This is a genomic window from Halosegnis rubeus, from assembly GCF_009184545.1.
Classification (GTDB): Archaea; Halobacteriota; Halobacteria; order Halobacteriales; family Haloarculaceae; genus Halosegnis; species Halosegnis rubeus.
Genome location: NZ_QJOW01000003.1, coordinates 242,574 through 296,108, shown reverse-complemented (window position 1 = coordinate 296,108; position 53,535 = coordinate 242,574). Strand labels below are relative to the sequence as shown.

At 65.1% G+C, this 53,535-nt stretch carries 64 protein-coding genes, 5 tRNA genes and 1 pseudogene (1 of these 70 cut by a window edge); 33 read left to right on the top strand and 37 right to left on the bottom strand.

From position 1 onward, the window contains the following. From pfdA to DMP03_RS09130, 8 genes are all read right to left on the bottom strand, one after another. On the bottom strand, nt 1-202 hold the start of the coding sequence (pfdA, locus tag DMP03_RS09165) for a prefoldin subunit alpha (protein ID WP_152120376.1). The gene continues 278 nt to the left of window position 1, outside the view; the window shows 202 of its 480 coding nt (coding positions 1-202); the start codon lies at nt 200-202; the stop codon falls past the left edge of the window. Then, a complete protein-coding gene (gene rpl18a, locus DMP03_RS09160; RefSeq protein WP_075937416.1) occupies nt 199-372 on the bottom strand; it encodes a 50S ribosomal protein L18Ae in 174 nt (57 codons plus the stop codon). Before rpl18a ends, pfdA begins: the two co-directional genes overlap by 4 nt. A gap of 48 nt (nt 373-420) precedes the next feature. Next, a complete protein-coding gene (locus tag DMP03_RS09155; protein ID WP_152120375.1) occupies nt 421-1,083 on the bottom strand; it encodes a translation initiation factor IF-6 in 663 nt (220 codons plus the stop codon). Between the two features lies 1 nt (nt 1,084). After that, a complete protein-coding gene (locus DMP03_RS09150) occupies nt 1,085-1,360 on the bottom strand; it encodes a 50S ribosomal protein L31e (protein ID WP_152120374.1) in 276 nt (91 codons plus the stop codon). Beyond that, nucleotides 1,357-1,509: a 50S ribosomal protein L39e gene (locus tag DMP03_RS09145; protein ID WP_075937419.1), complete on the bottom strand. Its 153-nt coding sequence runs from the start codon at nt 1,507-1,509 to the stop codon at nt 1,357-1,359. Before DMP03_RS09145 ends, DMP03_RS09150 begins: the two co-directional genes overlap by 4 nt. Before the next feature lie 53 nt (nt 1,510-1,562). Beyond that, complete coding sequence (locus DMP03_RS09140) at nt 1,563-2,345, bottom strand: ZIP family metal transporter (protein WP_152120373.1); 783 nt, start codon at nt 2,343-2,345, stop codon at nt 1,563-1,565. Between the two features lie 64 nt (nt 2,346-2,409). Beyond that, the gene (gene thpR, locus DMP03_RS09135) at nt 2,410-2,952 is read right to left on the bottom strand and encodes an RNA 2',3'-cyclic phosphodiesterase (protein ID WP_152120372.1); all 543 of its coding nucleotides are present in this window, start codon (nt 2,950-2,952) and stop codon (nt 2,410-2,412) included. Between the two features lie 613 nt (nt 2,953-3,565). Beyond that, nucleotides 3,566-4,099 carry a 50S ribosomal protein L16 gene (locus DMP03_RS09130; protein ID WP_075937422.1) on the bottom strand — a complete coding sequence of 178 codons (534 nt, stop codon included), beginning with the start codon at nt 4,097-4,099 and terminating at the stop codon, nt 3,566-3,568. Between the two features lie 127 nt (nt 4,100-4,226). Here DMP03_RS09130 and DMP03_RS09125 point away from each other — a divergent pair, with 127 nt between their 5' ends. The 9 genes from DMP03_RS09125 to DMP03_RS09090 all read left to right on the top strand — a co-directional run bounded on the left by DMP03_RS09125 (nt 4,227) and on the right by DMP03_RS09090 (nt 11,498). Next, nucleotides 4,227-5,183: a glutathione S-transferase family protein gene (locus tag DMP03_RS09125; protein WP_152120371.1), complete on the top strand. Its 957-nt coding sequence runs from the start codon at nt 4,227-4,229 to the stop codon at nt 5,181-5,183. A gap of 87 nt (nt 5,184-5,270) precedes the next feature. Continuing rightward, entirely contained in the window at nt 5,271-5,414 is a 144-nt protein-coding gene (locus DMP03_RS14320; protein WP_172967101.1) for a hypothetical protein, read from the top strand. A gap of 55 nt (nt 5,415-5,469) precedes the next feature. Further along, nucleotides 5,470-6,528 carry a DUF7350 domain-containing protein gene (locus DMP03_RS09120; RefSeq protein ID WP_152120370.1) on the top strand — a complete coding sequence of 353 codons (1,059 nt, stop codon included), beginning with the start codon at nt 5,470-5,472 and terminating at the stop codon, nt 6,526-6,528. Then, on the top strand, nt 6,529-7,437 hold the full coding sequence (locus DMP03_RS09115) for a DUF7282 domain-containing protein (RefSeq protein ID WP_152120369.1): 909 nt from the start codon (nt 6,529-6,531) through the stop codon (nt 7,435-7,437). Beyond that, nucleotides 7,434-8,321, top strand: coding sequence for a DUF7282 domain-containing protein (locus tag DMP03_RS09110; RefSeq protein WP_152120368.1), 888 nt, complete (start codon nt 7,434-7,436; stop codon nt 8,319-8,321). Before DMP03_RS09115 ends, DMP03_RS09110 begins: the two co-directional genes overlap by 4 nt. Nucleotides 8,322-8,363: 42 nt before the next feature. Continuing rightward, complete coding sequence (locus tag DMP03_RS09105) at nt 8,364-8,651, top strand: DUF7471 family protein (protein WP_152120367.1); 288 nt, start codon at nt 8,364-8,366, stop codon at nt 8,649-8,651. Further along, nucleotides 8,648-9,130, top strand: coding sequence for a winged helix-turn-helix transcriptional regulator (locus tag DMP03_RS09100; RefSeq protein WP_152120366.1), 483 nt, complete (start codon nt 8,648-8,650; stop codon nt 9,128-9,130). Before DMP03_RS09105 ends, DMP03_RS09100 begins: the two co-directional genes overlap by 4 nt. Nucleotides 9,131-9,177: 47 nt before the next feature. Next, complete coding sequence (locus tag DMP03_RS09095; protein ID WP_152120365.1) at nt 9,178-10,212, top strand: twin-arginine translocation signal domain-containing protein; 1,035 nt, start codon at nt 9,178-9,180, stop codon at nt 10,210-10,212. Next, nucleotides 10,209-11,498 (top strand): DUF7405 family protein, encoded by a 1,290-nt coding sequence (locus tag DMP03_RS09090; protein WP_152120364.1) that lies wholly within the window; start codon nt 10,209-10,211, stop codon nt 11,496-11,498. The genes DMP03_RS09095 and DMP03_RS09090 overlap by 4 nt, the downstream gene beginning before the upstream one ends. Here the strand turns inward: DMP03_RS09090 and DMP03_RS09085 are convergent. Further along, nucleotides 11,495-12,115, bottom strand: coding sequence for a protein-L-isoaspartate(D-aspartate) O-methyltransferase (locus DMP03_RS09085; protein ID WP_152120363.1), 621 nt, complete (start codon nt 12,113-12,115; stop codon nt 11,495-11,497). The genes DMP03_RS09090 and DMP03_RS09085 overlap by 4 nt on opposite strands. Before the next feature lie 7 nt (nt 12,116-12,122). Then, the gene (locus DMP03_RS09080) at nt 12,123-12,764 is read right to left on the bottom strand and encodes an HVO_0476 family zinc finger protein (RefSeq protein WP_152120362.1); all 642 of its coding nucleotides are present in this window, start codon (nt 12,762-12,764) and stop codon (nt 12,123-12,125) included. Between the two features lie 128 nt (nt 12,765-12,892). Between DMP03_RS09080 and DMP03_RS09075 the strand changes: the two genes are divergently transcribed. Both DMP03_RS09075 and DMP03_RS09070 read left to right on the top strand, forming a co-directional pair. Next, nucleotides 12,893-13,174, top strand: coding sequence for a DUF433 domain-containing protein (locus DMP03_RS09075; protein WP_152120361.1), 282 nt, complete (start codon nt 12,893-12,895; stop codon nt 13,172-13,174). Beyond that, a complete protein-coding gene (locus DMP03_RS09070; protein ID WP_152120360.1) occupies nt 13,171-13,518 on the top strand; it encodes a DUF5615 family PIN-like protein in 348 nt (115 codons plus the stop codon). Before DMP03_RS09075 ends, DMP03_RS09070 begins: the two co-directional genes overlap by 4 nt. Nucleotide 13,519: 1 nt before the next feature. Here DMP03_RS09070 and DMP03_RS09065 read toward each other — a convergent pair whose 3' ends face one another. Then, nucleotides 13,520-14,470 (bottom strand): aminopeptidase, encoded by a 951-nt coding sequence (locus tag DMP03_RS09065; RefSeq protein WP_152120359.1) that lies wholly within the window; start codon nt 14,468-14,470, stop codon nt 13,520-13,522. Nucleotides 14,471-14,551: 81 nt separating this feature from the next. On the opposite strand from DMP03_RS09065, the gene DMP03_RS09060 reads away from it, so the two are divergent. Together DMP03_RS09060 and DMP03_RS09055 are read left to right on the top strand one after the other, a co-directional pair. Next, nucleotides 14,552-15,565: a type II glyceraldehyde-3-phosphate dehydrogenase gene (locus tag DMP03_RS09060; protein ID WP_152120358.1), complete on the top strand. Its 1,014-nt coding sequence runs from the start codon at nt 14,552-14,554 to the stop codon at nt 15,563-15,565. Between the two features lie 57 nt (nt 15,566-15,622). Beyond that, a complete protein-coding gene (locus DMP03_RS09055; protein ID WP_152120357.1) occupies nt 15,623-16,012 on the top strand; it encodes an Hsp20/alpha crystallin family protein in 390 nt (129 codons plus the stop codon). Here DMP03_RS09055 and DMP03_RS09050 read toward each other — a convergent pair. Continuing rightward, nucleotides 15,971-16,867, bottom strand: a complete 897-nt coding sequence (locus DMP03_RS09050; RefSeq protein WP_225870794.1) for an ATP-grasp domain-containing protein — start codon at nt 16,865-16,867, stop codon at nt 15,971-15,973. The genes DMP03_RS09055 and DMP03_RS09050 overlap by 42 nt on opposite strands. Nucleotides 16,868-17,071: 204 nt before the next feature. Beyond that, nucleotides 17,072-19,126, bottom strand: coding sequence for an excinuclease ABC subunit UvrB (uvrB, locus tag DMP03_RS09045; protein ID WP_152120356.1), 2,055 nt, complete (start codon nt 19,124-19,126; stop codon nt 17,072-17,074). Between the two features lie 160 nt (nt 19,127-19,286). Between uvrB and DMP03_RS14500 the strand changes: the two genes are divergently transcribed. Genes DMP03_RS14500 through DMP03_RS09025 form a run of 5 tightly spaced genes read left to right on the top strand, consistent with a single transcriptional unit; the run spans nt 19,287 to nt 21,840 of the window. Next, on the top strand, nt 19,287-19,781 hold the full coding sequence (locus tag DMP03_RS14500; RefSeq protein WP_197739313.1) for an FAS1-like dehydratase domain-containing protein: 495 nt from the start codon (nt 19,287-19,289) through the stop codon (nt 19,779-19,781). Then, nucleotides 19,778-20,179, top strand: coding sequence for a MaoC family dehydratase (locus DMP03_RS14495; RefSeq protein WP_197739312.1), 402 nt, complete (start codon nt 19,778-19,780; stop codon nt 20,177-20,179). Before DMP03_RS14500 ends, DMP03_RS14495 begins: the two co-directional genes overlap by 4 nt. Before the next feature lie 37 nt (nt 20,180-20,216). Further along, nucleotides 20,217-21,125: an ABC transporter substrate-binding protein gene (locus tag DMP03_RS09035; protein WP_152120355.1), complete on the top strand. Its 909-nt coding sequence runs from the start codon at nt 20,217-20,219 to the stop codon at nt 21,123-21,125. Between the two features lie 7 nt (nt 21,126-21,132). Continuing rightward, nucleotides 21,133-21,519: a desampylase gene (locus tag DMP03_RS09030; protein WP_152120354.1), complete on the top strand. Its 387-nt coding sequence runs from the start codon at nt 21,133-21,135 to the stop codon at nt 21,517-21,519. Between the two features lie 24 nt (nt 21,520-21,543). Then, the gene (locus tag DMP03_RS09025) at nt 21,544-21,840 is read left to right on the top strand and encodes a DUF7526 family protein (protein WP_235908623.1); all 297 of its coding nucleotides are present in this window, start codon (nt 21,544-21,546) and stop codon (nt 21,838-21,840) included. On the opposite strand, the gene ubaA is transcribed toward DMP03_RS09025, so the two are convergent. Further along, nucleotides 21,816-22,640: an SAMP-activating enzyme E1 gene (ubaA, locus tag DMP03_RS09020; RefSeq protein ID WP_152120353.1), complete on the bottom strand. Its 825-nt coding sequence runs from the start codon at nt 22,638-22,640 to the stop codon at nt 21,816-21,818. The two genes, DMP03_RS09025 and ubaA, sit on opposite strands and share 25 nt — an antisense overlap. Nucleotides 22,641-22,797: 157 nt before the next feature. Between ubaA and DMP03_RS09015 the strand changes: the two genes are divergently transcribed. Genes DMP03_RS09015 through DMP03_RS09000 form a run of 4 tightly spaced genes read left to right on the top strand, consistent with a single transcriptional unit; the run spans nt 22,798 to nt 26,694 of the window. Next, complete coding sequence (locus DMP03_RS09015) at nt 22,798-23,526, top strand: bacteriorhodopsin (RefSeq protein WP_152120352.1); 729 nt, start codon at nt 22,798-22,800, stop codon at nt 23,524-23,526. A gap of 51 nt (nt 23,527-23,577) precedes the next feature. Next, nucleotides 23,578-24,321, top strand: coding sequence for a lycopene cyclase domain-containing protein (locus DMP03_RS09010; RefSeq protein WP_152120351.1), 744 nt, complete (start codon nt 23,578-23,580; stop codon nt 24,319-24,321). After that, nucleotides 24,318-25,358, top strand: coding sequence for a Brp/Blh family beta-carotene 15,15'-dioxygenase (locus DMP03_RS09005; RefSeq protein WP_152120350.1), 1,041 nt, complete (start codon nt 24,318-24,320; stop codon nt 25,356-25,358). The genes DMP03_RS09010 and DMP03_RS09005 overlap by 4 nt, the downstream gene beginning before the upstream one ends. A 22-nt stretch (nt 25,359-25,380) precedes the next feature. Continuing rightward, the gene (locus DMP03_RS09000) at nt 25,381-26,694 is read left to right on the top strand and encodes an MFS transporter (protein WP_152120349.1); all 1,314 of its coding nucleotides are present in this window, start codon (nt 25,381-25,383) and stop codon (nt 26,692-26,694) included. A 1-nt stretch (nt 26,695) separates the two neighbouring features. On the opposite strand, the gene msrB is transcribed toward DMP03_RS09000, so the two are convergent. Further along, on the bottom strand, nt 26,696-27,088 hold the full coding sequence (gene msrB, locus DMP03_RS08995) for a peptide-methionine (R)-S-oxide reductase MsrB (RefSeq protein ID WP_152120348.1): 393 nt from the start codon (nt 27,086-27,088) through the stop codon (nt 26,696-26,698). 91 nt (nt 27,089-27,179) lie between these two features. Here msrB and DMP03_RS14315 point away from each other — a divergent pair, with 91 nt between their 5' ends. Then, a complete protein-coding gene (locus DMP03_RS14315; protein ID WP_172967115.1) occupies nt 27,180-27,353 on the top strand; it encodes a hypothetical protein in 174 nt (57 codons plus the stop codon). Here DMP03_RS14315 and eif1A read toward each other — a convergent pair whose 3' ends face one another. The 3 genes from eif1A to DMP03_RS08980 form a co-directional block, all read right to left on the bottom strand. Then, a complete protein-coding gene (eif1A, locus tag DMP03_RS08990) occupies nt 27,354-27,641 on the bottom strand; it encodes a translation initiation factor eIF-1A (RefSeq protein ID WP_075937446.1) in 288 nt (95 codons plus the stop codon). A 657-nt stretch (nt 27,642-28,298) separates the two neighbouring features. After that, a tRNA-Ile gene (locus DMP03_RS08985) sits at nt 28,299-28,372 on the bottom strand. 54 nt (nt 28,373-28,426) lie between these two features. Beyond that, nucleotides 28,427-28,499 (bottom strand) — tRNA-Asn (locus DMP03_RS08980). 90 nt (nt 28,500-28,589) lie between these two features. Here DMP03_RS08980 and cca point away from each other — a divergent pair. Continuing rightward, nucleotides 28,590-29,942 (top strand): CCA tRNA nucleotidyltransferase, encoded by a 1,353-nt coding sequence (gene cca / locus DMP03_RS08975; RefSeq protein ID WP_152120347.1) that lies wholly within the window; start codon nt 28,590-28,592, stop codon nt 29,940-29,942. Between the two features lie 39 nt (nt 29,943-29,981). Further along, nucleotides 29,982-30,221 (top strand): hypothetical protein, encoded by a 240-nt coding sequence (locus DMP03_RS08970; protein WP_152120346.1) that lies wholly within the window; start codon nt 29,982-29,984, stop codon nt 30,219-30,221. On the opposite strand, the gene DMP03_RS08965 is transcribed toward DMP03_RS08970, so the two are convergent. The 4 genes from DMP03_RS08965 to DMP03_RS08950 form a co-directional block, all read right to left on the bottom strand. Further along, the gene (locus DMP03_RS08965) at nt 30,218-31,222 is read right to left on the bottom strand and encodes a histone deacetylase family protein (RefSeq protein ID WP_152120345.1); all 1,005 of its coding nucleotides are present in this window, start codon (nt 31,220-31,222) and stop codon (nt 30,218-30,220) included. The genes DMP03_RS08970 and DMP03_RS08965 overlap by 4 nt on opposite strands. After that, nucleotides 31,219-31,656, bottom strand: a complete 438-nt coding sequence (locus DMP03_RS08960; protein WP_152120344.1) for a histone family protein — start codon at nt 31,654-31,656, stop codon at nt 31,219-31,221. The genes DMP03_RS08965 and DMP03_RS08960 overlap by 4 nt, the downstream gene beginning before the upstream one ends. 47 nt (nt 31,657-31,703) lie before the next feature. After that, a complete protein-coding gene (locus DMP03_RS08955; protein WP_152120343.1) occupies nt 31,704-33,641 on the bottom strand; it encodes an ABC transporter ATP-binding protein in 1,938 nt (645 codons plus the stop codon). 74 nt (nt 33,642-33,715) lie between these two features. After that, complete coding sequence (locus DMP03_RS08950; protein WP_152120342.1) at nt 33,716-34,285, bottom strand: DUF192 domain-containing protein; 570 nt, start codon at nt 34,283-34,285, stop codon at nt 33,716-33,718. Between the two features lie 87 nt (nt 34,286-34,372). On the opposite strand from DMP03_RS08950, the gene DMP03_RS08945 reads away from it, so the two are divergent. Continuing rightward, nucleotides 34,373-34,444, top strand: a tRNA-Val gene (locus DMP03_RS08945). Between the two features lie 468 nt (nt 34,445-34,912). Next, nucleotides 34,913-34,986 (top strand) — tRNA-Phe (locus tag DMP03_RS08940). A 590-nt stretch (nt 34,987-35,576) separates the two neighbouring features. Here DMP03_RS08940 and DMP03_RS08935 read toward each other — a convergent pair. Further along, a complete protein-coding gene (locus tag DMP03_RS08935) occupies nt 35,577-36,872 on the bottom strand; it encodes an HNH endonuclease (protein ID WP_152120341.1) in 1,296 nt (431 codons plus the stop codon). Between the two features lie 63 nt (nt 36,873-36,935). Here DMP03_RS08935 and DMP03_RS08930 point away from each other — a divergent pair. Together DMP03_RS08930 and DMP03_RS08925 are read left to right on the top strand one after the other, a co-directional pair. Further along, a pseudogene (locus DMP03_RS08930) lies at nt 36,936-37,226 on the top strand (tyrosine-type recombinase/integrase); the annotation flags it as partial. Continuing rightward, a complete protein-coding gene (locus DMP03_RS08925) occupies nt 37,223-37,588 on the top strand; it encodes a hypothetical protein (RefSeq protein WP_225870796.1) in 366 nt (121 codons plus the stop codon). The pseudogene DMP03_RS08930 and the gene DMP03_RS08925, both read left to right, overlap by 4 nt. Nucleotides 37,589-37,615: 27 nt before the next feature. On the opposite strand, the gene DMP03_RS08920 is transcribed toward DMP03_RS08925, so the two are convergent. Beyond that, nucleotides 37,616-38,143: a hypothetical protein gene (locus DMP03_RS08920; protein ID WP_152120340.1), complete on the bottom strand. Its 528-nt coding sequence runs from the start codon at nt 38,141-38,143 to the stop codon at nt 37,616-37,618. Nucleotides 38,144-38,237: 94 nt separating this feature from the next. Between DMP03_RS08920 and DMP03_RS08915 the strand changes: the two genes are divergently transcribed. After that, complete coding sequence (locus DMP03_RS08915; RefSeq protein WP_075937457.1) at nt 38,238-38,432, top strand: cold-shock protein; 195 nt, start codon at nt 38,238-38,240, stop codon at nt 38,430-38,432. A 42-nt stretch (nt 38,433-38,474) separates the two neighbouring features. Here the strand turns inward: DMP03_RS08915 and DMP03_RS08910 are convergent, their stop codons facing one another. The 7 genes from DMP03_RS08910 to DMP03_RS08880 form a co-directional block, all read right to left on the bottom strand. After that, nucleotides 38,475-39,203 (bottom strand): DUF429 domain-containing protein, encoded by a 729-nt coding sequence (locus DMP03_RS08910; RefSeq protein ID WP_152120339.1) that lies wholly within the window; start codon nt 39,201-39,203, stop codon nt 38,475-38,477. 52 nt (nt 39,204-39,255) lie between these two features. After that, entirely contained in the window at nt 39,256-40,080 is an 825-nt protein-coding gene (locus DMP03_RS08905; protein WP_225870797.1) for an aldo/keto reductase, read from the bottom strand. Between the two features lie 46 nt (nt 40,081-40,126). Beyond that, a complete protein-coding gene (locus tag DMP03_RS08900; protein ID WP_152120338.1) occupies nt 40,127-40,831 on the bottom strand; it encodes a CAP domain-containing protein in 705 nt (234 codons plus the stop codon). Beyond that, nucleotides 40,828-41,439, bottom strand: coding sequence for a DUF309 domain-containing protein (locus DMP03_RS08895; protein ID WP_152120337.1), 612 nt, complete (start codon nt 41,437-41,439; stop codon nt 40,828-40,830). Before DMP03_RS08895 ends, DMP03_RS08900 begins: the two co-directional genes overlap by 4 nt. 40 nt (nt 41,440-41,479) lie before the next feature. Beyond that, nucleotides 41,480-42,241: a DUF7260 family protein gene (locus DMP03_RS08890; protein WP_152120336.1), complete on the bottom strand. Its 762-nt coding sequence runs from the start codon at nt 42,239-42,241 to the stop codon at nt 41,480-41,482. Nucleotides 42,242-42,867: 626 nt separating this feature from the next. Next, nucleotides 42,868-44,247: a glycosyltransferase family 87 protein gene (locus DMP03_RS08885; protein ID WP_152120335.1), complete on the bottom strand. Its 1,380-nt coding sequence runs from the start codon at nt 44,245-44,247 to the stop codon at nt 42,868-42,870. Nucleotides 44,248-44,798: 551 nt separating this feature from the next. Next, nucleotides 44,799-44,871, bottom strand: a tRNA-Arg gene (locus DMP03_RS08880). Nucleotides 44,872-45,010: 139 nt separating this feature from the next. Here DMP03_RS08880 and DMP03_RS08875 point away from each other — a divergent pair. Both DMP03_RS08875 and DMP03_RS08870 read left to right on the top strand, forming a co-directional pair. Continuing rightward, complete coding sequence (locus DMP03_RS08875; RefSeq protein ID WP_152120334.1) at nt 45,011-46,459, top strand: single-stranded DNA binding protein; 1,449 nt, start codon at nt 45,011-45,013, stop codon at nt 46,457-46,459. Nucleotides 46,460-46,500: 41 nt separating this feature from the next. Further along, nucleotides 46,501-47,208, top strand: a complete 708-nt coding sequence (locus tag DMP03_RS08870) for a creatininase family protein (RefSeq protein ID WP_152120333.1) — start codon at nt 46,501-46,503, stop codon at nt 47,206-47,208. Here the strand turns inward: DMP03_RS08870 and DMP03_RS08865 are convergent, their stop codons facing one another. Genes DMP03_RS08865 through DMP03_RS08850 form a run of 4 tightly spaced genes read right to left on the bottom strand, consistent with a single transcriptional unit; the run spans nt 47,209 to nt 49,789 of the window. Beyond that, nucleotides 47,209-47,613, bottom strand: coding sequence for a DUF5790 family protein (locus tag DMP03_RS08865; RefSeq protein ID WP_152120332.1), 405 nt, complete (start codon nt 47,611-47,613; stop codon nt 47,209-47,211). It abuts the gene before it with no gap. Nucleotides 47,614-47,668: 55 nt separating this feature from the next. Beyond that, a complete protein-coding gene (locus DMP03_RS08860; RefSeq protein ID WP_152120331.1) occupies nt 47,669-48,649 on the bottom strand; it encodes a DUF7544 domain-containing protein in 981 nt (326 codons plus the stop codon). A gap of 24 nt (nt 48,650-48,673) precedes the next feature. Then, nucleotides 48,674-49,024, bottom strand: a complete 351-nt coding sequence (locus DMP03_RS08855) for a dihydroneopterin aldolase family protein (RefSeq protein WP_152120330.1) — start codon at nt 49,022-49,024, stop codon at nt 48,674-48,676. A 39-nt stretch (nt 49,025-49,063) separates the two neighbouring features. Continuing rightward, the gene (locus DMP03_RS08850; protein ID WP_152120329.1) at nt 49,064-49,789 is read right to left on the bottom strand and encodes an enoyl-CoA hydratase/isomerase family protein; all 726 of its coding nucleotides are present in this window, start codon (nt 49,787-49,789) and stop codon (nt 49,064-49,066) included. A gap of 93 nt (nt 49,790-49,882) precedes the next feature. On the opposite strand from DMP03_RS08850, the gene azf reads away from it, so the two are divergent. Beyond that, nucleotides 49,883-50,653: an NAD-dependent glucose-6-phosphate dehydrogenase Azf gene (azf, locus tag DMP03_RS08845; protein WP_152120328.1), complete on the top strand. Its 771-nt coding sequence runs from the start codon at nt 49,883-49,885 to the stop codon at nt 50,651-50,653. Between the two features lie 517 nt (nt 50,654-51,170). On the opposite strand, the gene pyrE is transcribed toward azf, so the two are convergent. Then, complete coding sequence (gene pyrE / locus DMP03_RS08840; protein ID WP_152120327.1) at nt 51,171-51,689, bottom strand: orotate phosphoribosyltransferase; 519 nt, start codon at nt 51,687-51,689, stop codon at nt 51,171-51,173. A 39-nt stretch (nt 51,690-51,728) separates the two neighbouring features. After that, complete coding sequence (locus DMP03_RS08835; protein WP_152120466.1) at nt 51,729-53,321, bottom strand: ammonium transporter; 1,593 nt, start codon at nt 53,319-53,321, stop codon at nt 51,729-51,731. Nucleotides 53,322-53,535: the final 214 nt, after the last annotated feature.

Genomic DNA, 53,535 nt, shown 5'->3' with positions numbered 1-53,535 from the left:
ACGCGTCGCCACCGAGTGGAACCTGCACCGTGTCGCCGTCCTCAAGCACGTCGATGGCCTCCGTGGCCTCGTCGATGTCGGACTGCTCGTCGCGCAGCTCCTGGATTTCGCCCTCGATGGACTCGACTTCGGCGTTCATCGCCTCGATCTGCTGTTGGATCTCCTGCATCTGGCCGCCGCCACCGCCACCACCGAGGCTCATGCGTCCACCCCGTCGATTTCGATCTGGGTCCGATTGAGCCCGTGCTGGGAGCCGAGGTTCGCGTAGGTCCGCTCTTTCGCGACCGACTCGTTTTCCGCCTCAATAGCCGTCTCGAACGCCTGCCACCCGTCGCGGGCGACGAATCGACCGCTCACTGTGTATTCACTCATACCTGGAAAAGACCGCGCGAGCGGGAAGTACCTTCCGACCTGCGACGACTACAGATATCCGAGCGCCGACTCGATGCGGCCGAGCTCCGGACCGGTCGTCGACTCACCGCAGACGAAGCCGGCTTCGTTGGCGACGAGCCCCGAACCGACGAGCGCGCCGCCGTAATTGATGGTGCCGATGTCGGCCGGCACGTCGAGGTGGTCCGCGAGGAAGTCCAGCGTCTCGTCGCTCGTCTTCGGGTGACAGAGCACGCCGTCGTTGGTCGCGACCGCCGCCATCGAGACGGTGTTGACGTCGGCGACGGTGCCACGCTCGACGGGCACGTCGAGGGCCGTCTCGACGGCCTTGACCGCCTCGCGGGTCAGGTCCGGGTGGACGTACGCGCCGGCGTCGTTACACAGGACGACGTTGCCAACGGCGTTGATGTTCCCGGGGAGTTCGTGGACCGGGAGGTCCGTGACCTCGCCGATGCGGTCGAGTTCGTTCTGTGTGACGTTGCTGGAGACGAGCAGTCCGTTCTCGTTGCCGGTCGCGAGCGAGCCGACGGTGCCGGACTCGGCGACGGTGGTCGCACACACCGGCACGTCGAGCTCTTCGCCCAGTTGCTCGCGTTGTGACTCGGCCGTGTCGGGGCGGACCAGCAGAACGTCGTCGGTGGCGCGCGCGAAGACGCCGACGGCTGACGAGCCAGAGAGAGCCGCCCGGAGCACGTTATGCGGTCTCCGCTTCGACGACCGTCTCGCCGTCCTCGTCGAATCGCGCCGCGCGAACGCGGAGCTTCGACGGGGGCTTTGCACGACCGCGCTCCCAGATCTTCTCGTTGATGGACGGGTCGAGTCGAACGTCCTCCTCGTCGACGGCGAAGTTCTTTGCGAGGTGCTCGCGGACGATGCTCATCGCCTTGTCGGCGCGAGCCGTCTTCGCTTCCGCCTTCGCGTCGCGGAGCGGAACAGTGACGACACGCTCCTCGAAATCGTTCGCGCTCATTCGTCCGTGTCGTTACGCCGCCAGTTGCGTCGCTTCGGGTTACGGACGGTGTCCTGGTCGGTCTTCATGATGACCCACGCCGGCACGCGACTGTTCTGTCGCTCCAGCTTCCCGAGTCGCTTCTTTTGCGCCTTCGACTTCTTACCCATAGTGCACGAAGATTTGACGCCCGGGCATTTATCCCTGTCCTTTCTCTGCGGAGTCACACGGCCACCAAGAGGAGCCACATTCCCGCCCCGCCGAGTGCGGTTCCGCCGGCGAAGACATCGTAGCCGTTTCGCGCGAGCGGCTTTCCAGTCTCCAGCGCCTCGGGCACGAACTCCACGACCACGAGCGCCACCATCGCCCCGGCGGCGAAGCCGAATCCCACGGGAAGCAGTGGGGCCGCGACCCTGACGAACGCGAACGCGAGCACCGCACCAAGCGGCTGTGGCAGACTCGAGAAAATCGACCAGCCGACCATCCGCCACGGTGAGACGCCCATCTCACGCAGCGGAATCGAGATAGCCACGCCCTCGGGGATGTTGTGGACGGAGATGGCGACGGTCATCGCGACTGCCAGCGGCGGCACGACCCCGGCGTCGAGATTCAGCGCCCCAAAGGAGACGCCGATGGCGATTCCTTCCGGAAAGGAGTGAACGGTCAGGACGCCGAGAATGAGCGCGAGCTGGCGCACGTCGGCGGTCTCGTACTCGCCGGGGTCGAACTCGTGGTCGTCGAGCAGCCGGTGGGCGAGAGCCACGAGCGCGACGCCCACGAGCAGTCCGACCACGACCGTCGTGACCTCACCGTGGGCCAGCCCCTCGGGAACGAGCCCGAGCGCGCTCGCGGTGAGCATGATGCCCGACGCGACACCCCAGAGTGCGACGTTGAGCCGGCGGCTCACCTCCCCGACGAGGAAGAACGGGAGCGCGCCGAGTCCCGTGGCTACCGCCGTCACGAGCCCGGCAACGAACACTAGTCCGAACGCCTGCCACGCGACCACGCCGACGGTACGGTCCCGAGACTCCTGTACCTATCGGATTATCGATAGATTTAGGCGCGCCGAATCACAGCGGAATCTCGGCGACCGTCTCGTACTCCGGCCCGGCTTCGGTGCGCGTCGACTGCGTGAGCTCGACGCCGCCGACTCGAGCCGTTCCGAGCTCCGGGTCGCGTTCGGCGACCACCTCCTGAATCACCGATTTGCTTCGCGCGTCGCGCATCCGCGCGAGCGTCGCGTGCGGCGTGAAATCGTACTCTTCGGCGTCGAAGCCGAGGGCCGTCGTCTCCCGATCGACGTGCTCGTGGAGCGTGGTGAGCTGCTGGCTTCCCTGGGTGATGCCGGCCCAGATGACCGAGATGTACTCAAGCGATGGGAAGACGCCGTAGCCGGCGACGTAGCAGTCGAAAGGCGTGACCTCGCTAGCGGCGACGGCGCGCTCTACCGCCTCGACGACGGCGTCGGGGTCGTCGGTCTCGCCCAGAAATTTGAGCGTGACGTGCGCCTGCGTCGGGTCGATCGGGTCCACGCCCGACATGTTGAGTGGAGTCTGTGCGTCCGCGACCGCGTCGGAGAGCTCGCCGAGTGGGACGGAGACGAACGTTCGCATACCCCCGCTTGGAACTCACCGGCCATAGGTGTCGGCCGTGTGTAGCGTTTCGGTTAGTGTGGTTGTCGCTTGTGCTCGTTCGACGGTCCCGTTTCGTGCTGTTTGAGATGCGTTCACCAGCACAACATCGCTCTCGTTGCTTAGTCTCGGAAAACAGCACCGCGGTGTTTATTTTACCTCCGACAGTCCCGCGACCACTCTCGTTGCTTGGCTCCGGATACAGCATCCGCACCGCGCGCTCGCATGTCGCTTCGCTCCCGCTCGCTGGCCCGCGGCCTCCGGCCGCTCTCCCAACCCTTCCCCGAACCGCACCCGCTCACTCTGTTCGCGGTGCGGTAGGCCACCGCCTCGGTTGCCTGGTCAAGCAACGCGAATGACCGATATGTCACGGCAAGACCGCGACACGTCCAGGGCTTTCAAGCCAGAAGTAACAGGGTAGCCAGCAAGCGACGCGTCCGGCTTTCGAGTTGGCATCAGCTACGGGGCTAAACCCACCAGGTGACACAGCCGAGACACCGAGGCTGGTCACACCCGGAAAAGAGACAAAGCAGTCGGAGCCCCGCCAGAGCGTCGCGACTCACCGGCCAGAGGAAAACGGAGAGAAGTCGCCGGCTTACGAGACGAGCAGTTCCTGGCCGCGCTCGACCTTGATACGGCACGGCGGCGTGACCTTGTTGTAGGCGCGCCGGAACGCGTCTTTCAGCGTGTCGGCGTCCTCCGGGTGACACCACGCGGTGAACAGCTGGTCGCCCTTCTGGATGCGGGCGGCCGTGCCGACGATCTTGCCGAACGCTTGTCGCATCCCGTCAGAGACACGGTCTGCGCCCGCACCCGTCGCCTGCTTGTTCTCGCGCAGGACTTGGTGTGGGAACTTGCGCAGAATCATCTTGTAATCGCCCTCCTCGCCGAGAATCTTCAGCATGCGACGGTTCGCAGAGAGGCGAGACGCCTCGAGCGAGCCGTGGCGAATCTGGACGTCCTCCTCGACGACGAGGCTGATCTGGACTTCGTACTCGTCTTCGTCCTTGTCGGTGCGGCCCATCTTGTACTGGGCGATCTTCGAACCCGGGATGCCCGTGATGTACTCGCGTCGCGTGTACGACGGCTTGTCGATGTCACGGTACATCGAGGCAGGCTTGTCGCTCATATTATCGGAGAGAACGCCGACTACGCATTTGAAGCCTTCGAAACCCCGCGTTGTGGCGTAACGACGCGGTCGACTGGTGACACGCGTGTCGCCACACGCCTATACGGCCCGCGCGTGAATACGGCGTATGGTCAACATGTACGTCGACGGAGAGTGGAAGACGGACACCTACGAGTTCAGCGACGACGACGGCGAGTTCGACCGCTCGCCGACGACGTTCCGCGACGAACTCGGCACCGAGCAGTTTCCCGCCGAGTCCGGACGCTATCACCTGTACATCTCACGGGCGTGCCCGTGGGCACACGGGGCAGCGATGGTCCGCTCGCTGATGGGACTGGAAGACGACATCTCGATGGACATCGTCGACCCGTACCGCGACGAGCGAGGCTGGCAGTTCACCCCCCAGAAGGACGACTGCACCACCGACTCGATCAACGGCCACGACTATCTGGGCGAGACGTACATCGCGGCGGACCCGGAGTACACCGGCCGTGTCACCGTTCCGGTGCTCTGGGACCGCGAGGAGGAAACCATCGTCAACAACGAGTCCATCGAGGTGATGCGTCACGTCTCGACCGCCTTCGAGGGGAACGGCACCGACCTCTACCCCGAGCACCTGCGCGAGGAGATCGACGAGGTCGTCGACGACATCTACGACCCTATCAACAACGGCGTCTACCGCGCTGGCTTTGCCGGCACGCAAGAGGCGTACGAGAACGCCGTCGCGGACCTGTTCAACGCGCTCGATGCCTACGACGAGCGACTCGCCGACCAGCGGTATCTCGTCGGCGACCAGCTCACGCTCGCGGACCTCCGGCTGTTCGCCACGCTCGTCCGGTTCGACAACGTCTATCACACCCACTTCAAGTGTAACGTCCAGCTCATCCGCGAGTACGACAACCTCTGGCCGTACGTGCGCGACATCTACCAGACGCCGGGCATCGAGCAGACGATGAACATGGCCCAGATCAAGGAACACTACTACACCACTCACACCGACATCAACCCGACCCAGTTCATCGGCGTGGGTCCCGACTTCGACTTCCACGCCGACCACGACCGGGCACGCCTCCAGAGCGAGTAGGAACCGAGACGCGGATCGACCACGGTACGCTCACCTGTGGTAATTGCCAACACACTTATTACCATGAGAAGTGTTGACACAGTTGCAATGGGAGATACCAAACGCGGCCGTGAACGAAAAGGTCGGAGCAAGCGCGAGCAGCGTCGTCGAGCGGACATGGAGCGGGCGGCCTCGACACGAGAGGAAGAGCTCGACTTCGACCGGCTCTATGAGGAGGACATCGAGCTGTAGTCACGGCATCGCGTTGGACCAGAATCATTTTTGCCGGCGGTAACTACGTGACGGTATGAATCGCCGGCGGCTCCTCCAGACCGTAGCGGCGGGCACAGCAGTTCTCGCCGGCTGTTCGAGCACGAACACGGAGTCGACAGCAACGGCCACACCCACGTCGACCGGGACGGACGCGGAACTGCCCGGCGGCATCTACGTCCAGTCGTTCCGTGAGTCGATGTCGATGCAGGGGACGGCGGACGCCGGCTCGTACCGGGTCGCGTTCATGTACACCTCGCCACACGTCTTCTGGAACATGACCGGCCGCGAACGGTCGCGGACCCCGCGCTCGGGAGACATCCACGCGATGGCGGTCGTCTGGGACCGCGACACCGACCGTATCGTCCCCGAGACGGGACTGTCGCTCACTATCCGGCGCGGCGGCGACCTCGTCTCGGAGGAGGTCATCTACCCGATGTTGTCCCAGACGATGGGGTACCACTACGGCGGGAACTTCTCGCTCGCCGAGTCGGGAGAAACACCGAGCGACGGTCAGTACACCGCGCGTATCTCCGTCGGCGGCGTTCCGGACGGCGTCGAACTCACCGGCGGCTACGCTGGCCGGTTCCGCGAACCGGCGAGTGCAGAGCTCGACTTCTCGTTCACGGAGACCGACCGCGATGCGGTTCGCTCCGAGTCGATCGAGCAGGCCGGCCAGCCCGGGGCGCTCCGACCGATGCAGATGGAGGGAGTGCCACAGGCGACCGCGCCGGCCGTCGACGCGCTTCCCGGCACGGTGTTCGGGACGCCAAACAGCGACGACGCGATACTCGCGACCGGGACGAGTTCCGCCCGCGCCGACGGCGACGACACCTACCTCTACGTCTCGGCGCGTACCCGCTATCACGGGATGGTGTTGCCCGCGATGGCGCTTTCCGCCGAGCGCGGCGACGGAACAATCGAACTCACCCGGACGCTCGACCCCGACCTCGGCTATCACTACGGCGCGACCGTCGCCCCGTTCGAGTCTGGCGAACAGCTTCGAGTCACCACGGACGTACCGCCACAGACTGCCCGCCACGAGGGGTACGAGCGGGCGTTCAGACAGATGCCGCCGGTGACGGTGACCGTCTGAATGCGGCGTGTCGTCGCCACACTCGCGGTCGTCCTCGTGCTCGCGAGCGTGCCGCTCCCGGTCGCGGCCCACGCCAACCACGTCACCGCCGGCACGCAAGTGTCACCCGACGGCACGCTCGTCGTCGACTCCGTCTACCTGACGAGCGATGGGTATCTGACGGTTCACCGCGACGACGACGGCGAGCCGGGCGAGCGCATCGGCGTGACTGAGGTGCCGGCCAGGAGCTTCCAGCCGAACGTGCACGTCACCGTCGACGAGACGGCGTGGGCGGAGTGGGAACCACAGTCGGTCCACCTCGTTCTCCGGAGCGACGACGGCGACGGCACCTTCGAACCCGACGAGGACCCCGCCATCGAGTCATTCGGCTCGTCCGTCGCTGCGAGTATCACCGTCGCCGCGGGCGAGCGCGCGGTCGTCGCGGCCGACCAGCACTACCTCCAGCAGACCCGCCGTGGCACCCTCGACGTGCGTCACCTCGCCACACCGACGGAGGGGTATCTCGTCGTCACGGACCACGAGACCGGCGAGCGCGTCGGCACCGAGACCATTGGGGCTGGGAGCCACGAGCACGTCACGGTCGCACTCGACGGGAGCGACCGGGGCGAGACCAGACTCGACGCGACCCTCTACCGCGAAGACGAGACGGGCGGTATCGGCGAACCGATTCGCGCCGGCAACGCCTCGGTCGGCGCGACGTTCACCGTCGAGCGGCTCGGCGGCGGTCGACAGGCCGCGGCGACCGCGACGGCGACGCCCAACCTCGTGAGGACACCGAGTGAGCCGACGGAGACGGCGACCGAAACGGCCGGGCCGACGACTGCTACGACGGTGGGGAGCCAGCCCGGATTCGGGCTCCTCACGACAGTGGGCGCGCTTGTACTCGTCGCCGGGAGGTGGCGAGCGTGACCCGACGGCTGCTCGCGGTTACACTCGTCTGCGTGCTCGTCCTCGCGAGCGCGCCGCTCCCGGTCGCTGCACACCTGAACCACGTCACCGCGGGCACGCAACAGACTCCCGACGGGACGGTCATCGTGGAATCGTCCTTCGCGTCGAACGACGGCTACCTCACGGTTCAGCGCGACGACGGCGGCGAGCCGGGCGAGGTCGTCGGCGTCACATCGATACGGAGCCAGCGGTATCGGATCGACGTGGGCGTCACCATCGACGAGTCCGCGTGGGCGAAGTGGGAGACACAGCCAGTGCATATCGTACTGCGGCGCGACGACGGCGACGGCGAGTTCGACCCCGACGAAGACCCCGTCGTCGAATCGTTCGGCTCGGCGGCCACCGAACGACTGACGGTCGCGAAGGGGCCGCGTGCGGTTGTCACGGCCAGCGAGACCCTGCGTCCGGACGCCGAGGGGACGGTGACGGTTCGCCGGGTGACACTCCCCGAGACAGGCAATCTGGTCGTCCAGAACGCCACGACCGGCCGGACGCTCGGAACGACGGCACTCGACGCTGGAACCCACGAATCGGTGACGCTCGCCGTGAACGCGACGGCCCGGGCCGACGCTCGCGTGCTGTTGGCCGACGACGCCGCGGGCGAGTCGCCGATGCTCGCGGGCGAGCGCCCGATTGAGACGAACGTGACGATCGCCGCGCCGCCGGTCACCGGCGAGAGCGCGACGCCGACACCGCCGCTGGTGACGACGCCGAGTGGGACGGCGACGGAGACGGCGACCGACACCCCGCGGCCGACGGAGACGACGGGGAGCCAGCCCGGCTTCGGGCTCCTCGCCGGGGTTGTCGCTGTCGCACTTCTGTTCTTGGGGGTCGGTCGCCGATGACCGCCGACACCCTCTTTTTTACTCGCGACCGATGGAGTGAGGATGGCGACGGTCCTGCTCTCGCTCCTGCTCGGTGTCGGCACGGTAGCGGCGGGGCTGGTCGTCGCCGTGGCGCTGGCCGCGCTGCTCCAGCGCCGGTCGGTACCGTATCTGCTCGTCACGCTCGCGCTCGCGACCGTGCTCGCGCGGGCGCTCGTGGGCGTCGCGCTCGCGCTCGATCTCTTCCCAGACCAGACGCACCACACCCTCGAACACGCGCTCGACGCCGTGATGGTCGGGCTCGTCGTCGCGGCCGTCTACACCGCCCGTCGTGGAGGTGTCGGTGAGTGACGAGCACGCGCGACCGCATCGCCGCCCGCGTCCGGAGCGACCCCGGCATCCACGTCAACGCGCTCGTTCGCGACCTCGACCTCGCGCCCGGACAGGTGCAGTATCACCTCCGTCGGCTGGACGTGGTCGGCGACGAGCAGTTCGGCCGCACCCACTACTACCCGCCCGGCTACGACCCGTGGGAGCGGGCAGCGCTCGCGCTCCTCCGGCGGGAGACGGCCGCCGATATCGTCGCCGTCCTGCTCGATGACGGTCCCCTCACCGCAACCGAGACCGCGGCCCGTGTCGGTATCGCGGATTCCACGCTCTCGTGGCACCGAGGCCGGTTGGCCGAGGCCGGTCTGCTCGCGAGCGAGGACGGGCGGCTCGTCGTCCCGGAACCGGAGCGGACGGCCGCGTTGCTCGACCGCGCAGACCCATCGATTCCCGAGCGGCTCGTCGACCGGTTCACCCGGCTCGTGGACGACCTGCTCGACTAGACGGTCGGACCAGAACCGGTTTTTGACGGGAGCGTCTACCTCGCGTAATGAATCGACGCACCTTCCTGCAGGCCGGTGGCACGCTCGGAGCCGCGGCGCTTGCCGGCTGTTCGAGTCTCATCTCGACCCAGCCGGCCGGCAATCCGCCGGTCATCGGGGACCGTCCCGCCGCGGTCTACTATCCGACACACGTCGAAGGGATGGACATGGTCGGGATGGGAGAGGGCGGCGACTACCGGTTCGGGCTGATGTACTCGTACCCGCACCGGTTCTGGAACGTGACGGGAAGCGACACGACGCGCACCAGTATCGGGTCCGGTGACGACGTTCACATCATGGCGAGCGTCTGGGACGGCGAGACGATGCAGGTGCTCCCCGACACGGGGCTGTCGCTCACCATCCGGCGCGACGGCGACATCGTCTTCGAGGAGGTCGTCTATCCGATGCTATCACAGCGGATGGGGACCCACTACGGCGCGAACGCCGGTCTCGCGGGCGACGGCAGCTACGAAGTGACTGTCTCGGTGGGCGGAATGTCCACCCGCCGAACGGGGGCGTTCGAGGGCCGATTCGAGGAACCAGCGAGCGCGACCATCGAGTTCGACTACTCCCAGTCGGCCCGCGACGGGCTCTCGCGAGAGCTAACGCCGGACCGCGCCGGCGAGCGCGCCGCGGTCGACCCAGCGAACATGGAGATGATGCCGACCGGGACCGCACCCGACCGCGACGCTCTGCCCGACGTCCGCGGCTCCGCGACCAGCGGCGACGCCGAGTTCGTCGTCGGCACGCTCGACTCGCCGCCGGCGGGCATCGACGCCGCTGGCACCTACCTCTATGTCTCCCCGCGCACACCGTACAACCAGATGACGCTTCCCGCGATGACCGTCGAGGCGGCGACGGGGAGCTTCGACGGTGAACTCACCCGGACGCTCGACTCGGAGTTGGGATACCACTACGGCACCGTCGTCGACTCACCGGGCGACTCAGTGACGGTGACGCCGACCGTTCCGCCACAGACCGCCCGCCACGAGGGGTACGAGACGGCCTTCCTCGGGTTCGACCCGATGGAGGTGTCGCTGTGACCGACGGCCGGAGCCGCCGACAGGTGCTGAAGGCGGCCGTCGCGGCCGGCGGCGCGGCGAGTCTCTCGGCCTGTCTCGACGCGCTCGGCGAGGATACCGTCAACCGGCCAACCGGGACCGACGACCTGTCTACGCTGCCGAACCGGCAGTTCGCGTGGGACGGGGTAGTGCGCCACGACGAGCACGGCAACGAGCAGCTGCCGCGCCACCAGATACTGTTGTACCTGACCCTGGAGCGCGACGGTCGGCCGACCGATGCCGATAGACGGCAGGTCGAACGTGCCTTCGCCTCCCTGAACCGCGCCTTCGAGTGGAGCCACGAGGGGGTCGTCTGGTCGGCCGCCTACTCGCCGGCGTACTTCGACCGGTACGACGAGTCGCTGCCGGCGGGCATCGACTGCCCGCCGCCACACTCGCTGTCCCCGTTCGAGCAGCCGACCTTCGACGAACAGGACGTGCTCGTCCACCTCGCGAGCGACCACGCGGACGCCGTCATCGCGGCCGAGGAGGCGCTGCGGGGCAACCGCGAGAGCGCAAACGGCGTCGAGTTCGACGCCTCCCTGTCCGGCGTTGCGAGTCTCGCGAGCGACGAGGACCGACGCACCGGCTTCGTCGGCAACGGGATGCCAGCCGACCGCCAGTCCGAACTGGAGGGAGTTCCCGACGACGGGCCGGTGCCGGACGCCAGCCCGCTGTTCATGGGATTCAAGACCGGATTCGCGCAGAATCAGGCCACCGAAGACCGCGTCACCATCCAGTCGGGACCGTTCGCCGACGGGACGACGAAACACGTCGCCCGCATCCGCCAACGGCTGGACGACTGGTACGGCGAACAGAACTTCGAGGAGCGGGTCGCGGAGATGTTCTCGCCCGAACACGCCGACGAGGAGTGGGTCGAGGGCATCGGCGAGAATCTGGGCGACGACTCCCGCGTGGACGAGACGCTCGACACGATTCGCGAGCAGGCAACGGAGTCGGGACGCGTCGGCCACGCACAGAAGGCCGCCCGCGCCAACCGCGACGACGACGGGAGCGTCAAGCTCCTGCGTCGCCACTTCGAGTCGACCGACGAGAACGTCGCCTCGCTCCATTTCCCGTCGCTCCAGCGCGAGATGAGTAGTTTCGACGCCGTGCGGGCGGCGATGAACGGGACCGACCTCACCGAGGCGACGCCGGTCATCCGCCAGCGCGTCAACAACGGCATCTTGGAGTACATCTTCGTCGCGAACCGCGGGAACTGGCTTGTACCGCCGCTGTCGAAGCGCGCGCTCCCGCGACCCCGTTAGAGCAGGGGGACGAACCGGACGCCCCCGTGGTCGGTCCGGTCGCGAATCCCACCACCCTCGTCGACCGTCACGGCGAGGAGTCGCTGGCTCCCGCGGCCGACCGGAGCCACGACCGTCCCGCCGGGTCGGGTCTGGTCGAGCACCCCGTCGGGAATCTCGGGCGCAGCGCAGGTGAGATACGCGCTATCGTAGGGTGCGTGTTCGGGCCACCCCTCGCGGCCGTCGCCCTGCCGGACGTGTACGTCGTAGCCGAGACTGTCGAGGCGCGTGCTGGCCGCGTCGGCGAGCGAGCCGTGGTACTCGACCGAGGAGACGGTCGCACCCAGTTCGGTCATCACCGCGGCGTGATAGCCACAGCCGGTTCCGATTTCGAGGACAGCGTCGCCAGACTCGGGGGCGAGGCGGTCACACATCACCGCCACCATGTGCGGTGCGGAGATGGTCTGGTCGTCGCCGATGGGGAGCGGGCGGTCGGCGTAGGCCTCGTTCACCCGCGGGTCGGGGACGAACTCGTGGCGCGGGACGCGCTCGATGGCGTCGAGCACGCGGTCGCTCGCGTCGGTGCGCGCGGCGAGCCGTTCCCGAAGCCGGGCGCGTGCCGTCGCGAACTCGTCCATTGTCGGCCTACCAGGCGGACCACGCCGTGGTCTTCTCGTCGCGGGCGTACACTCGCTTGAGGTCCTTCGCGAGCGCGGCGTCGCCGGTGTAGTGGTACTGTTCGCGGTCGTATCGGTCGATGCCGTCGCGGACGACGAAGCTGGTGACGGTGAACTTCTCGTCGCCGTACTCGACCGTCTCGTCGATCATGAACTGCTCGTCGCCCGGCACCTGAAGCGCGACCGAGCGCGTCTCCTCGCGCTTGCCGTCCTTCGGGTTGACGGTGACGTTCACGGTGACGTTGCCGACCGCGCGGGTCCACAGCGTCTCCACGTCCTCGAAGGCGGCCGCCTCGGCTCTCCCCTCGTCGGTCTCGATGGAGGTGACACGCACCTGCATCAGTGCCTCGGGCGCGTCAAGCAGGAACTCCTGGCCCACCTCGAACTGCTCGTCGGGGTCGCCGCCGTGGCGCGCGGAGAAGGAGTCGCCCGACTGCGAGACGACGACCCGGCGTTCGATGGTCTCGTCTTCTGGAAGCGACTCTTTGTGGACGTGGCCACACTCGCCACACCGGACGGTGGCGGGGTCGGCCTCCTTCAGTACCTCGTGTGCGGTCGGCTCGTCCGGCGAACACGACGGACAGGCGAGCGCGACGCGTGCATGACTCATTATCGGTAGTTCGTGTCCGAACCTAAAAGCGCGTCGTGGGGCGCGTCGTGGCTACTCTGGCTGGCGGTGTCGTGTGTCGCTGTGCGGCTCGTACCGAGGTTTATGTACGAATGAGCCCGAAAGCCGGTATGGTCGACATCATCCGAACGGCTGACGTTCGCGGGGAGGTACCCCGGATTGAGGGAACGCGCGTCGCCGTGCTCGACGTGTACGAACTCGTCGTTGACGGCGGTCACGACCCGGCAGATGTCGCCGACCAGCTGGACTTGTCGCTGGCAGCCGTGTACACCGCGTTGGCCTACTACTACGAGCACCCCGATGAGATGGAGACAGTTCGGGCAGGGCGTGAAGCAGACGAAGAGGCGCTTGAATCGAAGAGTCTGTCACCGCCGGGCGAGCTCATCGAGTGAATCTCGTCACCGACGAGCACGTTCCTCGGGTGTTCGTCTCGACGCTTCGGTCGAACGGCTACACCGTGTTTCGCGCAAACGACCTGCTCGGTGAAGCCACCGACGACGCGACGCTGCTTCGGCGCGCGACAGCCGAGGACGCAGTTCTCATCACGCACGACATGAAGGATTTCGGTGGCCCGACCGGTGAATCGGTCGACCACGCTGGCGTCGTCGTCTACACCGACGCGAACTGGGTTCGCGACAGCCCGTCGGCTGCAGTGACCGCGCTCAACCGCGTCCGCGAGCAGTACAGTCGTGACGCACTACGTAACGAGATCGTCTGGCTCGACCAGTGGCGGTAGCTCACTCCGGCTGTGGGAGCGAAATCTCCTCACCGTCGACGTAGACCGTCGGGTCTCGGATGACGCCGTCGGAGTGAATCGGCGCGTCGGTGTCGCCGCCGATGGAGGCGTTGTCGCCGACGGCGATGTGGACTGTCCCCGCCGCCTTCTCGTCTAAGAGGACGGAGCCGATGAGGTCGGTGACGGCGACGTTCGTCCCGATTCCCAGTTCTGCGAGGTTGTAGGCGTCACGGCCCACGTCCTCGCTGGCGCGCTCGAACTCCGCGGCCACCTCGTCGTCGGAGAACTCGGTCACGTAGCCGTCTTCGACGGTCACCTCGACGGTGTGCCCCTCATCGAGCAGGCCGTGCGGGCTGATGGTGCCGTCGACGACGTAGGTTCCCGAGGCGGATTCGGGAGCGATGAACACCTCACCGGCTGGGAGATTCGAGAAGTTGCCCGGCTCGTGGATGATACCGGTGTCCTCGTGCCACTCGCGCTCGCCCGGCTGGAAGGTGATGTCGGTGCCGTTGTCGGCGGTGACGCGAATCTCGTCGGCGTCGGCCACGAGTTCGAGCATCGCCGCACACTCGGCGGCGATCTCCTCGTAGTCGGCGTCCAGTCCGACGGTGAACACCTCGTCGGTGATGCCGGGAAGCGTCGCGCCGCGCGCGCCGGCCTCGCAGGCGGCCGAGCGGGCACGCGTGTGCGAGAGGGATTTCGTCGTCGGGGCGAGGAAGGTGTCGGTCTCGCGCATCGCGGCGGCGACCGGCTCGGGCGGCTCCTCGGCGTGCTGGTCGCGTGGCGGGAACCGGACGAGACTCGCGTCGTCCGTAATCTCGCGTGCGGCCTCGTACAGCGCACGGCCGATTGGTTCGCGCGTGTCGTCAGTGACGACGAGACACGTCTCGTCCGACCGGAGGGCGAGACACTGCTCGACTGTGGTTCTGGCGGGCGCGGAGCGGTCGGTCATGGTTTCGATTGACACGCACGGGCTTCAACACTTTCGGAGCGGCCTCGAAACGGTTAGGGGACGCCGGTGTGATTAGCGCGTATGATTCAGGTCGGAGTCAACGGCTACGGGACGATTGGCAAGCGGGTCGCGGACGCGGTCGCGGCCCAGCCGGACATGGAACTGGTCGGCGTCGCGAAGACCCGCCCGAACCACGAGGCCGAGACCGCCGTCGCGAACGGCTACGACCTCTACGCCGCGATTCCCGAGCGTCGGGAGCTGTTCGCCGAGGCGGGCATCGAAGTGGCCGGCCCGGTCGGGGACCTCGTCGCCGGCTCGGACATCGTGGTCGACGCCTGTCCGTCGGGCATCGGGGCCGAGAACAAACCGCTGTACGAGGAGCACGATACGCCCGCGCTGTATCAGGGCGGTGAGGACGCCGGCCTCGTAGACGCGAGTTTCAACGCCCGGTCGAACTTCGCCGAGGTGGAGGGGGCCGACCACGTCCGCGTCGTCTCCTGTAACACGACCGGGCTGTCGCGACTGCTCGCGCCCCTCCAAGAGGAGTACGACGTCGAGAAGGCACGGGTCACGCTCGTCCGCCGCGGGGGCGACCCCGCCCAGACCGGTCGCGGTCCCATCAACGACACCCTGCCGGACCCGGTGACGCTCCCCTCCCACCATGGCCCGGACGTGAACACCATCTTCCCTGAGTTGAGCATCGACACGCTCGGGATGAAGGTGCCCGCGACGCTGATGCACACCCACTCGGTGAACGTCCAACTGGAGGACGTGCCGACCGCCGACGAGGTGCGTGAGCTGCTGGCCGACGAATCCCGACTGTTCTTGATTCCGCCCGAACACGACATCGACGGCGCGGGCAAGCTCAAGGAGTTCGCGATGGACCGCGACCGCCCCCGCGGGGATATCTGGGAGAACGCGGTCTGGGAGAAGTCCATCTCCATCGAGGACGACGACCTGTATCTGTTCCAGGCGATTCACCAGGAGTCGGACGTAGTGCCGGAGAACGTCGACGCGGTGCGTGCCGTCCTCGGCGAGACGGACGCCGAAACGTCCATCCAGCGGACGAACGACGCGATTGGTCTCGGCTTCTGATTGTCACTCGTTGACACGGACAGAAGGCTTTTCCACCGAACTCACCTACCAGTGTGTATGCGACGAGACGACCGCGACGACCCATTCGACGACATCTTCAGCGAAATCGAGCGCATGATGGAGGAGATGACGGGCGAAAACGTCGATATCTCCGCGCAGCCGAACGACGCCGGCTTCGGCGCTGACGCCCACTTCTCCGTTCACGAGGAGGGAGACGCCGTCCGGGTCGTCGGCGACCTGCCCGGCATCGAGAAAGACGACATCAACATCCGGTGTGACGGCCAGACGCTCACCGTCGCCGCCACCACCCCCCGCCGCGAGTACGAGGAACGCCTCGAGCTTCCGGCGCGCGTGGACGAACACACCGCGAGCGCTTCGTTCAACAACGGCGTGCTCGACGTGAGCTTAGAGCGGCTCGACACCTCCGCCGACATCGGCCTGGAGTAGCCGCCGAATCAGCGCCGCCAGCCGGTCGTAGAAGTCGGACTCGTACTTCGTCGCCGTATCCACCGTGGGTCGCGCGTTCGTCTCGTTGACCACCGCACCCTCCTCGGTGACGAGAACGTCGACGCCGAGCCAATCGATATCAAGCGCCCGAGCCGCGCGTTCCGCCAGCTCGCGGAGTTCGGGGTCGAGGTCCACGCCCGTCGCTTCCGCCCCGCGGTGGACGTTGTGTTTCCACTGACCCTCGGCGAGTGCATCCTCGGGCAGCCGGCGCTCGACCGCGCCGACGTACTCGCCGTCGATGGTCATGACTCGGTAGTCGCGCGCGTCGGGGAGATACTCCTGAATCAGATACGAGCGGTCGCCCGTCGCCCGGTAGTCGTGCACCAGGTCGAGATAATCCGTCACGCCGAGCAGGGAGTCGAAATCGGACACCTTCGCGATACCCGTCCCGCGAGTCGTGGAGTTCGGTTTCACGACGACCGGCGCGTCGAACTGCGCCCAGACGGCTTCGAGGTCGTCGTCGTTCACGGGATTCGAGACGAGCACCGACTTCGGAGTGGGAACGTCGGCGGCCGAGAGGCGAGCGAGCGCGCCGGCCTTGTTGCGCGACCGGAGGATATCCTCGCGGCTGTTCACCCACGGCACGTCGAGCATGGCGTCGGCGACACCTCCCTCCATCAGCCGCGAGGGGAAGACGAAGCCGGCGTCGAACTCGCCGAGCGAGCCGTCGAGCGGGAGCGTGCGCTCGGAGACGGGGACGTGTTCGGCGTGGATGTCGCGGTTGGCGAGCGGCTGGCGGATACGGGCGAGCGTCTCGGCGTTCGTCGCGACGGCGAGACGGATATCGGCGGGCACACTCGGGAGGAGGGGAGCGACCGGTATGAAATCGACGGCTCGGCGAGCCGACGGCTCACGATGTTGAGTGACGGCCCCGGCCGACCCACACGAAGCCCATCCACCGTGTACCAAGCGGCGGTCGGGTCGGGGTGGCCGTACCGACTCCTACCGCGAGCAGGGCAAAAAAGTTGTGCTGTTTGTGGTAAGACAAGCTAGCTTGTTCTACAGGTCGTCGGGCGTCGGGACGCCGTCGTCGGTCACGTCGAGGTCGAACTCGGCTTCGAGTCGCCGGATTCGGTCGCGGATGTCGGCCGCGAGCTCGAACTCCAGATTCGCCGCCGCGTCGTCCATCCGGGCTTCGAGCGACTCGACCAGCTGTTCGGCCTCGTCTGTGGTGTCGGCCTCCAGATTCGCCGCGCCGCCGGTATCGGTCTTCGAGCCGGGGAGTGAGGTTTCACCCACCTCCTTGTCGATCGTCGTCGGCGTGTAGCCGTGTTCCTCGTTGTACCGCTCCTGAATCCGGCGGCGACGCTCCGTCTCCTCGATGGCATCGAGCATCGCGTCGGTCATCGAGTCAGCGTACAGGACGACCTTCCCGTTCTCGTTTCTGGCCGCCCGACCCATCGTCTGGACGAGCGTCGTCGTCGAGCGCAAGAACCCCTCCTGGTCGGCGTCGAGGATGGCGACGAGGCTCACCTCGGGGATGTCGAGTCCCTCGCGCAGGAGGTTGATACCGACGAGCACGTCGATGTTGCCGAGCCGGAGGTCCCGGATGATCTCGTGGCGTTCGAGGGTGTCTGTCTCGTCGTGCATGTACGCCACGTCGACGCCGGCCTCTTCGAGATACTCGGTGAGGTCCTCGGCCATGCGCTTGGTGAGCGTCGTGACGAGGGCACGCTCGCCGCGCTCGATGCGCTCGTCGATGCGGCCGAGTAGGTCCTCGACCTGTCCCTGCGCCTCGGTCACCTCGATTCGCGGGTCGACGAGGTGGGTCGGGCGGACAATCTGTTCGACGATTTGGCTCGAGTGCTCGCGCTCGTAGTCGCCGGGCGTCGCGGAGACGTAGAGCCGGCGGTCGGTCTTCTCGGTGAACTCCTCGAAGGTGAGCGGTCGATTGTCGTACGCGGTCGGGAGCCGGAAGCCGTTCTCGACCAGCGAGTCCTTCCGGGACTTGTCGCCCGCGAACTGGCCCTTAATCTGGGGGAGCGTCTGGTGGGACTCGTCGACGACGGTGAGGAAGTCGTCCGGGAAGTAGTCGAGAAGCGTGTACGGCGGGTCCCCGCTCTCGCGGTCGGACATGTGCAGCGAGTAGTTCTCGATGCCCGAACAGTAGCCCGACTCCCGGAGCATCTCGAGGTCGAAGGTGGTGCGCTCCTCGATGCGCTGGGCCGCGACCAAGTCGCCCTGTCGCTCGAAGTAGTTGACGCGCTGTTCCATCAGCTCCTCTATCTCGCTCGTCGCCTCCTCCAGCGTCTGCTCGGGGATGGAGTAGTGTTCCGCGGGGTGAATCATCACGGCCGGCTCCTCGCTCTTGACTTCGCCGGCGACGGTGTCTACCTTGGTGAGCCGGTCGATTTCGTCGCCCCAAAACTCCACGCGGACGGCGTAGCGGCCGTACATCGGGAAGATTTCGACCGTGTCACCCCGCACCCGGAAAGTGCCCTGTTGGAAGTCCACGTCGTTGCGCTCGTAATTCAGGTCGACGAGCTCTGCGAGCAGTTCGTCGCGGTCGATTCGCTGGCCGCGGTCGAGTTCCAGCGACAGCTCGGTGTAGTTGCCCGGGTCACCGAGTCCGTAGATGGCGGAGACGGAGGCGACGACGATGACGTCATCGCGGGTGAGCAGCGACCGGGTGGCCGAGTGGCGCAGGCGGTCGATTTCGTCGTTGATGGAGAGCTCCTTGTCGATGTAGGTGTTCGTCGACTCGACGTACGCCTCGGGCTGGTAGTAGTCGTAGTAGGAGACGAAGTACTCGACGGCGTTGTCCGGAAACAGCGAGCGGAACTCCTCGTACAGTTGGGCGGCGAGGGTCTTGTTGTGGGCGATGACGAGCGTCGGCTGTTGGAGTTCCTCGATGGTCCACGCGACGGTGTTCGTCTTCCCGGAGCCGGTGACACCGAGCAGCGTCTGCTCGGTCGCGCCCGACTCGTAGCCGTCGGCGAGCTTTCGGATTGCGTCGGGCTGGTCGCCGGCGGGGTCGAACGGGGCGTCGACCCGAAACGGCTTCTCGGCGTCGGGACGGTCCGGACGCAGGGGCCCGGTCTCGGCGTCGCTCATTGTGCGAGCGTAGGCGTGGCGACTACTTCAGGGGTGCGGCCACGGCGGCCGGGGCGTTCTGTCGGTGAAGCCGATGACAGTCGACACGCCGAAGCTCGGACTCGGCGTGCAGCCGAGCTAACGGGCGTAGTTTTTTGTCCTCGGCCGGAAGCTATCGGGTATGCCATCGAGACCGCTCGCGGAGCTGAAAGCGCAGGTCGGAGACACCCACCGGACTGCGACCGACCTCGGGATCGAACGCGGAAAGGTCGCGGAGTTCGCCCGCGCCATTCACGACCCGGCCGACATCTATCTGGACGAAGCCGCCGCCAAGCAGGCCGGCTACGAGGCGATTCCCGCGCCGCCGACGTTCACCCGGACCGCGGAGTTCCCTCGCTACGTACCCGACGGCGAAGCGTTCAACCTCGGCTTCGACCCCGCACGCGTCATCCACGGCGAGCAGGCCTACGAGTACGAACGTCCGCTGTACGTCGGTGACACGCTTACCGGCGACACCACCCTGACGGACGTGTACCAGCGCGAAGGCGAAGGAGGCGGGACGATGACCTTCGCCGTGCTCGAAACCGCCTTCACCGACGAGGCGGGCGAGCTGGTGCTCACCGCGACCGGCACCTCGATAGAGACGGGACAGGCCATCTCGGAGGGAGACGAATGAGCACCGCCTACGCCGTCGGCGACACGTTCACCGAGACCACCGGTCCCGTCGACCGGGCAGATTTCGTGAAGTACGCCGGCGCGAGCGGCGACTTCAACCGCATCCACTACGACGAGCCGTTCGTCACCGACGCCGGCTACGACTCCGTCTTCGGACAGGGAATGTTCACCGCGGGCGTCGCCTCCGGGCTGGTGCGTGAGGTGTTCGGGCTCCACGCGCTCGCCGAGTTCGACACGCGGTTCATCGCGCAGGTGTGGCCCGGCGACACCCTCACCACGACCGTCGAAATCGACGCTATCGAGGACGGGAACGACGAAACGCGAATCGAGGCGTCCGTGACGGTGACGAACCAGGACGACGAGCCGGTCATCACGGGGAGTGCAGTCGCGGTTCAGTAAGCGGAACATCGAACACGCCGGCCCACCTACGGGAGGTATGAGCAGCAGCGACCGACACGTTGCGACCCTGCTTCCCTCAGCGACGGAGATCGTCTACGCGCTGGGAGCGGAGCCGGTCGCCACCTCACACGAGTGTGACCACCCGCCGGCAGCGGCCGGAAAGCCGAACGCCAACCGGGCGCGGGTCGACCCGACGGCCGAGGCCGGCGAAATCGACTCGCAGGTGCAGGAGGCCGACGAGTCCGGCGGCGTCTACGAGATTCGCGGCGACGTGCTCGCGGAGGCCGCGCCGGATATCGTCGTCTCGCAGGGCATCTGTGACGTGTGCGCCGTCGACGAGGTGCTCGTGCGCGAGGCAATCGAGGAGTACGAGCTCGACTGTGAGCTGCTGACGACGGACCCGCACTCGCTCGCGGACCTGTATCGCGACATCGAGCAGGTGGGCGAGGCGCTCGGTCGCGAGGAGCGCGCCCACGAACTCGTCGACCGACTCCGGTCGCGCGTGGCGGCCATCGAGTCCCGCGTCCCCGACCGCGAGCCGAAACGCGTCGCCGTCTTCGACTGGACCGACCCCGTGATGGTCGCCGGCCACTGGATACCGGGGATGGTGGAGCGACTCGGCAGCGAGTTCGGGTTACAGGAGCCGGAGGCCGCCTCCCGCCCGCTGGAGTGGGACACCGTCCGCGAGTACGACCCCGAGGTCGTCGTCGTCGCGCCGTGTGGCTTCGAGTTGGACCAGACCCACGAGAACCTGGACGACTTGACTGAGCGCGACGGCTGGAGCGACCTGGCCGCGGTACAAGACGACCGCGTCTACGCCGTCGACGGCCACAGCCTGATGAATCGGCCCGGTCCTCGGCTGGTGGAGTCGCTGGAGGCGCTGGCCTGGTGTCTCTACCCCGACGAGTTCGACCGACCCGCCGGCGACGCCGCCGAGCGGCTCTGAACATCGGATGCGACTCACCGACGAAGCTCGTGGGGCACTCTTTGCACACGCTCGCGAGGGACGACCCGAGGAGGTGGCCGGCGTGTTGGCCGGGCCGGACGCCGCGACGGTGACGCGCGTCGAGCAGGCGGAGAACGTCGCCGACGATCCCCGGCGACGATACGAACTCGACCCCGTGGAACAGGCCGAGATTCTCGATGCAGTGGAAACGCGGGGGGAGACGGTCGTCGGCTTCTATCACTCACACCCGCGTGACCCACCGGTCCCGAGCGCGACCGACGAGCGACTGGCGACGTGGGACGGCTACGTGTATCTCATCGTCTCGCCGGCGGCCGCGTCGCTCGGGGCGTACCGCTGGACTGGAGAGCGGTTCGAGTCGGTCCGACTCGACTAATTAGCTCGGGACCATACAGCGGGTGTGAGCGAGCCAGCCCCGATCCGTGCGGAGGTCATCCACGTCGTCGCGCCCGACGAGTTCAACGAGTACGAGCTACAACCGGAGCTGACCGAGCGCGCGGGAGGAAGGTATCTGCTCGTCTGTCGCAAGGGCGGCTCGCCCTCGTGGTTCGAGCGCGTGAAGATGTTCTTCCGACGGGAGGCCATCGAGGCCATCACGCTCATCAGCGAGGAGCCGCGCGAGGAGGGTGTCGATATCGACGTGACCGTGACTGAGACCGACCTCCACGGTGTCTACGAAGTCGTCTCGGAGGAGTGAATCGCACAGCTGTCGGTGTACTCTACCTCGCGGACGGAGTCGATACGGCCGCCACAGACCGGACAGTCCGGCCGGCGCTGGATGGGCACCTCGTCGAAGCTGGTGTCGCTGGCGTCATAAAAGAGTAAGCGACCGTCGAGCGTCTCACCGTACTCGAGTGCGAGCTTCAGCGTCTCGGTCGCCTGAATCGAGCCGACGACGCCCGGGAGCACGCCGAGGACACCCACCTCGGCACAGTTCGGGACCGTTCCGGGTTCGGGGGCTTCGGGGAACAGACACCGATAGCAGGGACCGTCTCCGCCCTCGAAAGTGGTCACCTGTCCCTCGAATCGGAGAATCGCGCCGTGGGTGAAGGGGACGCCGGCGAGCGTGCAGGCGTCGTTGACGAGATACCGCGTCGCGAAGTTGTCGGAGCCGTCGACGACGATGTCGTAGTCAGCGATAAGCGACTCGATGTTCTCGCTGGTGACGCGCACCTCGTGGGGTTCGACGGTCACGTCGGGGTTGAGTCGCTCGACGTAGCCGCGGGCGGATTCCGCCTTCGAGACCCCAACGTCGGCGTCGGCGTGGATAATCTGGCGCTGGAGATTCGACCGCTCCACGACGTCGTCGTCGGCAATCCCGAGCGTGCCGACGCCCGCGGCGGCGAGATACTGGATGATCGGGGAACCGAGTCCGCCCGCGCCGACACACAGCACCCGCGAGTCGAGCAGCGTCGACTGCCCCGCGGGCCCGATCTCGTCCATGATGATGTGTCTAGAGTAGCGGTCGAGTTGGGTGGCGTCAAGCGAGAGCGGCATACCTCGACTCGGGGCGACGACCACCTAAACGCGTCCCCGGAGGGAGATGCCGCCGTCGGGCCTTGTTTGAGCAGTGCCTCGCAGAGCGAATTCGTAGATGGATATAACCTTTTTGGATGGTTATTATGTACAGCCCGGTCTTACTGCCGAGTGGATTATGGTCCAACCAACGGATACGCAGTCGCTAATCTTGTGGGTCGGAACGGCCCTCATGGCACTCGGCACTGTCGCGTTCATCGCGATGGGCTGGGGGGAAAAGAACGAACGAAAACAGGAGTTCTACATCATCACAATCTTCATCACGGCCATCGCATCCGTGTCGTACTTCAGTATGGCAACGGGCTATGGTCTGATCGAGGTGCCGGTGGGTGGTGAGACGCTCGACATCTACTGGGCACGCTACGCTGACTGGCTGTTCACCACGCCGCTACTCCTGCTCGACATCGCACTGCTCGCGGGTGCAGACCGCAACACCATCGCGACGCTTGTCGGTCTCGACGTTGCGATGATTCTGACGGGTCTCGCAGGTGCACTCGCGCGCTCCAGCGCGCTGAACCGTATGCTCTGGTGGGGAATCAGCACTGCCTTCATGATTGCCGTGCTGTTCTTCCTCGTCCGCACGCTGAGCGGACAGGCAGCACGCCAGTCCAGCGCCGTCGCGGCGACGTTCTCGAGACTCCGCACGATGATTCTGGTGTTGTGGTCGCTGTACCCGGTCGTCTGGGTGCTCGGCACCGAATCGACCATCGGCGCACTGTCGCTCACACAGGAGACAATCGCCTTCGCCATCCTCGACGTGACGGCGAAGGTCGGCTTCGGCTTCGTCCTGCTGCGCAGCCGTGACGCACTGGAGGACGTTTCCACGTCCGCACAGGCAGCCGACTGACGCGCCACCGCGGACAGCCGTCTTTTTATTTCTTCCACGACGACCAGCCGTATGGCCGTTCCCTCGTATCTGGGGTTTCACGTCGTATTTCTGGCGCCGTTCCTGTTCATACTCCTGTTGTCAGTGTGGGTGCGCCGGCTCCGGCTTCCCCGCGCTCAGGTCCAGTGGGCCGGTATCGTCATTTTGGCCGCCATCGCGCTCACGTACACGATTCCGTGGGAGATTCTCCTCATCGGGAAGGGCGTCTGGTCGTACGGCGAGGGGGTCGTCCTGGCGCGGTTCGTCAACATCCCCGTCGAGGAGCTCCTCTTCATCCTCGTCCAGCCGTTCATTACGGCGCTGTGGCTGTATCAGTTCGTCGAGACGACCGACCGGCCGCTTTCGGTGTCGCTGGCGAACCGGCTGATGGGCGCACTCGCCGGAGTCGCGATTAGCGCCGTCGGCATCTGGCTGTATCTCGCCGGCGGCCAGACGACGTATCTGGGCGCGCTGCTCGGGTGGGCCGGCCCGGTGCTCGCGATTCAGTGGGCGTTCGGCTGGCCGTATCTGTACGAGCACGTGAAGACGGTCGGTATCGGTGTCGGGCTCCCGACAGTGTATCTGTGTGCGGCCGACATGGTCGCCATCACGCTCGGTATCTGGGAGCTGTCGCCGACGTACACGACGGGGGTGACGCTCGCCGGGCTCCCGGTCGAGGAGGCGCTGTTTTTCTTCTTCACGAACCTGTTCGTCGTCCAGGGACTTATCCTCTGGCTGTGGGTGACTGACCGACTCGGCATCGACACCGCGCCATGACCCTGTTTCCACCCGACGGCGGCGAGGAGGCGGTCCGCCGGCTGACGCTGTGGCCGGGGTGGGTGTGTTGTGGCCTGCTCGCGCTCGTGTTCGCGTTCGACCCGCAAGTGCCACAGACGATTCAGCTGGTGCCGCTCGTCGTCTCCGTCGTCCTCGTCGGACTGCCACACGGCGCGATAGACCACCTCGTTCCCGGGCGGCTGGCGGCCGTCTCGACGGTACGCGGCGCGTTCGTCGTCGGGGGCGTGTATCTCCTTCTCGGCGTCGGCTACACGCTGGTGTGGTTTCTCGCGCCGGCGGTCGGGTTCGGCTCGTTCATCGTCCTGACGCTCGCCCACTGGGGGCAGGGGGACATGCACGCGCTCGTCGCCTTCGCCGGGGCGGCACACCTGCACTCGGTCCCACAGCGTGCCCTCGCTGCGGTCGTTCGTGGCGGCTTCCCGATGCTCGTCCCGCTGGTCGCGTTCCCCGCTCAGTACGAGCGCGTGGCCGAGCTACTCATCGCGCCCTTCGCCGGTGACGTATCGCTTCTCGCACCCGTATTCACGCCGGAGAGCCGACTCGCCGTCGGCGTGGGATACGGCGCGCTCGTTGCTGTCCACCTAGGCCTGGGTTACTGGCGACGGGTGGGCGACGGGTGGCGACGGGACGCCGGCGAGACGCTGCTGCTCGGTGCGTTCTTCCTGACGGTCCCGCCGCTGTTGGCCGTCGGTCTCTACTTCTGTCTGTGGCACGCACTCAGACACGTCGGCCGGCTCGCGCTGACCGACGAACCGTCCGTCGAGGCGTTCGCGACCGGCGACCTGTGGACGCCGCTCCGGCGGTTTGCGCGCCAGGCCGCTCCTCTGACAGCCGTCTCGCTCGCCTTCCTCGGAGTGTTTTATCTGCTGGTGCCGGAGCCACCGACGACCGCCGCCGGCTTCGTCGGGCTGTATCTCGTCTTGATCGCGGCGCTGACGCTTCCCCACGTCGGCGTGGTGGCGTGGATGGACGCGAAACAGGGGGTCTGGACGCGAGCCGTATCGGAACGTGCTTGAGGCGGACGGGAAAACCGTCGGTGTGAACGACGACCGGCTCCAGTTTCTGAGTCTGTATCTCGTCCGGTTCGCCGGCGGCTTCGGGCTGGCCGCCCTCACCACGCTCCTCCCGACGTACATCAATCTCTACGACCCGTCAGCGCTGTTGCTCGGGCTGTTCACGTCGGGATACACGCTCGCCTCGACGCTCGCCATCGTCCCGTTCGCGTGGGGTGGTGACGCCGGCGACAAACGGACGGCACTCGTCGTCGCAATCGGTATCGCGACGCTCGCGTACACGGCCTTCGCGTTCGTCTCCGGCTCGTGGCAGTTCGTCGGCGCGCGGGCGATGCAGGGATTCGCCGCGACGGGCGCGTCGCTACTCTCACTGTCACTCGTTGGCGAACTCGCGCCGACGGGAGGGCGCGCTAACCACATCGGGAAGGCGAACGCGGCGCGACTCGCCTCCGGTATCGTCGGGGCGCTGTCGGTCGGAGCACTATATGAGGTGTACGGCTTCCAGACGGTGTACGCGGTACTCGTCGCGCTGTTGGTGGTATCGATGGTGGCCGTCGTCCTGTTCGTCCGTCCCGACCCCGTCCGTATCGAGGGGTTCCCGTTCAGTTCGCTGTCGGTGAACGAACGGCTCCGGACGCTGACGACGTTCCGAGGCCAGTACGCGGTCGCCGTCACGCTCGTTCGGACGTGGGTCCCCATCTACGCCGGTGTCGAGGTCGCACAGGGCGGGCTGGCGTACGCGCCCTTCGCCGTCGGGGTCGTCATTACGGCCGAACGCGGAGCGAACATGCTGTTTCAGCCGTACACCGGCCGGCTCTCCGACAGGTTCGGTCGGGCCGCGTTCATCGCGCTCGGGGGCACAGGTTACGGGGCCATCGCTCTCGCGGTGCCGTTTACACCCGGCGTCGGGTCCGTGCTCGCGCTCCCGCCCGGCATTCCGGGGATGGAGTGGCTGGCAGCGACGGCTCCCGTGAAGTGGGTCGGCGTCGAGGCCGCGGTCGCGGGACTCGGCAACCTCTCGCCGGCGTTTCTCCCTCTCATCGCGTGTAACGCACTGTTGGGTATTGCTGACGCCTTCCGCGAGCCGGCGAGCATGGCGCTGTTCGCGGACGAGGGCGAAAACACCGAAGGGGGCGGCGTCGCGTCTTCGTTCGGGATTCGGGAGTTCGTCTGGCGGCCCGGCTCCATCGGCGCGCCGTTCGTCGGCGGCTGGCTCCAGACCAACGTCGGTATCGACTGGGTGTTCTATCTCGGCGGCGGTGCTGCCTTCGCTGCGGTCGCTGTCTTCGTGCTCGTGCTGGCAAGCCAGCACGGCGCAGGCGCGCTCCGCCGGTGGTAGCTCACTCGTCGTCGAAGTCGATAGCCGTGGAGTTGATACAGTAGCGTTTGCCCGTCGGCTCCGGGCCGTCCTCGAACACGTGGCCGAGGTGGCCGCCACACTCGGCACACACCGTCTCGGTTCGGGTCATCCCGAGCGAATCGTCCTCGCGGAACTCGATTGCGCCCTCAACGGCATCATAAAATGAGGGCCAGCCAGAGCCGTCCTCGTCGAACTTCGTGTCCGAGTCGAAAAGCAGCGCGCCACAGCCGGCACATCGGTAGGCTCCGTCGTCGTCCTTACCGATGTACTCGCCGGAGAACTTCGGGTCGGTCCCCTCCTCGCGCAGAATCTCGTACTCCGCTTCGGTGAGTCGTTCACGCCACTCTTCGTCGGTTTCTGGGATGTCGCTCATACCCGGTGTACGTGTTCGAGTTGCTTGGGTTCGGGGGATGGGACGTAGTAGCAAGCGGTACGCTGAATACTCCCGGTGTACACGGGCGAGTATGCGAACAGAGGAGACGATCCGCGAGCGAATCGCCGCGCTCGAAGCCGAGTACGACCGCCACGACCCGCCAGTCTCGCAGTTGGAAGACGAAACGGAGGTGGCGCTGTTGCGCGCCATCGAAGAACTAGAGTGGGTCCTCGAAGAGTTCGACGACGAGGATTTCACCCGGTAGTTACTCGATGTGGCCTTCTTCGCGGAGTTGCTGGGCGTCTTGCTCGTCGTAGCGCCACTCGATGTCGCCTTTGCCGTCCTGCCAGTCCCACGGCTCGATGAGCACCACGTCGCCCTCGTTGATCCACGTCCGGAAGCGCATCCGGCCGGGGATACGGCCCATCCGTTCTTTCCCGTCTGCACACCGAACCTCGACACGCCCGCCGCCCAGCATGTTCGTCACGACGGCGAACTGCTGATTCTCGTCGGGCATCCGTAGGGGCTTGCGCCCGCCACTATCGTCACTCATTGTCGATTGTACAGTGTCCAGCCTGATAAAGCGGTTGTCTCTGGTGCGAGCGCGGTATCGCGACACGTCACCGCGACGCGAACACGAACGGTCCGACCGCGAGGGTAACCGGCAGCGTCGTGAGATGTGCAGTCGTCCCGGTCGTCAACACTGTTCGTCGTCTATCGTCTCAATATCCATCAGGACAAGCGTATTTCCGGGTCCACGCCGACGGAAGGAGGACCAACACGCATGGCTAGTTGGTGTTCAAAAAAGACTCCAAAGACAGATCAGTTTGCCGGACTAGGGAGTCTCGCTGGTTGCGAGCGTCTGAGAGGTGTCACCGTTGTCCGGTGCCCAGATGACGCTGACCTCGTCGTCGGAGCTAACTTCGCTTTCAGAGATCTCTGCGTTGGCGGTATCGGTTGCGCTAGTGATGTCAACTATCAACTGTGATCCACTCGTGACTGAGCTGTCGGCTCCAGCACCTCCAGCAGTCCAGTCAACTGAGTTACCTGCGACGTTCACGCCCAGTGCGCTAGCAGGAATCGTACATAAAAAGAGTGTGTCAGGGTTTCTGAAGGGGCCCGAGGAAAGGTCGAGACACTGGGACACGGAGTCGCGTCGAACCGACGGCCGAGCGGTTCAGTCGTCGCGTTCGTCCCTGCAAAAACTGGATGGGCCCTGTCGGATTTGAACCAACGACCGCTCCGTTATGAGCGGAGTGCTATACCAGACTAAGCTAAGGGCCCTTATTCGTCGTCGGCAGGCAGCGAACTTCAGCGTACCGAATCAGCAGACGGAGACGCCACCTCCAGGGCTCGAACCTGGGACAACCACGTTAACAGCGTGGTGCTCTACCAACTGAGCTAAGGCGGCTCACTCTCACGTAGCGCGATTTGCAAGATAGGGCTTTCGCTTCGGAACGGACACCGACACGGGTTTCACAACCGCCGCCGAAGCCGGGATATGACAGACACGTCGGTCGAGACGGTCGTTGAGCGGATCCACGACCGCGTGACCCCAACCGACGACGAACGCGAGCGGCTCCACGCCGTCGCTGACCGACTCCGCGAGCGTGCACGCGACGCTATCACCGACCTCGGAATCGACGCCGACGTGCGACTCGTCGGCTCCACCGCACGCGAAACGTGGCTCGCCGGCGACCGCGACATCGACCTGTTCGTCCGGTTCCCGCCGAAGCTCTCGCGGGTCGACCTCGAACGCTACGGCCTGCAGGTGGGCCACGCCGTCGTCCCCGACGGCCACGAGGAGTTCGCCGAGCACCCCTACGTCAAGGGGGAGGTCGAGGGGTTCGCCGTCGACTGCGTCCCCTGTTTCGCCGTCGAGTCGGCGGGCGACATCCAGTCGGCCGTCGACCGGACCCCGTTCCACACGGAGTATCTGGAGGATCGATTGGACGACGATCTCCGGGGGGACGCCCGCGTCACGAAAGCGTTCCTGAAGGGCATCGGCGCGTACGGCTCTGACCTCCGGACCCGTGGCTTCGCGGGGTATCTCGCGGAGCTGCTCGTCTTAGAACACGGGGGGTTCGTCCCGCTCGTGCGCGCTGTGGTGGACTGGAACCCACCCGTCAGCTTCGACCCCGAAGCGCACGCGACCAGCAGTTTCGAGGACAGCCTCGTCGTCATCGACCCGACGGACCCCGACCGCAACGTCGCCGCTTCGCTCGCTCCCGAGAACCTCGCACGGCTCATCCACTACAGCCGCGACCTGCTCGCCGACCCGCGGGAATCGCTGTTCGAACCGCGGCGCGTCGACCCGATTGACGCCGAGGCGGTCCACGCTGTCGTCGAGGAGCGTGACACCCACCCCGTTGTGGTCCGGTTCGACGCCCCCGACATCGTCGACGACCAACTCTACCCACAGTTGGAGAAGTCACTGTCGGGACTGGAGTCGGAGCTTCGACGCCGGGGATTCGACCCGCTGCGTGCGACCTGTGTCGCCGACGACACCGCGGCGCTGCTCGTCGAGTGTCAGATTGCGAAGCTGCCGGCAATCGAACGCCACGAGGGACCGCCGGTGGGGGTACGCGACCACGCCGAGGGGTTCTACGACGCCTACGCCGACGGACCGGAGACCGGACCGTATCTCGCTGGGGACCGGTACGTCGTCGAGCGCGAGCGCGACTACCGGACGCCCGAGGCGTTCGCCGAGGACGCTCTCTTCTCGGTCGCACTCGGACCGGCAATCGAGCGTGCGCTCAATGACGACTACACCGTCCTCGCGGCGGGAGAGGTTGCTACGCTCGCGGCGGAGTTCGGCTCGGAGCTTCGGGAGTACTTCTATCCGCACGTGTAGGGGGAGATCTCATTGACGTCGGTGACAACACAGTGGCGTATGGCTACGCCGGTCGAACAGTCCCGTGACCTCTTGGACGTAGAGCCACCACAGCGGACGGTCGTGGTCCACGACGGCAGGACACCGGTCTACCGCGATTCGTGGTTCGTCGTCCACACCGGCACCGACACCCCGGCTGCGCTCTTATGTCTCCAGACGGATGAAAACGAGTGGGACGGGCTGTGGACGTTCGACCCGGCCCGCGTCGACGCCGTCGAATCCGTCGCCGCGACCCTCTAGAGGTCGTGAACCTCTCGCACGTCGTCGATTGTCGAGCGACCGCGTGCGGCGACTTCTTCCTCGTTTTCGGCCGGCGTGTAGCCGTCGAAGACGCTGTTCACCTTCCGGACCGACTCCGAAAGCGCCTCCAGCCCGTAGCCGCCTTCGAGGACGAACGCCAGCCCTGCACCACACCGGTCCGCGAGGTCGATCATCCGGTCGGTGAGCAGCCCGTATCCCTCGGTAGAGACGCGCTGGCGGGAGATGGGGTCTTTCCGGTGGGCGTCAAAGCCCGCAGAGACGAACAGCAGGTCCGGGTCGTACTGCTCGAACGCCGGCGTGATGGCCTCATCGATCGCGGCGAGATACTCCGCGTCGCCACAGCCGCCCGGGAACGGGATGTTCATCGTCGTCCCCTGTCCCTCGCCGGTGCCCGTCTCGCGGAGGTCGCCGGTTCCGGGGAACAGCCCGCGCTCGTGGGTCGACACGTAGAACACGTCGGGGTCGTCCTCGAAGATGTGTTGGGTACCGTTGCCGTGGTGCACGTCCCAATCGAAGACGGCGACACGGTCCACGTCGTCGCGTTCGAGCGCGCCCGCGGCCGCGACGGCGACGTTGTTGAAGAGACAAAATCCCATGGCGTCGTCGGCCTCGGCGTGGTGGCCGGGAGGGCGACCGACCGCGAAGGGCGTCTCGCGTCCGCCGTCGCCGTCGAGGGCAACGTCACCTGCCCACAGCGAGAGGCCGGCGGCGGCGCGGGCCGCCTCCCAACTCGCCTCGACCGCGACGGTGTCGGCGTCCCACGTGCCGCCGCCGTCGGCACAGAACTGTTCGAGTTCGTCGACGTAGTTCGACTCGTGGACGGCGAGAATCTCCTCGGCCGAGGCGAGGCGTCCCTCCTCGTAGGCGACGCCGTGCTCCTTCGAAAGTCCGCGCTTGATGGCCCGGAGCCGGTCTGCGCTCTCGGGGTGACGAGCGCCGGTGTCGTGGCGGAGACACACCTCGCGGTAGCCGAATCTCATCCGTAGTACGGCTGGAGTTCGAAGTACGTGGCCACGTCGGCCTCCTTGACTGTCCGGCGTGCGGCGTGGCGGGTGAGCACCGCGGCCGCCGCCGCGACGGTGTCGGCAAACGACTCCAGTTCGGCTGCGAGGGCGACGCGGGCGTCCTTCGAGACGCGATACCGGTCGTCGATATCGAGTCGGGCGATGCGGTCGACGGGGGCGATGGGGAGTTCGAGTTCGGGGTCCGACGACGCCTCGAACGCGAAGTCCTCGACCATCAGGGTCTTGCGCCCGTCGGCGGTGGCGTGCTCTGCGGCAGTCGTCGCCAGCGCCGCGCCGCGTTCCTGAATACGGGCGGCCAGTTCGGCGGCCGCCTCGGCGCTCACGCGAAGCTCTCCCGCGTTCCGACGAATGATGGTATCTACCGGAGCGAACGGTAGCTCGACGCTCATACTATCCAAGAGTGAGCGAGAGTGTCTTAAAATCCCGCTTTTCGGGGTTACTCCCCGGCCTCGATGCGGTTGGCGTCGCGCTGTTGGGCGCGCTCGATGAACTCGTCCGGGAGTTCGTCGATTTCGCCCGCCTGCACGCCCCACAGGTGCGCGTACAGTCCGTCCTCGGCGATGAGGTCGTCGTGGCTCCCGCGCTCGACGATTCGGCCGTCTTCGAGCACAATGATCTTGTCCGCGTCCTTAATCGTCGAGAGCCGGTGGGCGATGGAGAACGTCGTCCGGTCCGCAGTCAGCCGGTCGACCGACCGCTGGATGAGCATCTCCGTCTCCGTGTCCACGTCGGAGGTCGCCTCGTCGAGGATGAGGATCTCGGGGTCTTTGAGAATCGCGCGGGCGATAGAGATGCGCTGGCGCTGGCCGCCAGAGAGCTTTACGCCCCGTTCGCCGACCTCGGTGTCGTACCCCTCCGGCAGGTTCGTGATGAACTCGTGAGCCTCGGCCGCCTTCGCGGCCTCGACGACGGACTCGCGGTCGGAGTTGAACGTGCCGTAGGAGATGTTCTCCTCGACCGTGCCGTAGAACATGAACGTGTCCTGGCTGACGTAGCCGACCTGCCGGCGGAGACTCGGAATCGTCACGTCGCGCAGGTCCTTCCCGTCGATGGTAATCGACCCCTCGTCAACGTCGTACATCCGGAGTAGGAGCTTGAGAACCGTGGATTTCCCCGCACCGGTCGGGCCGACGAGCGCGAGCGTGTCCCCGCCGTCGACCTCGAAGCTCACGTCCTCGACGATCGTCTCGGTGTCGTCGTAGCCGAAGGACACGTCGTCGTAGACGACCTCGCCGTCGGAGACGACGAGTTCGTCGGCGTCGGGGTCCTCGACGATGCGGGAGGGTTCGTCCATCAGCCCGAAGATGCGCGCGGAGGAGGCGTACGCGCGCTGGTACATGTTGATAATCTGTCCGAACTGGGCCATCGGCCAGATGAACCGCTGTGAGAGGAGGATGAAGGTGACGAACTCACCGGCCTGGAGGTCGCTGGTGAACGGGCCGACGCCGTCACCGATCACCATCAGGCCGCCGATGAAGAAGGTGAGCACGAAGCCGACGCCCGCGAGCATCCGCAGCCCGGGGAAGAACTTGATCCGCGTGCTAATCGCGTCCCAGTTGGCGTCGAAATACCCCTGTGACACGTCCTCGACTCGGTCGGACTCGAACGTCTCCGTGTTGGAGGTCTTGATTACCTGAATGCCGCCGAGGTTGTTCTCCAGCCGGGAGTTCACCTTCCCGACCGACGAGCGCACGTCGGCGTACTTCGGCTGGATGGTCTTAATGAAGTAGTAGGTGAACACGCCGATGAGCGGGACGATGACGAGCGTGATCATCGCGAGCTGCCAGTTGACCGCGAGCAGGATGATCGCGATACCGACGACCATGACCCCGAGCCGGAACGCGGAGTTCATCCCGTCGTTCAAGAATCGCTCCAGGCGATTCACGTCGTTTGAGAGGATGGACATCATCTCGCCGGTCTGCTTGTCGGCGAAGAAGTCCATGTTGAGCCGCTGCATCTTGTCGTAGGTGTCCGTCCGAATCTGGTGTTGGATGTGCTGTGAGAAGGCGTTCCACCCCCAGTTGCGCGAGTAGTGGAAGGCCGCACCGCCGAAGAACGCAAAGGCGATGATGCCGACGGTGAAGTAGAGTTGTCCCTGTTCCGTCGCCGGTATCCACGCATCGGGGACGAGAAACAGCGAGTACTCTCGGTCGCCCGCACCCTGCGCCTCGAAGATGGCGTCAACGGCCACGCCCAGCAGAATCGGCGGCAGGAGATCGAGCGCCCGGGCGACGATACTGGAGAAGACACCGACCACGAACGCGACCTTCTTCTCTGCACCGTACTGCAAGAAGAGCCGCCGCATCGGATTCTCGGCCTTCTCCCGTTGTTCCTCGAACGGGTCGTCTTCGTCTTCGACAGCAGAAACTCCCATTGTACGTTCGTGGCTACTCGCGCGCAAAAGCGTTCGCCAAAGTCAGATTCGGTAAGCAAACTGATAGAGAGGCGTTACCACTCACCGATGTCGACTCGGTCGCCTTCCGCCACGTCGTGGCGCGTCGTCCACTCGTAGTTCACTTCGAGGACGTACTGGCCGTAACCGGGGTACTCGTACTGCTCGCCGTCCTCGCCGTCGGGCGGTTCGGGCGCGTGATGAATCGTCGTGATTCGCCCGTCGCTGTCGATGTAGATGATGTCGATACCGAAGTCCATCCCGCGCATGACGTAGGTTCGGTCAGCGGGAGCGTTGTACGGGAACAACATCCCCCTGTCTTCGGGGAGTGACGCTGTTTTCGATAGCCCGGTGATTTTTTGGTCGCGCGTCTCCGCGACCGCCACTCTGACCGACCCGAGCGTGGCGTTCGTCTCGCCGTCGCGGACGGTGACCGGCGTGCGCGCGTACCCGTCCGCGTACGGGGTGCTCGTCGCCGTCGAGTCGTCCGCCGGCGTGGCTGTCGGGCCGGCGACGGGCTGGTAGCCACCGGTCGTCAGAAGCGGGGTGAACAGCCCGGCGGCATAGCCGACGACCGCCAGCGCGAGGAGGAGCCCGAGCGCGGGGAGAATCTGTCGGCGATTCATATCCGGAGGTGGGAACGAAGGAGGCTAAGCGTTCCGCCGCCGGTGAACGCAAGGCCTATTCGCGCGGGTCGATTTCCGTCAGATAGCGGGTTCGTGGTCTAGTGGTATGACGCCTCCCTTACAAGGAGGAGATCGGTGGTTCAATTCCGCCCGGACCCACTGAGTTCTCGCGGTGACTGCGACGAACGGAGTGAGGAGCCAGCACCGCGTGTGCGAAGCGCCGGACGGAATTGAAGCAGGGAAGACGCGCGCAGCGCAGCGAGCACGTCTTCCCGTGGTTCACATTCCGCCCGGACCCCGTTGTCTTCGACAACGCCACTCTCGTTACTTGGCTCAGGACACAGCACCACACTGTTTGCTCTGATTTCAACAGCGACAGCACCACTCTCGTTGCTTGGTCTAGGGAACAGCACCGCAACCGCACCGCGCGCTCGCGTATCGCTTCGCTCCCGCCCGCTGGTCCGCGGTCTTCGACCGCTCTCCCAACCCTTCCCCAGACTGCACACGCGCGCTGGGGCGCGCGGCGCGGTAGGCCACCGCCTCGGTTGCTCGGTCGACCGGCTTGCCCACAGCGATTCTATCGCGGATGGAAACGCTTTTTCACGCCCGTCGTGTCGTTCGAGTTGAGCCGCCTTAGCTCAGACTGGGAGAGCACTCGACTGAAGATCGAGCTGTCCCCCGTTCAAATCGGGGAGGCGGCATATTCTGAACCTGCGAGCGTAGCGAGCAGTGAAGAAGCAACGCCGAGCCGATTTGAGCCTGGAAGTCGCAGCGCGAACGAAGTGAGCGACCGTCTTCCTTCGTTCAAATCGGGGAGGCGGCATTCCTTTTCGGCGCCGATTGGATTCGCAATACGGCGTAGGGATTCGACCCTATATCACCGTGTTTCCCCGCGAGATTTGAACCGGCCACAGCACGCACCCCTGTACCGTCGGGCGCTTCACTGCGTTGTGCGTGCCGTGGCCGTTTCAGTCCTTCCCCTATTCCGAGAAGAATTACGGAGTATAGCACCCCCAGCGTGCCAATTTCGAGTCTTGAGGCAAAGCATTCACCACGACAACTATAAGAGACGCGTGACGCCTGCGTGCAAGCGCTCGTTAACTAATCGAGGGGATTGGGGCGCTACTTGTAGAAGGCTCTCTAACAGCTTGAGCGAGTTCGAGAACAAGGCCGTGCGCTCTCTATCCTAACATACTGTTCTCTCGCGGTCGTCTCGCGGCTGTGGGCGGCGGCGAGTCGGTATGACGACCTTGGCTGGAATCGACGTTAAGCGGTTGATTCGCACCCATTATCAGTCGAACTGTTGAATTTCACGATGTTGCTCAAGAAACATCGGATGGGGATGTGCCTCTTCGTTTTCCGGAAGTCGTAACCACCGCCCCTCAAGTTGCTTGAGTTCGTGGTAGCCGTTCTTGTCGGTGGCCTCGGCTACGATAATTTCGTGGTCGTCGGTGAACGACAGCCACCCGGAATCGAACGCCCAATGATGAAACTTACACAGGGCAATGCCGTTCCGAATGTCGTCGCTTCCGCCCTCTGAATGAGGGAAGATGTGAGCCGCCTCTACCTCGGGATTCCCGTCAGGCGACTCGCGTTGACTCCCACAGACGGCACAGGTGTTGTCGTAGGCGTCCCGGACTAATTCTCGAAACGCGCTGTCACGTGCTTTTCGACGTGTCTCAACGAACTCTGTATCGTCTTCGGTTAGTTCTGGTTCCGACTCAACCGCTTGTGTCAACTCGGATTTCTCTTCCTCAATCTCTTCCGGTGACGGCTCTCCGCTATCCGATTTGAGGATTAGGGATTCAAGCGACCCATGCTCTTCGCGGATGTTGGATACACGGTCGTCCGCAACACGGGTGAATCCTTGAACGACTTGCCGACTTTCGTAGCCTACCATATCCCATACTATCTTAATCGGGGAAACGCTATGCGTGAAATTTTCAACCGTGAAGAGGTATCGGCTCTCGGGATTGTTCCATAACAGTTCCCCAACATCGGAGTTCTCGAATGTACGACCAACAGTACCACCAGCGAAGAACTCGCCAGCGTGGTAGAAGAGAAGACAATCATCAGGACTCATTTGGTCGATTGCCGATTGTTTCTTGTCGCCGTCGGTTTCGGTCGTCCCCCAAATCCGGAGCCGGTCTAATCCTTCTACTTGTGGGGGTACGTTCTCATACTGATGTAAGTCGTGCGGCTCTTCGACCGAGTTCTCAAACCTCTCTCGCCAATCGTCGTTCACCGGAATGAGATACAGCCCGAGAGTGTGGGTGTCTACAGCCCCTGTGTCATCTGTTTCGACAGGGAGAGACAAGCCTGTAGAATTTTTCAATTGAATCTCTCTGATTTGGTAAGTCCCCTCGTCATCAAGAAATTCCACCTCACCATGGTCGCGCAATCGCTGTAGCAACTGTCTGATTTTGGCTCTCACATGGTCGTTCTCGGGGAACTGTTTTGCCAGCCGGGATTCAGAAAAATCGTATATATCATGTAGAGTAACGGTATCTTCGGCGCGTTCTTCACGATACCGTTCAAGTTCTAACCTCATGGCGGTGAGCCAATCTATCTCTGGTGGACTACCCATATTCGGTATTGTTACAGGTGTGCGTCATTACCTTTCGGCTACATACCGGTCGGAGTACAATGAGTGAACCGGCATCAGCCGCTCGTAGAACTGTCCGAGCGCGGCGTCCGAGATGTCGTGAAGCGGACTGCCGAGCGTGCGGCGGAAGCAACTGGGGACGACGACTATCGGTACGTCTCCAGCCACGACCTCCGCCGGCGGTTTGCGCAGCGCCTCCTTGTAGAGAAGCAGGTGAATCCCCGCGTCGTGATGCAGGTTGGTGGTTAGGACTCGTTCCAGGCCATCGAACCGTATCTGAATGCACCGACACCTGACGTTGTGAACGATGCCTTCGAGGAGGCCGGTCTCGCATGAGCGAAGACGACGTCGATCCCGAGAACCCCCGCCCGGAAGGACACTACCCACGGTTTCGAGATAATAAGTGGCACTACGTTCCCGACGAGCTGGCTCAGACAATCTCGCTTGGGCCGGCCGGTGACGGTGAGCAGGGCCAAGACTGGGTGCTGACGTTCACTCCTGAACGGCGCAACAAGGACGACCGCGAAAAGGTGCTAGTCCGGCTGACGCCCCGAGCGTTGCACGAGCTGTACATCGAGACAAAGAGCCTCTCAACTGACCAGCGGATGCAGAGAGACACGATGACACCAGCCGACGGCGACGAGGAGAGGCCCACCTTGCGGCGGCGACTGCTCCAAGCGGGCGAGAGAGCAGAGTAGTCGCACTCACCGTCGAACGGCGCTGGATTACGACTCTCCGAGCGTCGCGGCGAGAATCCCGGCCGTCTGTCCGACGGCGACGAGGACAGTTCCACCGGTGGAGACTGCTTCCCACGTGAGTCCGGCGAGTGCGGCGATGTCGGCGGCCGCGAGGAAGGCGACCGTACCGGCGGCCGCGAGGAAGCCACCGAGAGTGTGTACACGCGCGTATGCCGCGTCGAACCGGCCGGTGAAGACCAGCCCCATCGCGGGCAGGAGCATCCACCCGGCGACGGCGAGGCGGGCGACTTGTGGCTGTGTCGCCGTGACGGCGTACAGTCCCACGGCGGTCAGGAAGAAGCCACCGACGACCACCGCGAGCCACGCCCGGAGCACGCGGGACTGGGCCATCTCGCGAGCCGACAGCAGGGCAAACAGCGCGAGCAGCGTCGCCATCACGCCGAGACCGATGGCGACGGTCCGGGTCGAAATCCACCCGCGGGCGGCCGCGAGGGTGAACAGCCACGCGAGCGGGACGAGACCAGCGGGGGCGGTAGCGCGGAGCCGACGAAACATGCCCGATACTCCGGGAGGGAGGGACAAGAGAATACCTCACACAGTCTGGGACGTGAATCCGCAGCCTTATACGTGGGTAGACAGAGACTGGAGTATGGCACAAGGTAAGGTTGATTTCTTCAACGACACCGGCGGCTACGGCTTTATCGACACCGAGGACGCAGACGAGGACGTGTTCTTCCACATGGAGGACGTCGGCGGTCCGGACCTCGAAGAGGGACAGGAAGTGGAGTTCGACATCGAGCAGGCCGAGAAGGGCCCGCGCGCGACGAACGTCACCCGACTCTAAACTGACGACTTTCTTCGTTTTTTTACGCCGACCAGCCGCGGCTCACGCCAGCAGGTCGGTCCCGCGATAGTAGTGACACAGCTCCAACCCCGTTGCGTCCGTCTCCGGATCCGCCGGGAGCGTCCGCAGCGGCTCGCTTCCGGGTCGAGCGGTGTACGCGAGCGCGAGCGCATCCAGCACCGCCTCGATGTTGACCGGATGACCGGCGACGGCCTCCGCGGCCGACTGCACCGTCGGCGGCGCGTCGTGGTCGAACTCCGCGAGCGCGCGCATCCGCTCCGCGTAGCCGCCCGCGTGGCGACGGTTGTACTCCAGCGGCTCGCCGGCGAACGCGCGAAAACAGAGTTCCGGGTGTGACTCGCCGAACACCGCACGCGTCTCGGGGACCTCCTGCAGCAGTTCATCGACCGCGGCAATCGGTTCGCTGGCGGCGAAGGCCGCCTCCGAGAGCGACTGCCCGGTCTTGCGCTCCATCACCCGGGTCGCGGCCGGATACCGTCGCTTGCGCGTCGCCTCCCGAACGGGCGGCGTCCGGACCTCACCGGCCTGTGGACCGACGACGCGTCTGGTGAGTTCATCCGGCTCACGCGTCGGGTCACCCTCCTCGATGAGCCCGATCGGTACGTCGACGAGGATGCGCTCTGCCGTCTCTTCGAGATCACCCCACAGTTGCCCGATTTCGGCGTACACCGTCGTGGACTCGTAGCCGTCGGCGAAGACGACCGCCACCCAGCCCTCGCGCGTCCAGCGTCCCCCGACGAACCGTGTCATACCCTCTACTCACGGCCCGCCGGACAAAAAATCGAGTCGGACGTGTGTCTGACTAGCCGAGCCGCGCCATCTCGTCGACCGAGAGGCCGATGTCGCCGGCCGCGACGTTGGCTTCGAGGTGGTCGACGCTCGACGTGCCCGGAATCGGGAGCATCACGTCAGAGCGGTGGAGCGTCCACGCCAGCGCCACCTGATACCGAGAGGCGCCGTGTGCGTCGGCGATATCGTCGATTCCGTCGACCTCGTCGAGGTCGCCCGCCGCGAGCGGGAACCACGGGATGAAGCCGATATCGTACTCCTCGCAGGCGTCGAGGACGCGCTCGTCCTCGTCGGGCCGGTGGGCGACGTTGTACTGGTTTTGCACCGTGGCGATGTCGACGATGTCGCGGGCCGTCTCTAACTGCTCGACGGTCACGTTCGAGAGACCGACGTGGTCGATGAAGCCGTCGTCTTTCAGCTCCGCGAACGTCTCGACGGACGCCTCGAAGTCGGTGTCCGGGTCGGGCCGGTGGAACTGATACAGGTCGATGGTGTCGACGCCGAGTCGATCGCGGGAGACGAGCACCTGATTCCGAATATAGTCTGGGTCGCCGTGGGGAATCCAGTCGCCGCCCGACTCCCGCAGGAGTCCAGCCTTCGTCGCGACGACGGCATCCTCGGGTGCGCCCGCCTCTCGGAGGATGCGCTCGCTCGTCCCCGGCCCGTAGGAGTCTGCCGTGTCGATGAAGTCAACGCCGAGTTCGAGCGCGCGCTCGACGACCGCGCGGGCGTTCGCCTCGTCGTCCGGCCGGCCGATGATATCCTCACCGCAGAGCCGCATCGCACCGAAGCCGAGTCTGTTCACCGTCAGGTCGCCGCCGATATCGAAGGTGTCCACGCGTGAAACTCACTCGCGAGCGGCAAAGGTGAATCGCCCGGCGAACCTAACACACTAGCTGAGTCACGTAGATGTGGCCGTTCGCCCGCACCAGTCCGATACCCTGGCGGCTGGCGTCAGCGTCGAGCAGCGTCTCGCGGTGGGCGGGCGAATCGAGCCACTCTTCGACCGTTCGCTCGGCGTAGGTTCCCTCTGTGACGAGCAGTCCTCCTTGCTCGGTGTAGTAGATGTTCTCCGCCGCGTAACACTCGATTCCGAACCGCTGGAGCCGGTCTGCCGGCGTCGAGCCGTTGGGCGCGACGTGGTCCACGTAGTCCTGTCTGGCCATGTCCGCGCTGTGTGCTCGTGCCACCTGCGCGAGCGAGGCGTCTCCGGCCAGCGGCTCCAGTCCGCGCTCGCTTCGCACCTCGTTCGTCTCGGCGACGATGCGCGATTCGGCCCGTGACTCGTCGAAGGTGAGCGGGGCGGTCGTCGCAGCCAAGACCGCGGTCCCGGCGAGCGCGACGGCGACGACGGCGAGGACGCCGACCGCCACCCGCCGCGGGTTCGAGCGGTCGGTTCCGCCCGTCGCGCTCGACTCGGTGTCGGCGCGGCCGACGTCGGGGTTCGTGTACCACCGGTCGCTGTCGCTTTCGACGCCGGGACATTCGTGGGCCGATGGGTCGCGGTGCGTCTCACACACCGGCGTGCCACAGTGGACGCAGGCGTCGCTGACGGAGACAGAACTCCCGCAGACCACACACTCGCTCACGGGTCGAACAGCCCGGCCACGTCGTCCTCGCGGGCCTGTCTACGGGTGACGTGCTGGTCGAGTCGGTGAACGATGACGCCCCGTCGCTCCCCGTGGAGGAAATCGAGCACGAGCGTGACGAAGGGACTGCTCGGCTCGCCGGGGAGGTCGGCGAGCGCGAACTCGGCCCCCGCTTCCAGCAGATCAGCGTCGTAGCCGGTCGCCTCCGCGACCAGTGGAGCAGCCACCGCAATTGCCGGGTACTGGAGGTCGCGCACGTCGAGCCGTTGCCCGGCGTAGGTGAGGTCCGGCGGGCGTGTGCCTTCGACTCGGTCGTAGTCGTCGCGACAGGCAGTGAGCCACGCGCGGACGGGCGCGAGGTCGATGTCGCCGTCCTGTCCGTCGAGGTACTCGAGCGCGCTGTCGGCGAGTCCCTGTGCTCCCTCGCGGTTCCCGGTCGTGACGTGGTGGGCGGCGGCGGCAAACTGGATGAGTCCCTGCAGGTAGTCGCGGCGGTCGCCGGTCGCCTCGCGGTAGGGCGGTTCCCACGCGTCGTGGGCTGCGTGGTAGTGGCCGGCGTTGAAGACTGCGACCCCGGCGCGAAGTCGGTCGACGAGCGAAACGTCCATACGGAGTTGTCGGGCCGAAGCCTGAAAACGTCGGTCGTCGCTAGCTCGCGAGCGCGAGTCGCTCCTCGACCGTCTGGCGGCAGTCACGCAGCTGGGCGGCGATATCGGTCGTAGCAGCGAGCACGGGGTAGTCAGTCTCTAGCGGCGCGTACAGGTACTCCTGGAGGTTCGGGTAGGCGTCAGGGAGACCGAGGTCGGCACGGCAGGCACGAACCGCCTGTTGGCGCTCGCCGGCCAAGTCATCACAGTCGGCTTCGAGAGTGAGACACTGGGTGCGGAGCGCGTCGAGCGTTCCGTACTCCTCGCAGCCGTGCGCCTCCTCGGCGACGGCGAGACGCTCATCGGCGATGGCGAGACAGGTCTCACGGTAGTCCGTGAGGGCCGCCGCCTCGGCGTCGAGGGCGTCGACGAACCGCACACGGTCGGCGTGAGCGTCGCGGGCAGCGGCGTGGACGGCCTGTTTCGTCCGGGCGTCGAAGCCCGATTCGAGGGCGGCAGCCACGTCGGGACCGAACTCGATGGCGAGACTCTCCCGGTAGCTGTCGCCGTACTCGCTGTCGTAGTGGGGGACCGACATCACGGTCGACTGGTAGTGGTCGCGGACGGCGCGTGCCCCGGCCGACACGCCCCCGTCGCCGAGGAGCGTACGCGAGCCGGTCGTCGCGGTGGGCGTCTCGGATTCGACGCCGGCCAGCAGGCGGGCAAAGCGGTCGAACGCCTCGCGCTCGTCGGCGACACGTCGGCGCTCGTGCCGGAGGATCTCGCGGGCGTCGTCCACTGCCTCGATGGCGGTCTGTGCCATATGCGCCTCTCGACAGCGACCCCTCAAGAGTCGTGATATGTGGTCACTGTTCGGATAGCGGACGCTACTGTGAGAAACTGACGCACACCAACTCAGGGTCCAGCGGCTCGGCGTGTAGAAGTACGTCCGGTCAGCGATTTGAACGCTGGTCCCTGGCTCCGCAAGCCGTCTCCTGAAGTGGTCTTCCACTTCCAACGACAACCCGTCGTTTCTCCGTATAGCGGGCTTCTCCGTCTCCGTACTGCAATTGTATGTGCTTTCGGCTTATAAATACCCGCCTCGATGGTGTGACCGACAACGACGATTCCGTGAGTTCTCTACCCCTGACCCAAGACCGAATCCACCCCTCGTCGTAAGTTGGGGTTCCTCCTTGGCGAACGAAGATACGCACCTACTGGTCGTCCGAACGTACCACTGTACCGATGGTAGACTACTCGGTATACAGCAAGCCTCGGACGAGACGGTCGATGTGAGTACCGGTGGGGGGCACAACTGTCACAGGTCTTGACTGATTTAGTTGAATAAGAGGTTCGGTGCTGGTAGTGAATAGATGTCTCTCAAAAACTGTCGTGACACTACTGACAACCCCCCGTCGTGGTCGAAGTAGGCATCCCGCCCCTTGTAGGTCAAACAACTGGATTCTTCCACGAACGATACACAAGATAGCCCACCAGTAGTCCCATTCCATAGAGCGCGGGCTGGAGAAGTGGTATAACTGGAGTTAGTATTTTGAGAGGTGGATATATTTGAGGCCCAAACTTACTAACAAACTCAACAGTATATGGGTGAATATGTATGAGTAATGTGCTAATGGCGAGGATTTTAGGAAATTCTCCATTATGTTCTAACTCATAGAAACCAACCATCAATATCGCAGGAATACTAGCACTCAAAGCGAGAGTATTCGTCGTAGGTCCCGCTAACGGGACGATTGAAACACCTAACGCGAAGATATACTCAATAGGAATCTCTGTTTTGTTCGAATATAGTGCTAATCCGGCAGTTCCTAAAACGATGATTATTCTCGGAAGGTGCTTCAGTGGACCAAGTATATAGAATGGATTAAAATGGCCAGCATTCCAGTTAGTTGGCCCGGTCGCTGTCTCCCATCCCTTTCCTTGTCTCAGAACATCAAGATATTCTAAGTGGGTGTCAACACCGAATACCAACAATCCGAATAAGAGAATGGCTGCACCTGATACAACGGCACTAAGGAATCTTTTTCGGTGCCGGAGAAGGTGGGCACCACTCGTTGCATAAAACGGTTTAACAATACCTCCGAGAGTGGTAAAAGCCCCACTTAACCCGTGCCGGTTTGAGCGGAGTGTAGCACCGGATAAACACAAGAGAGCTGCCAATAGACCAGATATTTGGCCAGCTTTCATCCACGTGATAGTCGGACCAAAAGAGGCAACTGCGAAGTAGAGAAGAAGTTTCTTTCTTCGATTAATAGTCACATTAAATGTAGAAATTAACATAGAGACGGACCAAATGAGGAATGTTAGAATAGTCAAATCCCATACAACCCCAGAAATCACAGGTGGTAAGAATGTGAATGGGACAAATATAAGTACGACTATAGGTGGGTAGAGATATGGCATACTTCCAGATATTTGTGCGTCTAATGCTGGTATTTCCTGCGTTGTTTGGTAAAGTGGTGCGTTATGTAGCCAGCGAACTGCAGCATTATAATATGCCCCAAAGTCGTGTAGTTTTAGCTCAACTATTCCGATAGATAATAAACCCAGATTTACTGGAATGTATAGAACAAAGGGGAGAAAAAATAGCCCCCACAATATTCTCTTCTTTGACTTCCGAGAATAAGTTTGCCACTTGGACGTGCTAAAACTTAATATAAAGAAAGAGAAACTTACTATAACCACAATTACCGAAAGGAAAACCGGAATCTCAAATTGCGGGAATAGTGACCCGACAAAAGTGAGTAGACCAAACACGAAAGAATAATATCCCAATCGGGCAGACGAATTCTCCACTGATTTCAACACGACTGGATTCTGTCTCCGAAGACGATATCAATCTTGCGAAGTATTCTATATAGGCTGGTACAACTTTGTGATGGTCCCCCGATTGTCATAGTATAGATTATAGGATTTGGTACGGTAAACCGGCAGGATAACACGTGGGGTGCCACTTCACGAACCCCCTTCCGGCGGACTGGTCGGCTACACAACGGCAGATAATACGTGTCCGCGTGCTCGTGCGAGATGCGCGTGGTGTACCCATCTTCTTGCTCCCACACCCATCGGTAGAACTTATCGACCCTCGCACAACGGATGTCTGCTGTCGCTTCGGCGTACCCCTCCCCGCGCTCTGGGTCTTTCCCGAAGTTTAGTACCCACTTGATGAATTTCTCTCGATGACCGCGATAGTCCGAAATCTGGCGTTCTGCAAGCTCTTCTTCCGTTGGCTCAGTGATGACTGTAATCCCGTGACGGCGCGGGGACGATTCACCCGAACCTGTTTTCTTGGCTTTCGTCATTGTGTGTCTCCGTTCGTCGGAGACAGAGAAAACCGCCGTAGGGCGGAGGAATTGGTACGTCCGGTCAGCGATTTGAACGCTGGTCCCTGGCTCCGCAAGCCAAGAGGATAGTCCACTACCCTAACCGGACTTATCTATCCATTCGCGGTTTCGGCTAAAGGGCTTGCGATTCCCCGACCGGAGGTTGATACGGGAGGCCGCGCCACACCCGGCGTGACCGTCAGCCAACGACAATCCTTAATCGCGACCCTCACATGGAATCTGTAACTATGAGCGACATCGAGGAGGTCTACGAGGACCTCGATGCCGAGGACGTTTCTCTCGAAGAGTTCGAGGAGGCGGTGGAGGCGAAGGTCGAGCAGATGGGCGGGCTCGCCGACGAAGAAACCGCTGCCATGCTGCTCGCACACGAACTTACCGAGGGGGAAGTCGAGGGTATCGCCGACATCGAACCCGGCATGGAGGAGGTGAAGTTCCTCGCGAAGGTGTTGTCCATCGGCGAGGTTCGCACCTTCGAGCGCGACGAGGGCGAGGACGGACAGGTGTGTAACATCGAGGTCGCAGACGAGACGGGTCGGGTCCGCGTCGCGCTGTGGGACGAGGACGCAGCTGCCGCGGCGGAAGAACTGGAAGCCGGCCAAGTGTTGCGCATCAGCGGCCGCCCGAACGAAGGGTACAACGGTCTCGAAGTGAGTGCCGACCGCGTCGAGGGGGACGCCGAAGCAACCGTCGACGTGGACGTGGGCGACGATTCGGCCATCGAGGCGCTCACCATCGGCCAGTCGGACGTGAATCTGCTCGGACGCGTCCTCTCGACTGATACCGTCCGCACCTTCGACCGCGACGACGGCAGCGAGGGCCGCGTGTCGAATCTCACCCTCGGCGACGAGACGGGTCGCGTCCGCGTCACCCTCTGGGACGACCAGGCCACCCGCGCCGAGGAGCTCGAACCCGGCACGACCGTCGAGGTGATCGACGGCTACGTCCGGGAACGGGACGGCTCGCTCGAACTCCACGTCGGGGACCGCGGCGCGGTCGAGGAGACCGACGACGACGTGCAGTACGTCCCCGAGACGACCGACATCGCCGACGTAGAGATGGACGAGACTGTCGACATCGCCGGCGTCGTTCGCTCTGCTGACCCGAAACGCACCTTCGACCGCGACGACGGCAGCGAGGGACAGGTGCGGAACATCCGGGTACAGGATGAGACGGGGGACATCCGGGTCGCGCTCTGGGGCGACAAGGCCGACCTCGATATCGCGCCCGGCGACGAGGTGTCGTGTACCGACGTAGAGATTCAGGACGGCTGGCAGGACGACCTCGAAGCCTCCGCCGGCTGGCAGTCGACCGTCTCCCTGCTCGAGGACGGTGCGACCGCCGCGTCGGGAGCCGTCGAGACGGAAGAACAGGAACCGGACGAGACGGGGCTGGGTGCGTTCGCCGGCGATTCCGACGCCGAATCCGAATCCGGGTCGTCGTCAAGCACAGAGTCGGGCGCAGATGCCGACTCGACCACAGACGACGACTCGGCTGTGACGGCCGGCGACACCGTCGAGTTCACGGGCACGGTCGTCCAGACGGGCGACCCCGTCATGCTCGACAACGGCGAGGAGGCCCGGACGGTCGTGACGAGCGAGGAGGTCCGACTCGGACAGGAGGTGACCGTCCGCGGGAGCGACGAGGACGGCACCATCCACGCCGACGAGCTGTTTTAACGAACCGTCGGCTTCTTGCTCGCAGTGGTCGGGGATGAGGTATGAAGCTGAGCGAGCAGTCGTGGACGGACGCGAGAGACAGCGACGCCGACGTGGCCCTCCTTCCGGTCGGGAGCACCGAACAGCACGGGCCACACGCCCCGCTTGGGGTCGATCACCTCTCGGCGGCAGCCATCGCGGAGGCGGGCGCGGCGGCGTACGACGGTGAAGCGGTCGTCGGACCGACGATTCCGGTCGGCGTCGCGGAGGAACACCGGGCGTTCGACGGGACGATGTGGGTGACCGAAGACAGCTTCCGCGCGTACGTCGGCGACAGCGTCCGGTCGCTGGCCGACACCTTCGACCGCGTGGTCGTCGTCAACGGCCACGGGGGCAACACCGACGCGCTGCGTGAACTCTGCGGGCGCGTCACCCGCGACGAGGACGGCTACGCCGTCCCGTTCACGTGGTTCGATGTGGTCGCTTCGGACGTGCCACTCGGCCACGGTGGCGGGGTCGAGACCTCCCTCATGATGCATCTGTACCCCGAACTGGTGCGCGAGGAGCGATTCGAGGAGGCGGCCGAGGGGATGGGTGAGAACTTCGGCGTCTTCGTCGACGGAACGAACATCGCGTACGACTTCGAGGCGTTCACGGAGTCGGGCAACATCGGCGACCCGAACGACGCGAGCGCGGCGCTGGGTGAGGAACTGCTCGACGAGGCGGCGGCGGCGCTGGCGAACGTGATGGCGGCCGTCGTCGACCGGTAGCTACTCGCTGTCGTCGTCGACGGCGTCGTCGAGTGCGCCACGAAGCCCCGGCAGGGTCGAGGCGAGGTCAGACGCCTCCTCGTGGGCCGTCTCGATGTCGCCGAGCAAGGATTCCAGCTCTTCGATTTCGGCTTCGAGGTCGCCGGCGTCCTCGAAGGCATCGGCGCGCTGGCCGATGACGAACTGCTTTTTGGCCTCGCGCAACTGCTCCGTGGCGTCGCCGATGTCGAGGGCACCCTTCAGTGCGTTCAACACGCCGAGCGTGTTGTCGGCGTCCACGTCCCACACGTCATCGGGGTCGGGGAGCGCGCGCCACGCCTCGGCCAGTGCATCCTCCACCTCGGCGCGCATCTCCGTGGCCGCCTCACCGAACAGTTCCTCGTCGTCGAAGCTGGATTGGCTCATACGCCACAGTTGGCACGCGTTACCTTATAAACGCGCCCGAAAGTGAAAGTGGAATCTACCGCGGCGCGGCGATGTCGGTCGCCTCGCGGGTCGCTTCCAGCAGGTCGACGCCGGTGAGGTCGGCAAGCACCAACAGCGCGTAGTAGCGCATCCCGACGACGACCGGCACCCGGAGTGTAGCCGAGATGACGGCGAGCGAGAGGACACCGAGCAGGACGACCGGGACGACGACCACCAGTCCGAGCGGCCCGAGCAGGCCGAACGCGGCGATGCTTACGACTGCGACCGGGACGACGACCACGAGCCCGACGATACCGGCGACGGTCCCGACCATCGCCAGCGCCGCCCCCGACAGAAACGTCGACAACAGGACGAAGCCGACCGTCTCGAACGGGTGGTCGGTGAGTCCGCCCCAGACGTGTCGCCAGCTGGCGAGCACGCCACGGTCGGTCGCGTACATCGTCGGCACGACGAACATCGTCGTCAGGACGTGCACCGTCCCGGCGACGACGGCCGCGACGAGCAGCGTCGCGAGGATACCGAGCACGCCGAAGAGGGTGAACGCATCCGGCTGAATATCGAGCGAGAAGTCGAACACGGCGGCGACCGGGAGGAGAACGACCGCGGCGGCGAGCAGAAAGACGACGAGTCGGAATCCGAACAGTCGGGCGGCCTGTCCGGCGTACCGGCGTACGTTCGCCCGAATCGACACCTCTCGGGTCGCGAGTCCGTCCACGAGCGCGAACTCGAAACAGCAGGCCAGATAGCCGACGATGAGTCCGACGAGGAGGAGTATCCCGACGACTGCGGCGACGAGCACGAGAACGTCGGCGTTGGGGAACTGTCCGGAAACGTCGGCCGAGCCGGGAATGTTACCGGCGGTCGCGCCCGCGCTCCCGCCGACGGAGCTACCGCCGCCGCCGACGAGCAGTGCGAGCACCGTCAGCCGGAGCCAGCGGCCGGTGTCGAACGGGAGCAGCAGCGATCGCGCCGCCGCGACGGCGTCGTCCAGCCGGTCGAAGATACTGAGTGACATATCGGCGACTCGACGTGAAGCGGCTTAGTCGTTGTCCGACACGTCGACGACCCGCATCCGGGGATAGCCGTCCTCCATCGCCATCGCCGTCTCCACGTCGATACCCTCGTAGTGAATCCGCACCCGTACGTCCATCAGCGAGCCGGTGAGTTCGGTGTAGGCTTCGGCGTGGTCGATTGCCTCCCGCACGCGCGACTCGTGGATGGCGACGGTGACCGACTCACAGAACGGTTGGTTCTCGATTGCCTCCTCCATCGCGCGTTCGAGCGACTCGGTGGAGTCGGGCGCGACGGGGGTGCCCGCGAACTGGTGGTACAGCGTGCCGAACTTGATACCGGCTTCGAAGCAGGCGGTCTCGGCGTCGGTGGCGTCCATACCCGACACACGGGCGCGGGCGTCTTGGTCGTCCCGGAATCAGGGGGCGCGCTCGCGGGCGAACTGCTCGCTGCCCGAGAGCTGTTCCCGGCGGGCGTGGCGCAACACCTCAACGTAGTCGCGAATCTGGCCGTGGGCAGCATCGCGCTCGGCGACCGTCGCCGCCATCTCCCGTACCGTGGCGTCCACGTCCGCGGGATCGACGACGCGGTTCGCGAAGCCGAGCCGTCGGGCCTCTCGCGCGTCGAGGGCCGCGTCTTCGCCGAGCAACATCAGCTCGGTCGCCTTCGGAAGCCCGACGGCGGCGGCGAGATTCACCGTCTCGTGGTACGCGCGCAGGCCGAGCCGGACCTCGGGCCACCAGAGCCGCGTCCCCTCGCCGAGCACGCGGATGTCGGTGTGGGCGACGAGGACGGCACCGGCTCCGGGGGCGGCCCCCGTCGCTCCGACGATGACCGGGACGGGAGCCGACGCCAGCCACCGCCGGACGGCGTCGAGTCGGTCGAGCAACGAGTGGATAGCGTCCTCGTCTTCGCCCGTCATCACGTCCAAGTCGAGCCCGGCACAGAACACGTCCCCTGCGGCCGTCACGACGAGCGCGGCGACCGACTCGTCGTCCTCGACGGCGAGCAGGTGAGTCATGATATCCTCGCCAAGCCCGGGGGAGAAGACGTTTTTCCGGTCGGGGTTGTCGAGTCGAAGCTCCGCGACGCCGTCCTCGACAGTGAGCGTGGCGAGACCGTTCGGACCGTCGGTGGTGGACATACCCGTGGATTCGACGGAGGACCGATAAGGGTATCCTCGGCGGGCGAGCGGTCGAACCGCACGTTTCTTGTCTCGGTCCCCCCACCTTCGGGTATGAACGACCCCGTCCTGTTGACCGGCGCGGGTGGGCGCGTCGGCGGGGCCATCCTCGACGGTCTCGGCGACGAGTACGACTGGACGCTGTTGTACCACAGCCAGCCAGCCGAGGAGCCGGACGCCGACTACTTCGTCGGCGACGTGACCGACGCCGACCTGATGGCCGAAGCCTGTGACGGTGTCGAGTCCGTCGTCCACCTCGCGGGCGACCCCCGACGCGACGCTCCGTGGGAGTCGGTGCTCCAGAACAACATCCACGGGACGAAGGTGCTCTACGACGCGGCCATCGACGCCGGCGTCGAGAAGCTCGTCTACGCCTCTTCGAACCACGCCGTCGGTCACTTCGAGACCGAGCGCAAACCCGACCTCTACCGGACGGACGACGATTTCAAGCTCAACGGCACGGAGCTTCCCCGGCCGGGAAACTTCTACGGCGTCTCGAAGGTCGCCGGCGAGACCCTCGGTCGCTACTACCACGACGAGCACGGCGTGGCCGTCTGTAACATCCGCATCGGCAACCTCACGAAGGCCCACCCGCCCATCGACTACGAGCGCGGGCAGGCGATGTGGCTGTCTCACCGCGACTGCGCCCACCTCCACCAGCGCGCGCTGGAAGCCGAGTACGAGTACGAAATCGTCTACGGGATTTCGGACAACGACCGGAAGTACTACTCGCTGGAGCGCGCGAAGGAGGCGTTGGGCTACGAGCCGAAGGACAATTCGGCGCACTTCAGCGGTGAGGAGCGGGTCGAGGAGCCTGAGAGCTGAACCGGCTGTTCTGGCGAGGCTGGACGTTTTTCGAGTGTTAGCTCGTTTGAGTCCAACAGCACCGACACCACCCTGATTGCTTGGCCCCGGACACAGCACAGCGACAGCACCACGAGCCTCCCCAGCCGATTCACTCGCTTCGCTCGTTCATCCACTGTCAGCACACGCGCTGACACGCCGTCGCTCGGTTCCCTCGCGACGACCTCGTACGAGAGACGGCGCGCCTCGTGCGCGCCGAGCCGCACGCCACCGCACAAGCAACTGTGGCGGTGGCCTACCGCACCGCTCGCCGTGCGAGCGTGTGCGGTCCGGGGGAGGGTTGGGAGAGCGGTCGGAGACCGCGGGCCAGCGAGCGGGAGCAAAAAGCGACACGCGAGCGCCCGGTGCGGGTGCGGTTTCCCCGGGGCCAAGCAACGAGAGTGATTGCAGTGCTGTCGGAAGCCAGCGCAAACGAAGCGGCGCTGTCGGAACCAGAACAAAGCCGTACAGTGGCAAGACAGCCAGAAACGAAGCCGGCCTACCTGTCCTCAAGCAAATCCGACGCGGTGACGAGCGCCTCCATCTCCACGTCGTGCTCGGCGAGGTTCTCGCGGCCACCCTCCTCACGGTCAACAACCACAAGCACGCGATTCACGACCGCGCCGGCATCGCGCAGCGCCTCGACGGCATCGACGGCGGACTGGCCGGTCGTCGCGATGTCTTCGAGGACGACGACCTCCTCGCCCGCCTCGAAGCGACCTTCGATCTGGTTGCCGGTGCCGTACTCCTTGGCCTTCTTCCGGACGATGACGTACGGCGTGTCGGTCTCGACGCTGGTGGCGGCGACGAGCGGGACCGCACCGAGCGCGACACCGGCGAGGCGAGTGCCGTCGAGTCGCTCGCCGAACGCCTCGGCGATGAGTCGCAAACAGTGAGGGTCCGTCTCGAAGAGGTACTTGTCGACGTAGTACTCGGAGGTGCCGCCGTGTGAGAGCTCGAACTCGCCGTACTGGACGGCGTCGGCGTCCCGAAGCGCCGCGATGAGGTCGTCAGTCATACCCGAGTATGCGAGCACCGGGAGAAAAGAACGCCGGCTTCAGACCGCGTCGGTGCCGGTCTTCCCCGTGCGAATCTGGTAGGCCTCATCCACCGGGAGGACGAACACCTTGCCGTCGCCCTTCTCGTCGGTGTGGGCGGCGTCCGAAATCGCCGCCGCGACCTCGTCAGCGGGGATGTCGGCGACGACACACTCCACTTTCACCTTCTGGTGGAGGTCGACCGTGTACTCCTCGCCGCGCCACTGGCCCGTCTTCGCCGGCTGCGAGCCGCGGCCCGACACGTTCGTCACCGTCAAGGACGGTGCGCCGACCTCGGCGAGTCCCTGTTTCACGTCGCTCAGCTTGTCCGGGCGGATGAACCCCATCACGAGCTTGATACCGCCGTCGTTCGGTCGGCCGCCGTCGGGGCGGACCACGCCGTTCGACTCAACCCAGCCACCGTCGGCGACCGTCTCCGGCTTGCCGAGCTCGGGGTAGGTGTCGACACCGTGTTCGGAGATATCGAGGCCTTCGAGTTCGTGCTCGCGGGAGACGCGAATCTCGCCGAGTAGCTTGAACGCGCCGAAGACGCCCGCCGTCGCGAGGACGGTCCAGCCACCGATGACGAGCACGCCGACCACCTGCGCGACGGGGTCGATGCTCACTGACGAGACCGTCATTCCCGGGACGGCGACGAGCAGCGTTCCGAGTACGCCCGCGCTCCCGTGGACCGGGAAGACCGCACACACGTCGTCGATTTTGAGCCGCTTCTCGACGAACGAGAAGACGATCGGTAGCTGTGCGCCGGCCAGTCCGCCGATGAGGAGCGCGGCCGGCCAGACGATGATGTCCGTGTTCGAAGTGATACCGACCAGCCCGGCAAGCATGCCGTTGGCGACGTACAGCGTGTCGACCTTGCCGGTGCGGTACAGCGCGACCAGTCCGGCACCCATCGCGCCGGCGGCCATCCCGAGAGTGGTGGTGAGCGCGACGCGGCCGACACCGGCGAAGGCGCCGAGCGCGGTCCCGTCACCGGCAAGCGGAGTCGCGGCCGTGCCGATGTTGAACCCGTACCAGCCGAAGGCGAGGATGAGCGTGCCGAGCACGGCGAAGCTGACCGAGTGGCCCGGAATCACGTTCACGGAGCCGTCGGCGTTGTAGCGGTCGAGCCGCGGCCCGACGATGTACGCCGCGGTCAGCCCGGCGAGCCCGCCCACCCCGTGGACGATCATCCCGCCGGCGAAGTCGGTGAAGCCGAGCTGGTAGAGGAACCCTTCACCCCACGTGAACCCGAGGACGACGGGGTAGATGATGGCCGCGAGGGTGATGGTGTAGGTGACGTACGCGCGCAGTTTCATGCGGCCGGCGACGGCACCAGAGACGATCGTCGCCGCCGTCATGGCGAACACCGCACCGAAGAGCCAGTTCACCCAGCCGCCGCCGTCGGCGACGGCGTTGGATGCGTCGAACACGGAAAAGAGGGTGAAGGACGGACCGACGGTGAGGCCGGCGACGACCTTCGAGACCGTGACGCCGAGCAGGAAGAAGACGGTGACGCCGACGCTCCAGGTGAGCATGTTCTTCGTCAGCTGGTTCGCGACGTTCTTCGAGCGGACCTGGCCCGCTTCGAGCATCGCGAAGCCGGCGTGCATGAAAAAGATGAGGAAGGTGACCGTGAGCACCCAGACGGCGTTGACGGCGTCGACTACTGCACCGAGGTCGAGTGACGCCTGTGCCACGCGGTCATACCCCTCCCTCGAGCGGTTCGTGATTATTCGTTTTTAACTCGATTCTGCAACGATTGTCTCGTACATCTCGTCCGGTCGTGATGAAAGAGAGCTACATAAGCGTATAGTAGACAGCCGC

Excerpts from the sequence above, each read along its gene's own strand:
- rpl18a (WP_075937416.1), bottom strand. The coding sequence starts at position 372 with ATGAGTGAATACACAGTGAGCGGTCGATTCGTCGCCCGCGACGGGTGG.
- DMP03_RS09150 (WP_152120374.1), bottom strand. The coding sequence starts at position 1,360 with ATGAGCGCGAACGATTTCGAGGAGCGTGTCGTCACTGTTCCGCTCCGC.
- DMP03_RS09145 (WP_075937419.1), bottom strand. The coding sequence starts at position 1,509 with ATGGGTAAGAAGTCGAAGGCGCAAAAGAAGCGACTCGGGAAGCTGGAG.
- thpR (WP_152120372.1), bottom strand. The coding sequence starts at position 2,952 with ATGCGAACGTTCGTCTCCGTCCCACTCGGCGAGCTCTCCGACGCGGTC.
- DMP03_RS09130 (WP_075937422.1), bottom strand. The coding sequence starts at position 4,099 with ATGAGCGACAAGCCTGCCTCGATGTACCGTGACATCGACAAGCCGTCG.
- DMP03_RS09125 (WP_152120371.1), top strand. The coding sequence starts at position 4,227 with ATGGTCAACATGTACGTCGACGGAGAGTGGAAGACGGACACCTACGAG.
- DMP03_RS14320 (WP_172967101.1), top strand. The coding sequence starts at position 5,271 with ATGGGAGATACCAAACGCGGCCGTGAACGAAAAGGTCGGAGCAAGCGC.
- DMP03_RS09120 (WP_152120370.1), top strand. The coding sequence starts at position 5,470 with ATGAATCGCCGGCGGCTCCTCCAGACCGTAGCGGCGGGCACAGCAGTT.
- DMP03_RS09115 (WP_152120369.1), top strand. The coding sequence starts at position 6,529 with ATGCGGCGTGTCGTCGCCACACTCGCGGTCGTCCTCGTGCTCGCGAGC.
- DMP03_RS09105 (WP_152120367.1), top strand. The coding sequence starts at position 8,364 with ATGGCGACGGTCCTGCTCTCGCTCCTGCTCGGTGTCGGCACGGTAGCG.
- DMP03_RS09095 (WP_152120365.1), top strand. The coding sequence starts at position 9,178 with ATGAATCGACGCACCTTCCTGCAGGCCGGTGGCACGCTCGGAGCCGCG.
- DMP03_RS09085 (WP_152120363.1), bottom strand. The coding sequence starts at position 12,115 with ATGGACGAGTTCGCGACGGCACGCGCCCGGCTTCGGGAACGGCTCGCC.
- DMP03_RS09080 (WP_152120362.1), bottom strand. The coding sequence starts at position 12,764 with ATGAGTCATGCACGCGTCGCGCTCGCCTGTCCGTCGTGTTCGCCGGAC.
- DMP03_RS09075 (WP_152120361.1), top strand. The coding sequence starts at position 12,893 with ATGGTCGACATCATCCGAACGGCTGACGTTCGCGGGGAGGTACCCCGG.
- DMP03_RS09065 (WP_152120359.1), bottom strand. The coding sequence starts at position 14,470 with ATGACCGACCGCTCCGCGCCCGCCAGAACCACAGTCGAGCAGTGTCTC.
- DMP03_RS09060 (WP_152120358.1), top strand. The coding sequence starts at position 14,552 with ATGATTCAGGTCGGAGTCAACGGCTACGGGACGATTGGCAAGCGGGTC.
- DMP03_RS09055 (WP_152120357.1), top strand. The coding sequence starts at position 15,623 with ATGCGACGAGACGACCGCGACGACCCATTCGACGACATCTTCAGCGAA.
- uvrB (WP_152120356.1), bottom strand. The coding sequence starts at position 19,126 with ATGAGCGACGCCGAGACCGGGCCCCTGCGTCCGGACCGTCCCGACGCC.
- DMP03_RS14500 (WP_197739313.1), top strand. The coding sequence starts at position 19,287 with ATGCCATCGAGACCGCTCGCGGAGCTGAAAGCGCAGGTCGGAGACACC.
- DMP03_RS14495 (WP_197739312.1), top strand. The coding sequence starts at position 19,778 with ATGAGCACCGCCTACGCCGTCGGCGACACGTTCACCGAGACCACCGGT.
- DMP03_RS09035 (WP_152120355.1), top strand. The coding sequence starts at position 20,217 with ATGAGCAGCAGCGACCGACACGTTGCGACCCTGCTTCCCTCAGCGACG.
- DMP03_RS09030 (WP_152120354.1), top strand. The coding sequence starts at position 21,133 with ATGCGACTCACCGACGAAGCTCGTGGGGCACTCTTTGCACACGCTCGC.
- ubaA (WP_152120353.1), bottom strand. The coding sequence starts at position 22,640 with ATGCCGCTCTCGCTTGACGCCACCCAACTCGACCGCTACTCTAGACAC.
- DMP03_RS09015 (WP_152120352.1), top strand. The coding sequence starts at position 22,798 with ATGGTCCAACCAACGGATACGCAGTCGCTAATCTTGTGGGTCGGAACG.
- DMP03_RS09010 (WP_152120351.1), top strand. The coding sequence starts at position 23,578 with ATGGCCGTTCCCTCGTATCTGGGGTTTCACGTCGTATTTCTGGCGCCG.
- DMP03_RS09005 (WP_152120350.1), top strand. The coding sequence starts at position 24,318 with ATGACCCTGTTTCCACCCGACGGCGGCGAGGAGGCGGTCCGCCGGCTG.
- msrB (WP_152120348.1), bottom strand. The coding sequence starts at position 27,088 with ATGAGCGACATCCCAGAAACCGACGAAGAGTGGCGTGAACGACTCACC.
- DMP03_RS14315 (WP_172967115.1), top strand. The coding sequence starts at position 27,180 with ATGCGAACAGAGGAGACGATCCGCGAGCGAATCGCCGCGCTCGAAGCC.
- eif1A (WP_075937446.1), bottom strand. The coding sequence starts at position 27,641 with ATGAGTGACGATAGTGGCGGGCGCAAGCCCCTACGGATGCCCGACGAG.
- cca (WP_152120347.1), top strand. The coding sequence starts at position 28,590 with ATGACAGACACGTCGGTCGAGACGGTCGTTGAGCGGATCCACGACCGC.
- DMP03_RS08970 (WP_152120346.1), top strand. The coding sequence starts at position 29,982 with ATGGCTACGCCGGTCGAACAGTCCCGTGACCTCTTGGACGTAGAGCCA.
- DMP03_RS08965 (WP_152120345.1), bottom strand. The coding sequence starts at position 31,222 with ATGAGATTCGGCTACCGCGAGGTGTGTCTCCGCCACGACACCGGCGCT.
- DMP03_RS08960 (WP_152120344.1), bottom strand. The coding sequence starts at position 31,656 with ATGAGCGTCGAGCTACCGTTCGCTCCGGTAGATACCATCATTCGTCGG.
- DMP03_RS08955 (WP_152120343.1), bottom strand. The coding sequence starts at position 33,641 with ATGGGAGTTTCTGCTGTCGAAGACGAAGACGACCCGTTCGAGGAACAA.
- DMP03_RS08950 (WP_152120342.1), bottom strand. The coding sequence starts at position 34,285 with ATGAATCGCCGACAGATTCTCCCCGCGCTCGGGCTCCTCCTCGCGCTG.
- DMP03_RS08935 (WP_152120341.1), bottom strand. The coding sequence starts at position 36,872 with ATGGGTAGTCCACCAGAGATAGATTGGCTCACCGCCATGAGGTTAGAA.
- DMP03_RS08925 (WP_225870796.1), top strand. The coding sequence starts at position 37,223 with ATGAGCGAAGACGACGTCGATCCCGAGAACCCCCGCCCGGAAGGACAC.
- DMP03_RS08920 (WP_152120340.1), bottom strand. The coding sequence starts at position 38,143 with ATGTTTCGTCGGCTCCGCGCTACCGCCCCCGCTGGTCTCGTCCCGCTC.
- DMP03_RS08915 (WP_075937457.1), top strand. The coding sequence starts at position 38,238 with ATGGCACAAGGTAAGGTTGATTTCTTCAACGACACCGGCGGCTACGGC.
- DMP03_RS08910 (WP_152120339.1), bottom strand. The coding sequence starts at position 39,203 with ATGACACGGTTCGTCGGGGGACGCTGGACGCGCGAGGGCTGGGTGGCG.
- DMP03_RS08895 (WP_152120337.1), bottom strand. The coding sequence starts at position 41,439 with ATGGACGTTTCGCTCGTCGACCGACTTCGCGCCGGGGTCGCAGTCTTC.
- DMP03_RS08890 (WP_152120336.1), bottom strand. The coding sequence starts at position 42,241 with ATGGCACAGACCGCCATCGAGGCAGTGGACGACGCCCGCGAGATCCTC.
- DMP03_RS08875 (WP_152120334.1), top strand. The coding sequence starts at position 45,011 with ATGAGCGACATCGAGGAGGTCTACGAGGACCTCGATGCCGAGGACGTT.
- DMP03_RS08870 (WP_152120333.1), top strand. The coding sequence starts at position 46,501 with ATGAAGCTGAGCGAGCAGTCGTGGACGGACGCGAGAGACAGCGACGCC.
- DMP03_RS08865 (WP_152120332.1), bottom strand. The coding sequence starts at position 47,613 with ATGAGCCAATCCAGCTTCGACGACGAGGAACTGTTCGGTGAGGCGGCC.
- DMP03_RS08860 (WP_152120331.1), bottom strand. The coding sequence starts at position 48,649 with ATGTCACTCAGTATCTTCGACCGGCTGGACGACGCCGTCGCGGCGGCG.
- DMP03_RS08855 (WP_152120330.1), bottom strand. The coding sequence starts at position 49,024 with ATGGACGCCACCGACGCCGAGACCGCCTGCTTCGAAGCCGGTATCAAG.
- DMP03_RS08850 (WP_152120329.1), bottom strand. The coding sequence starts at position 49,789 with ATGTCCACCACCGACGGTCCGAACGGTCTCGCCACGCTCACTGTCGAG.
- azf (WP_152120328.1), top strand. The coding sequence starts at position 49,883 with ATGAACGACCCCGTCCTGTTGACCGGCGCGGGTGGGCGCGTCGGCGGG.
- pyrE (WP_152120327.1), bottom strand. The coding sequence starts at position 51,689 with ATGACTGACGACCTCATCGCGGCGCTTCGGGACGCCGACGCCGTCCAG.
- DMP03_RS08835 (WP_152120466.1), bottom strand. The coding sequence starts at position 53,321 with ATGCACGCCGGCTTCGCGATGCTCGAAGCGGGCCAGGTCCGCTCGAAG.